We start from the raw sequence: 57671 nt of genomic DNA, 5'->3' as shown, positions 1-57671 counted from the left end.
GCGTCGCGGCTGGTCGAGAGGCTGGTGCTGCGGGACCGGTCGGTGACCAGCGTCGGGGGGTACATCGGCTTCATGGGCGAGCCGTTCGCGGTGCGCGACCCCACCGCCCTGGTGCTGCAGGCCCACCTCCCTCCCGGCGGCGACGTGGACAAGGTGCTGCGCAGCGTCGAGGAGGAGTGCGCCCGGATCGCGAGCGACGGGCTGGCCCCCGACGAGCTGAGCCGGACCCAGGCACGCATGGCCACCCACCTGCTGCGCGACACCGACGCGGTGCTCGGCCGCGCGCTGCAGATGGCCGTGCTGGAGCAGCAGCGCGGCGAGCCGGAGCTGCTCAACACGCTGCACACGCTGATCGGTGAGGTCACCGAGGAGCAGATCGTCGCCGCCGCGGCGCAGCTCGTGCCGTCCCGCCGCGCCGCGGTCGAGGTCATCGCCGGAGGAGCCAAGTGACTGTGACAACGCCCCTGCGCGCCCTGCCCGTGCTCGGACCCAACCGGGCCCTCAAGGTGCCGTCGACCACCGAGCACACGCTGGACAACGGGCTCACCGTGATCGCCGTGCGCCGCTCGTCGGTGCCGCTGGTGGAGGTACGCCTGCGGGTGCCCTTCGCCCAGGCGGACCTGGCCCGGGCCGCGCTGCTGACCCAGACGGTGCTGTCCGGCACCTCGACCATGTCGACCGTGGACATCGCGGCCGAGCTGCAGAAGGTCGGCGGCGGGCTGTCCGCCGGCGCCGACCCCGACCGCCTGCTGATCTCGGGCAACGCCCTGGTCGACGGGCTGGACCGGCTGCTGGAGATCCTCGCCGGGGTGCTCACCGACGCGGCGTACCCCGCCGAGGAGGTCGACACCGAGCGCGCCCGTCTCGTCGACCGGATCCGCGTCGCGCAGAGCCAGCCGAGCCACCTGGCCCGGGTCGCCCTGCTCAAGCGGATGTACGGCAGCCACCCCTACGCGGTGCAGACCCCGAGCCCGGAGCGGGTCGAGGCGGTCGTGCCTGACGAGCTGCGGGGGCTGCACGGCGAGCGGGTCCACCCGGCCGGCGCGACGATCGTGATCGTCGGCGACCTCGAGCCGGAGCAGGCCATCGCCGCGGCCGAGCGGATGCTGGGCAAGTGGAACGGCGGCGGCCACCCGGCCGAGCTGCCGCCCGCCCCGGCGCTGGAGCCGGGCCCGCTGACCCTGGTCGACCGGCCCGACTCGGTGCAGTCCTCGCTGCGCCTGGCGCTGCCGGCGGTGTCGCGCCGCCACCCCGACCACGCCGCGCTCCAGCTGGCGAACCTGGTCTTCGGCGGGTACTTCTCCTCGCGCTGGGTCGAGAACATCCGTGAGGACAAGGGGTACACGTACGGCCCCCACTCGCTCATCGAGCACGCCGTCGCCGGCTCCGCGCTCGTCGTCTCCGCCGAGGTCGCCACCGAGGTGACCGGCCCGGCCCTGCTGGAGACCCTGTACGAGCTCGGCCGCATCGCCAGCCTGCCGCCGAAGGACGAGGAGCTCGAGCAGGCGCGGCAGTACGCGCTGGGAACGCTGCAGCTCGGGATGTCCACGCAGGCCGGGCTGGCCGGGCTGGTCTCGACCTACGCGGGCTTCGGGCTGCGGCTGGACTACCTGGCCGAGCACGCCGCCAAGCTGGCCAAGGCCGGCAAGGACGAGGTGGCCGCGGCCGCGGCGCAGTACCTGGCCCCGGCCCGGGCCGCCGCCGTCGTGCTCGGCGACGCGGCCAAGGTCGAGGCCTCGCTGGCCGCGCTCACCCCGGTGCAGCGGGCCTCGGAGTCATGACCGCGATCGTCCCCGACGCTCCAACGTTCGCGCGCGGCCCGCTGGAGCGGGCCGCGCACCGGCGCACCGACGAGGCCTGGCTGGCCGAGGCCTTCGAGCGGGCCCGGATCGTGGTCGTCGACGACGGGCACGTCCTGGTCCACCCGGGCGAGCCGCCGGAGCTGGTGCTGATCGACGCGGCCGCGGCGCCGGCGGGGGAGCGGTTCTTCCTCGGCGAGGAGGCCGACGGCACGGTGTACTTCGCTGTGGCCGCGGACGTCACCGCGCCCGAGGGCACCAAACGGGTGAACGTGCGGGAGGTCGGGGCGGCGCTGAGTGACCTCCCCGCGGAGATCTTCATCACCGCGGTCGCGCTGGCCAACTGGCACTCGCGGCACCCCTACAGCCCGCTCAGCGGCAAGCTGACCCGCGCCGCGCAGGGCGGGTGGGTGCGGGTGACCGAGGACGGCGAGGAGACGCTCTGGCCGCGCACCGACCCCGCCGTGATCATGCTCGTGCACGACGGCGTGGAGGGACCCGACGGGCGCTGCCTGCTCGGGTTCAACGCGCAGTGGAAGGCGCTGGGCGCCACCGTGCCGCGGTTCTCGACGCTGGCCGGGTTCGTGGAGCCGGGCGAGTCCGCCGAGATGGCCGTGGCGCGCGAGGTGCTCGAGGAGGTCGGGGTCCGGGTCGACCAGGTGACGTACCTCGCCAGCCAGCCGTGGCCGTTCCCCGGCTCACTGATGCTGGGCTTCCACGCGCTCGCCCCGGCCGGCGCGGCGATCACGGTCGACGAGGAGGAGATCGCGGAGGCGCGCTGGCTGACCCGGCGCGAGATCGCGGCGGTGCTCGAGGGCGAGTCCAAGGAGTTCGGGCTGCCGTTCCGGGCCTCGATCGCGCACTACCTGATCACGTCCTGGCTGCACGGCTGAGCGCCTCCCGGTGCCAGGTCGCGCACCAGCGGTCGAGCACCGCCGCGGCGTGCTCGGGGGCCACCTCGCGCAGCTCGTCGTCGATGCGCTGGCTCACGAAGGCGTTGGTGGGGTGCCAGGCGAGGTCGCGCCAGACGGCCTCCTCGGTCACCCCGCCGTCGGGCGTGACCGTGCGGCGCAGCAGTGACAGCGGGCGCTCCGGGGTCGTCTCGGCGCTGACCCGCACGAAGTAGGTCACCAGCAGCCGCGGATCCTCCGGCGGCCCGGCGCGCCAGGAGCGCATGGCCTCGTCGTTGAGCCGCTCCCCGGCCTCGGGCCGCTCGGGCCGGTAGGCGTGCGCGTGCATGCGCGCGAGGAGGTCGGGCTCGGGCGCGAGGCCGTCGTCGAGGATGTCGGCCACGAAGCGCTCCGGCCACAGCCACAGCCCGTCGGTGTGCAGCACCGAGGGGCCGTGGCCGCGGCCGATGGTCGTGCCGCCGGCGAGGTAGTCCGCGATCCGGCGGCGTCGCTCGGGATCGGCCACCCGCGGGCGCTCCGGCGCGTCGCGCACGGCGTACAGACGGGCAACCCGCATGGTGGCCGGCCTCCCCAGGCATTCCGGCTATCTAGCCAGCCACCGTAACGGATTTGTTCCCGTTCAGCTACCGACAGTTTCCAGGTGCTTCTTGACCTGCACGATCGTCGGGTTCGTCATCGAGGTGCCGTCGTCGAAGCGCAGGGTCGGCACCGTCTGGTTGCCGCCGTTGACCGTCTCGACGAACTTGGCCGCCTCCGCGTCCCGCTCGATGTCGATCACCTGGTACTGGATGCCCTCGCGGTCCATCTGCGACTTGAGCCGGTGGCAGTATCCGCACCAGGTGGTCGAGTACATGGTCAGCATGGGTGGTTCCTCCAGAAAGCATCGGCGGGGTCACACAAGGCGATACCGCATAACGTCGTACCCAGCTGGAATGATGTCCAGCTGTGGCGGACTCCTCAGAGATTCTCGCGGGACTGGATCGGGACCAGTCCATCGCGGTGACCGCCCCGGCGGGGCCCCTGTGCATCCTCGCCGGCGCGGGGACGGGCAAGACCAGGGCGATCACGCACCGCATCGCCCATCGCGTCCGGTCCGGGCAGGTCCGCGCCCAGCACGTCCTCGCCGTCACGTTCACCGCCCGGGCCGCGGCCGAGATGCGCGAGCGCCTGGGCCGCCTCGGCGCCGGCGGGGTGCAGGCGCGCACGTTCCACGCGGCGGCGCTGCGCCAGGTGCGGTATTTCGCGCCCCGGCTCTTCTCCGGCCGCGACATGCCCGAGCTGCTGGACAGCAAGGCCCGGCTGGTGAGCCTCGCCGCGACCAAGGCCGGGCTGAAGACCGACCGCGAGGTGTTCCGCGACCTCGCGAGCGAGATCGAGTGGGCCAAGGCGTCGCTGATCGAGCCGGACGACTACGCCGCGGCGGCCGCCAAGGCGCTGCGCGAGCCGCCGTTCGACGGGGCCCTCGTCGCCAAGATCTACGCGCACTACGAGCGGGCCAAGCGCGCCGCGGGCGTGATCGACTTCGAGGACATGATCCGGGCCGCGATCTGGGCCGTCGAGGAGCACGCCGACGTCGCCGAGCAGGTGCGGTCGCAGTATCGGCACTTCGTCGTCGACGAGTACCAGGACGTCAACCCGATGCAGCAGCGGCTGCTCGAGGCCTGGCTGGGCGGGCGCGACGACGTCACCGTGGTCGGCGACGCCAGCCAGACCATCTACTCGTTCACCGGGGCGAGCGCGTCCTACCTCGTGGACTTCCAGCGCCGCCATCCGGGCGCCACGGTCGTGCGGCTCACCCGCGACTACCGCTCCACCCCGCAGGTGGTCGGCCTCGCCAACGCCGTCATCTCCCGGGCCCGCGGCGAGCTGTCCCGGCTGCGGCTCGATCTCGTCGGGCAGCGCCCGCCGGGCCCGGAGCCGACCGTGCGCACCTTCGCCGACGAGCCGGAGGAGGCCTCGGCGGTCGCGGCGCGCTGCGCGGAGCTCATCGCCGCCGGCACCCCGGCCCGCGAGATCGCCGTGCTGTTCCGGGTCAACGCCCAGTCCGAGGTCTACCAGGAGGCGCTGGCCGAGGCCGGCATCCCCTACGTGGTGCACGGCACCGAGCGCTTCTTCGAGCGCACCGAGGTCCGCGAGGCGATGATCGCGCTGCGCTCCTACCGCGGCGAGGAGGGCGACGGGCTGGTCGGCACCGTGCACACCGCGCTGGAGCGGGTCGGCTGGCGCCCCGATGCCCCGCCCGCCGGTGGCGCCCAGCGGGAGCGCTGGGAGGCCGTCGCCGCGCTCGTCTCCCTCGCCGAGGGCATGGCCACGCTCTCGCTGGACGAGTTCAACACCGAGCTGCAGCGGCGCGCGGCGCTGCAGCACGTGCCGACCGTCGAGGGCGTCACGCTCTCGTCGCTGCACTCCGCGAAGGGCCTCGAGTGGGACGCGGTGTTCCTCGTCGGGCTGACCGAGGGGACCCTGCCCGTCATCCACGCCCGCACGCCCGATGCGGTCGAGGAGGAGCGGCGGTTGCTGTACGTCGGCGTCACCCGCGCCCGCCACACCCTCTGGCTCTCGCACGCCGCGGCGCGGACTCCGGGCGGCCGGCCCCGGCGCCCGAGCCGGTTCGTGCCCTCGACCGCCCCGGCGGGGGCCGCGTCCGGTTCGTCCGCGGGCCGCGCCGCCGGAGCACCGCGCCGCCCGCTGGACAAGGCCGCGGTGGCCGGGCGCGTCCGGCGGGTCATGGCCGTGTCGTGCCGGGTGTGCGGCACCGGGCTGGTCAACGGGGCCGATCGCAAGCTCGGCCGGTGCTCGACCTGCCCGTCGGACCTCGACGAGGAGCTGCTGGGCCGCCTGCTGGACTGGCGGGCCCGGCTGGCCGCGATCCAGAAGGTGCCCGCGTTCGTGGTCTTCACCGACGTGACCCTGTCCGCGATCGCCGAGCGGCGGCCGTCGCGCCGCGAGGAGCTCGCCGCCATCGCGGGGATCGGGCCGCGGAAGCTGATGTTGTACGGCGACGACGTGCTCGCGCTCGTGCGCGGGACGAGCGTTGACGAGCTGGCCGCATCCATCGATGAACTTTGACCGTGTCGGGGCACCATGAGCTGCGTCGACGTGGCACACTGAGGTCCGGCGCGAACGGTTGCCCCGGGGTTGTTCCTGGCTTGGAACCTGACAAAAAACTTTCCCCGATAAATCGTTTGCCCTACCGTTGAGGCACGGCATAGCCTGCGAACAGGACGCCGGAAGACCGGCCGTCGCACCACGACGATCTGCGGAGAGAAGGTGGCATCCGTGAAGCTCTATCTAACCCAGGAGCGGCACACGCTGCTGTCTGCCCTCTGCGCGTCGAAAGCGCCGGCCCGTTCAGTCTCGCCGACCGTCTCGTTGCAATGGCAGGGGTCCGTCCTCGCCGCCTCCTCCGTCGCTCCGGCGCCGGTTGCCGTTCTGGCTGCCGTCGTTCCGGCTGCTCTGGTTCCGGCCGCTCTGGTTCCGGCCGCGCGCGTCGCGCGCGCTACCGGGTCGGTCCGGACGGATCTGACGGTTCGGGTGACCGAGGCCGAGGTCCGGATCGACGACACCGATATCAGCACCACTCTGCTCGACGAGCGCGGGACCCAGGTTCAGGGGACCAATGGGTTCAGCGCGAAGCACGGCATGACGGCTCCGAAGCCCAATGGCGGAGTCCGCGGCATACCACCTCGAGGCAGGCCGGTCTAACAAGACCGACTCACCGGCTCACCTCGAGGCCGCGGAACCCGACACCGGGATCCGCGGCCTCATTTATTTGCACCGAACGATCACACCAAACGATCGACAAACAGAAAGGGGTGACCGGGATGAGCCTGGCCTTGGCATCGATCGATGTGCGCATCGACCCGGCCTCGGACGAGCGTCTCCGCGCGGCTGCGCGGGGTGTCGTGAAGTCCGACCTGCCGTGCCGCACCTTCGACCCGGACCTGTGGTTCGCCGACTCGCCGGCGGAGCTCGAGCTCGCGAAGTCGCTCTGCGTGGAGTGCCCGCTCCGCGCCGAGTGCCTGGCGGGCGCGATCGAGCGCGCCGAGCCCTGGGGTGTCTGGGGTGGCGAGATCTTCGAGCGTGGCGCCGTGGTGCCGCGCAAGCGTCCGCGGGGCCGCCCGCGCAAGGAGGACGTCGCTCGCGACGCCGTCCTGCGCGGCGAGGTTGCCGCCCGTACGGCGGCCGTGGTCGCCGGTGTGGCGGCCTGAAATGAGCGCACATCGCCAGCCGGCCAGCCGAGGACTGCGCGCCGCGCAGCCGACCCGGCTTCGTTCCACCGAGTTCGTTACCGACCGACCCAGGAGTTCCGCGATGTCCTTGCAACTACTTCACGAAGCACTGTCGAGAGCGCGAATGCGTCGGCCTCAGACTGCGATCCACTCTGAGGCTTACCCGTCCGCCCGCCAGGTCGCCATGCGCGCGCGTCGCGAGCAGGAGCGTCACCTGACCCGACCCTGATGTGATCGATGAGCAACGGGCCCCTTCGCCGTGAAGGGGCCCGTTTCCATGTCCTGATCGCCGCGGCCTCGCTCGCCTGCTCGCCGGCGCCCTCGTTTGCCGGCTCGCTTCCCGGCCCGCTTGCGTGCTGGCTTGCTCGTTTTGCTGGCTTGCTTCCTGGGCGGTCTGCTTGGTTGCTTGCTCGCTCACGTGGCGGTTGCCCACTCGCGCCGCGGCCACTTCTTCTTGTAGCCGCGGCCACGTCTTGTGCCACGACCGCTTTGTGCCGCGACCACTCCTTGTAGCCGCGGCTCCTTCTTGTGCCGCGGCTGCTTCTTGCGCCGTGGCTACTTTTTGCGGCGCGGCTTCTTCGCCTCGGGCTCGGCGAATCCGGGCAGCCAGTCGGTGAGGATGGCGCGGTAGGCGGCCTTGGCCTCGAGCTGGCACAGTACGCCGATGGAGCCGAGCGTGACGCGGTGCACGAGCATGTAGGACGGGGGCAGGTTGAGCTGGCGGCTCAGCGCGTAGGCGGGGCTCTTCGGGTTGGCCAGCCGGGTCGCCTCCGCGCGCAGCCAGGCCCGCGAGAACTGGAACTCGTCCTCGGCGAGCGGGTCGAGCATCGGCCGGATGTAACCGAGCACCGCGGGCGCGTCGACCTTCGCGTCGCCCTTGATGAACCCCTCCTGCCGCAGGCCCTCGAGCACCGCCTCGGCGTCCCCGGCCAGGGCCAGGCGGGTCAGGCGGCCGATGATCTCGGGGTGCCCGCCGGGGAGGTGTGCGACCGCGCCGAAGTCGAGCACGCCGAGGCGGCCGTCGTCGAGCAGGCGGTAGTTGCCCGGGTGCGGATCGGCGTGGAGCATGTCGGCCCGGGCGGGGGCGGAGAAGTGCAGCAGCGCCATGAGGTGCCCGGCCCGGTTGCGCTGTTCCTCGGTACCGCCCGAGATGATCGCCGACAGCGCGGTCCCCTCCACCCACTCGGTGACGATGACGCGGGGCGACGAGGCGAGCACGGGGGGCACGAAGATGTCCGGATCATCGGCGAAGGCCGCGGCGAACGCGCTCTGCGAGCGCGCCTCGAGCTCGTAGTCCAGCTCCTCGGTGACCCGGTCGCGGATCTCGGCCACGAGCGGCTTGACGTCCAGGCCCGGCTGGATGGCCTTGAAGAGCCCGGCGAAGCGCGCCAGCTGGTTGAGGTCGGAGCGCAGCGCCTCACCGGCGCCGGGATACTGCACCTTGACGGCCACGTCCCGCCCGTCGGACCACACCGCCCGGTGCACCTGCCCGATCGACGCGGCGGCGGCCGGCTTGTCGTCGAACTCCTTGAACCTTTCGCGCCAGTCCACCCCGAGCGACTCGGCGAGCACCTTGTGCACGCTGGCGGCCGGCAGCGGAGGGGCGGCCTCCTGCAGCTTCGTCAGGGCGGCACGGTAGGGCCCGGCAAGCTCCTCGGGCAGGGCGGCCTCGAACACGCTCAGCGCCTGCCCCATCTTCATCGCGCCGCCCTTGAGCTGCCCGAGGACGCTGAAGAGGTGCTCGGCGGTGCGGCGCTGGACATCGGCGGAGACGACGTCGGCGGCCATGCCCGTGACGCGCTTGCCCAGCCCGAGCGCGGCCCGTCCGGCCAGTCCGAGGGGCAGCGACGCCAGCCGTGCGGTGCGGGCGACTGCGCCCCTGGGGATCTCGGTCACAAGTCATTCTTACCCGCTCGAGCCACCCCGACGACGGCGACGGCAGTCACAGCGTCCTCGTGCCGCCCATTCCCACCGCTGGACACGCCACGCAACGGGCCGGATGCGCCCCCGGAGAAACTGCGCTCCGGTCGTGTGCGCGACTGGTTGCCCCCGCCGGACCGGCCGCGCACCGAGCCGGACGTGTCCGTGGAGACGACGGTCACACTGTGCTCGCGCCACGCAGATCGACCTGCGGAAGTCTGACGGAGGTCCCAGCGTCGATGCGCCTTCACGGGGTGCCGCCTTCGCGCTTCACGGGGCCCCGCCTTCGTGCTTCACGGGGTGCCGCCTTCGTGGGGTGCCGCTTTCACGGTGTGCCGCTTTCACGGTGTGCCGCTTTTACGGTGTGCAGCCTCTCGTGGGGTGCAGCCTTCGTAGAGAACCCGGCTTCGTGGAGGACTGGCCTCGTGGGGGACCGGCCTCGTGGGGGACCGGCTTCGTGGGGGACCGGCTTCGTGGGGTGCCGCTTCCACAGGCAGCCGCTTCGTGGGGTGCCGCTTTCACCGGGAGCCGCTTCACGGGGAGCCGCTTCATGAGGAGCCGGCCTCGCGGGAGCCGCTGTCACGGGAGCCCCGGCGGCGGCGTCGGCAGTCGCAGCGCGGATGGGCGGTCCACTCCCGGCGGCGGGCCTCGCCGGGCCGGGGGATCTCCACGATGGCCGCCTCGGTGCGCAGGGAGCCGCCGTCGAGATAGGACAGCACCTCGTCGGCGGCGAACGCGGCGCCCGCCATCGCCGTGGTGAGGCTGCACGGCTCGCCGATGCCGGGGGGCGCGGTCGCCAGCTGTGCGGCGAGCGCGGGCCAGGCGGGGTCGCGGTCCTGCCGGTGCAGCTCGAGGCAGCCGCGGCAGGGGGAGCGGCTGGGCCGCACGAGGGGGCCGACGAGGACGGTGCCCAGCCGGACCTGGACTTCGAGCCGCGGCAGGAGGTGCATGCGCACGCCGCGGCGGTCCAGTGCGTCGAGGCGCCGGTCGCCCACACGGACCACGAAGTCCACGCCGTCGCCGCGGCCGGCCGAGAGCCGTGCCCAGGGCGCGTGCCGCGTGATGGCGGACGTGATGGCCAGGACCCGGGAGGACTCCACGTCGTCGCGCCCGAGGCCGCCGACGGCCACGTCCGCGTCCGTCGCCCGGCCCTCGACGAGCGGCTCGACGTGCCCGACCCCGGCTCCGGCCAGCGCGGTGGCGAGCGGGGCCACGAGCGGGCCGTCGCCGGCCACGATCACGCGGGCTCCGCCGCGCCGGCGCAGCACGCCCGCGGCCGTCCGGTCCCGGGGGTCTTCGCGCAGGCGGAGGCTGATCGCCGCCGCCTCCGCGGTGAGCCCGTCCCCGGTCGTGCGGTCCAGCCCGGTCGGGAGCAGCGCGTGCGCGGCCACCACCAGGCCGCTGGCCCGCAGCGTGTCGACGAGTGCGAGCACCTCGGCCCCGTCCAGCCCGAACGGGCGGGCCTCGGCGAGCAGGCGGCGCAGTGTGCGGGAGCCGTCGAGCAGGTCGAGCACCCGGGCCAGGGCCGGGTGGCCCAGCTCGAGCACGACGGCGGTGGCGGGATCGGTGCCCAGCTGAACGGTTCGCTCGTCGCGCCAGAGGCGTCGCAGCCCCGGGAGCAGCCTCGGTCGCATGCCTGCCACGCTGCCACGGCTGGGCGCCGGCCGGCGGCGGTTGTCCACAGGACGATCCACCGACGGCCGGCGTTATCCACAGCCGGCGGGCTGGTTATCCACAGGGAAAGGGGCAAAGGCCGTATATCGCGCGGGGTTCGCGCGGAGTGCTTTCGGTCCCTCCGGCGTGGATGCCGGACTCGCTCCACCCGCTTCTATGCCCGATATTCCGGATATGTCCGTCGAAAGGGCTCGACGGTTCCGGGCCGAATGCCGGGCGGGGAGGGCATTCGGCGCGGTACAGCGCCGCAAGCCAGTCCGAGGTGGTGCCAGGTGCGAGGTCGATCGGGCGGCGAGCCGCCGGCTCAGGCCTTGCCGAGGATCCGGTTGACCGTGGTGCCGCAGACCGGGCAGGCGCCCTTGGCCATCTTCATGCCGGTCTTCGAGATGGCGATCTCGCCCTCGAAGTCCCGCTTCTCCTTGCATTTGACGCAGTAGCCGTTGTAGGTCTCGGCCACGATGCCCTCCTCAAATCGGTCCGGCACGCCCCGCGCACCGGTGCTGACCAGCTAGGCCAACGTGGTGAGTGTGCCTTGTCGGACACTCGGGGAAAGTGCGGTTAGACGGGACACGCCGAGCGTAATCGGAAGATCTTCCTCCAGCCGCACCGTACACACTATGCACAGCCTGGGGATAACCGTGTGGGCAACGGTGTGGGTTGCTGTGGATGAAATCGCAGCGGGCACCCGGAGCAGGCCGGACTTCCGGCGGAATCTTTCCGGCGAGTCCCCACGAATGGGTGACTTACGGGCGCCCTCCCCAAGATTGGGCCTTGCGAAGGGATGGCTGCCTACGGCTAGCGTTCCCCCGTGAGCGGGACCCGAGGGGGGCGGCCGGCATGACCCGCAAGCCGGTCATCGAGGTGCGGCGCAGCAAGCGCCGCCGTCGCACGGTGTCGGCCTACCGTGACGGCGAACGCGTGGTGGTGCTGATCCCGGCCCAGTTTTCGCGCGCCGAGGAGCGCGAGTGGGTCGACCGGATGCTCGAGCGCCTGGCGGCGCGAGAGCAGCGAGCTCGGCGGACCGACGCCGAACTGACCTCCCGGGCGCAGCGGCTCGCCGCCCGCTACCTGCCCGACCACGCCGCGGCCGGCCGTCCGGCCAGCGTGCGGTGGGTGCAGAACCAGAACGGGCGTTGGGGATCTTGCACGCCGGCAGACGGTACCATCCGGATCTCCCACCGCGTGCAGGAGATGCCCGACTGGGTCATCGACTACGTGCTGCTGCACGAGCTGTCACACCTGGTCATCCCGAGCCACAGCAGTGCCTTCTGGGCGCTGGTCGCCCGCTACCCGAAGTCCGAACGGGCCCGGGGGTATCTTGAGGGGGTGTCAGCGGCCGCAGGTCTTGGGATCACCGAATGACGGTCGCCGCCGTCGTCGCGCTGCTCGTTCCGGTCGCCTGGGCGCCGCCCGGCACCGACCCGGACGTCTGGCGCTCGGCGATGGCCGAGGATCTCGTCGACCTGCTGACCCCGCTGCCGCGCGTCCAGCCGGCCATCGCCGCCGTCGCGGACGACCTGCCGCTGGCCGCCAAGATCGCCTGGCCGTCGACCCGGATCTACGAGATCCCGGCGCCGACCATCCGGGCCGCGCTCGCCGCCGCGGCCGCCGACGGGCACGACAAGGCGGCCGTCCTGCTCGCGGACGCGCCCGACCTGCCGGCCATGCTCGTGGGCAAGCTGCTGCGCCCGCTGTCGACCCGCCACCTCGCGGTCGCACCGGCCCACAACGGCGGCCTGCTCGGCGTTGCCGCTCGCCTGCCGCTGCCGGAGTGGCTGCCGGAGCTCGACGCCGACGCCGGTGACGTGGTCACGGCGCGCCGCCCGGCCCCGGATCCGACCATGGTCGCCGCCGCGCCGGGCTGGCACCGGCTGCGCGGGCCGGAAGATCTCCGCCGTCTCGATCTCGGCCTGGACGGCTGGGACGCGACTCGGGCGCTGTTGACCTAGCGGTGCTGTCGGCGATGGACCGGAAGACGCTCGCCGTCCCCGGTCCGCGCGACTCGGGCGCTGTCGACCTGGCGGCGCTGGTGTGACTCGGCGCTGTTGACCTGACGTCGCGGTCGGCGCGGGAACCGGGAGACCTTCGCCGTCCCGGTCCCGGCCGACGCGACCGGGACGGCGAAGGTCCCGGCCGATGTGACCGGCGAACTGCTGACATGACGTCGCCGTGGGGGCTGATAGATAGGCTCAGGGTGACCAACGGCGGACCTGACAGCGTCGGCGCGCAGCGCCGAGCGGTGCCTGGCGGGAGCAACGGTCCGCACCCCCGCGGACCCGAGTCATGACGCTCTCAGCTCTCGTCGTCAGACGAGGGCTTCTTCTCTTCGGGCGACCGGTTTTCGGGCGACAGGTCGCCCAGCGAGCCGAACTCCTCGCCGAAGCCCAGGTCGCCGAGGTCCAGCTGGGTGCGGGCGAAGAGGTCCGGGTCGGCGAACGCCTCCTCGTCCGGCAGCAGGTCCGGGTGGCCCCAGAGCGCGTCCCGGCCGCTCACCCCGCGGTGCTCGGTCAGCGCGTTCCACAGCGCCGTGGCCTCGCGCAGCCGGCGCGGCCGCAGCTCGAGCCCGACCAGCGCGGCGAACGTCTGCTCCGCCGGGCCGCCGGCCGCGCGCCGGCGCCGGAAGGCCTCCGAGAGCTTCACCACGTCGGGCAGGCGCTCGCCGGCGGCGCGGTCGACCACGTGGCAGACCCAGCCCTCCACGAGCGCGAGCGCCGTCTCGAGCCGGGCCAGGGCGGCCCGCTGCTGCGGCGTGTCCTCGGGCGTGAAGATGCCCTCGAGCACCAGCTCCTGCGGGTCGTTGCCGAGCGTCGACGGGTCGATGCGGCTCATCGCCTCCTCGATCGCCTCGCGGTCGACGTGGATGCCGGCAGCGTAGGCCTCGACCGCGGCGAAGACGTGCCCGCGCAGCCACGGGACGTGGCCGAAGAGGCGCTGGTGGGCCGCCTCGCGCAGGGCCACGTAGAGGCGGACCTGGTCGTCGGGGACCTCGAGGCCCTTGCCGTATTCCGCGATGTTCGCCGGCAGCAGCGCCGCGGTCCCGGCCGGGCCGAGCGGCAGGCCGATGTCGCCCGCCGAGAGCACCTCGGCGGCCAGGGAGCCCAGCGCGGTGCCCAGCTGCCCGCCGAGCAGCGCGCCGCCCAGCGAGGCCACCATCGAGGTCATCGGGCCCATCTGAGCGCGCATCTCCTCGGGGACCAGCTCGGTCATGGCCGAGACCATGCGGGCCGCCACCGGGTCGCAGAGCTTGCGCCAGATCGGCAGAGTCTGGTTGAGCCACTCGCCGCGGCTCCAGGCGGCGGTCGAGCGCACGCCGGACGGGAGTGCGGACTCCGGTTCCAGCCACAGGTCGGCCAGCCGCAGCGCCTCGATCACCGCGGCGCGCTCCACGGCCGTCACGGCCGGGTCGCCGACGGGCTTCGCGGCGTCGGGGTCGGCCGGCTCGGTGGCCGGCATCGGGGCGCCGGGCATGGCGAAGCCGACCGGGAACTGCGACATGCCGGCCGCCGGGCCGCCCCCCGTGAGGTGGGCCTGCGCCAGTTGTCGCGCGAGATCCCAGTTGACCGGACCACCGCTGGGCGTGGCGAACAGCTGCTGCAGCTGGCTCAGGAATTGCTGCATCTGGCGCGGATCATTGGGATCCGGCACGTCGCCGCCGGACGGACCGAAGCCGAACGGGATATCTGCGGGCATGTCACAACGGTACTCGCTTCCAGGTGCGGTGGGCCGGGAGCGCTAGGCTCGCCGCCATGAGACGTCGTGGGCTGACCGTGCTGTTCGGCGCGCTGCTGCTGTTGGTGCTGTCCTGGCAGGCGACCGTGGTCAAGGTGCCGTACGTCGAGATGGGCCCCGGCCCGACCTACGACACGCTCGGCACGGACACGGGCAAGCCCGGCGGCCACCCGATCATCAGCGTCGACGGCGCCGAGGCGACCAAGTCCAAGGGCCAGCTGCGCATGACCACGGTGTCGGTCCAGCCCGACATGACGCTGCTCGACGCCATGATCGGCTGGTGGCAGAAGGACCGGGCGGTCGTGCCCCGCGAGCTGATCTACCCGCCGAACCGCACGCAGCAGCAGGTCGACGAGGACAACGCCCGCGACTTCCAGCAGTCGCAGACTTCGGCCGAGACCGTCGCGCTGCGCAAGCTCGGCTACCCAGTCCAGGTCACCGTGGCCGAGGTCAGCGCCGGCTTCCCGGCCGAGGGCAAGCTGCAGAAGGACGACGTCATCAAGTCCGTCGACGGCACCGCGGTCGACAGCCCCGACAAGCTCACCGAGCTCGTGCGGGCCAAGCCGGCCGGCACCAGCCACCAGATCGAGATCGTGCGGGCCGGGCAGACCTCCACGGTCGAGGTCGCGACCAAGGCCGGCGACGACGGCAACCCGCGCATCGGCATCCAGGCCGGCACCAGCCAGCCGCACCCGTTCAAGCTCACGATCCAGCTCGACCGCATCGGCGGCCCGTCGGCCGGCCTGATGTTCACGCTGGGCATCATCGACACGATCAAGCCCGAGGACCTCACCGGCGGCATGATCATCGCCGGAACGGGCACGATCGACGACGCCGGCGCCGTCGGCCCGATCGGCGGCATCCCGCAGAAGCTCGTGGCCGCGAAGGCCGCCGGGGCCAAGGTCTTCCTCACGCCCGCGGCCAACTGCGGCGAGGCGATGGACAATCCGCAGCCCGGCCTGCCATTGATCAAAGTGAACAACATCGACGATGCGCTGACCGCCCTCGACACGCTGCGGGCCGGTCGGACGCCGACGCTGTGTAGTAGATGACTACGCTGGACGAGTTTCCATACGCGAACGGGCGGAGCCGACCGTGGTAATGCGTAATCCTATGACCAGGGTGAGCCGGCGAGGACGGGTCACGATCGCCGTCCTGGTGGTCGTCTTCCTGCTGTTCACGTTGTTCGACCGGGTGGTCGGGGCGTGGGCCGACTATCTGTGGTTCTCCGAGGTCAAGTACCCCCAGGTCTTCACCGGGGTGCTCACGACCCGCATCTGGATGTTCGTGATCTTCGGCGTGGCGGTCGGACTCGTCATCGCCGCCAACCTCTACCTGGCCTACCGGACCCGCCCGCTGCTGCGGCCGCACTCGGCCGAGCAGCACGCGCTGGACCGCTACCGGCTGTTCCTGCTGCCGCACATGACCGGCTGGATCATCCTCGTCGCCGGCCTGATCGGGCTGTTCTCCGGCCTCTCGGCGCAGGGGCACTGGCAGGACTGGATGCTGTTCAGCAACAGCACCCCCTTCGGCCAGACCGACCCGCAGTTCCACGTGGACCTGTCGTTCTACGTGTTCGAGTACCCGTTCTGGCGCTACCTGCTCGGCGTGGCCTTCACCGCCGTGGTCTTCTCGCTGATCGGCGCGCTCGCCCTGCACTACCTCTTCGGCGGGGTCCGCCTCCAGGGCGCCGGCGAGCGCATGACGGCCGCGGCCCGCGCGCACCTGACCGCCCTCGTCGCGATCTTCGTGCTGCTCAAGGCGGCGGCGTACTTCCTCGACCGCCGCGGCCTGCTGCTGGACAAGTTCCCGACGCAGGACCTGTACGGCGCCGGCTACACGAACATCAACGCCCTGCTGCCGGCCAAGGAGATCCTTGCCTGGATCTCCATCGTCGTCGCGATCGCGATCCTGGTGTTCTCCAACGCCTTCATGCGCAACCTCGTGTGGCCCGGCCTGGCCCTGGGTCTGCTGGCGCTGTCCGCGGTGGCGGTCGGCGGCATCTACCCGGCCGCGGTGCAGTCGTTCACCGTCAAGCCGAGCCAGCTGCAGAAGGAGGCTCCGTACTTCCAGTACGCCATCGACGCCACGCGCGAGGCGTACGGCTTGAAGGACGTGAAGGTCGTCCCGTACGCGTCGAGCAACACCGACCCGCCCGCCTCGCTGACCAACGGCAGCGATCCGACGGTGAACAACATCCGGCTCCTCGACCCCGCCGTCGTCGGCGACACCTACACCCAGCAGCAGCAGGTCCGCGGCTTCTACGAGTTCAACCCGAAGCTGGACATCGACCGCTACACGCTGACCGACGAAAAGGGCAAGTCGCGCACCCAGGACTACATCGTCGGCGTCCGGGAGATCCGCTACGACCAGCTCCAGCAGAACAACTGGCAGAACCGGCACAGCGTCTACACGCACGGCTACGGCTTCGTCGCCGCCCCGGCCAACCAGGTCGTCTGCGGCGGTCAGCCGTACTACGTCTCCGGCTTCCTGAGCGAGAACACCAAGCCGGACAACCAGGGCAGCGAAGAGTGCGCCTCGGACAACGACCAGATCAAGGTCACCCATCCGCAGATCTACTACGGCGAGCAGATGGGCGACGTCTACGCGATCGTCGGCAAGGGCAAGGCGAGCGACCGCAACGCCGAGTTCGACCGGCCGACCGGGGGCTCCGGCGACCAGGACCAGTACTCGACGTACGACGGCAGCGGCGGCGTGGACGTCAACACCTTCTGGCGCCGGCTGCTCTACGCGTCGTACTTCCGCGAGACCAACTTCCTGCTCTCCGGGGTGCTCAACGACCACTCGAAGGTCATGTACGTCCGCGACCCGGAGACCCGGGTGCGCAACATCGCGCCGTTCCTGACGCTGGACAGCGACCCGTACCCGGCGGTCGTCGACGGCAAGATCCAGTGGATCATCGACGGGTACACCACGTCGGCGACCTACCCGTACGCGCAGAAGCTCGACTGGAACACCGCGATCCAGGACTCCTCGACCGGCGGCCGGGTGTTCCCGGAGCCGCGCCAGGACGTCAACTACCTGCGCAACTCGGTCAAGGCGACGGTCGACGCGTACACGGGCGAGGTCAAGCTCTACGCGTTCGACGAGAGCGACCCGGTGCTCAAGACCTGGAACAAGGCCTTCGGCGGCAAGCTGGTCCAGCCGCGCTCCGCGATCTCGGAGAGCCTGATGGAGCACCTGCGCTACCCGGAGGACCAGTTCAAGGTCCAGCGTGACCTGCTCAGCCGCTTCCACGTCACGACGCCCGAGGGCTTCTTCTCCGGCCAGGACTTCTGGGAGGTCCCGAAGGACCCGGCGAACTCGACGGCCGACCAGCCGCCGTACTACCTCGTCGCCCAGCTCCCCGGCCAGGACAGCGCCCGCTTCCAGCTCACCGCCGCGATGGCCCCGCGCAAGCGAGGCAACCTGGCGGCGCTCATGTCGGCGTCGTACGTCAACGGCCAGCCCCGCTTCGAGGTGCTCGAGCTACCGGCGAACACCGCGATCCAGGGCCCGAACCAGACCCACAGCAGCATGACGTCGATCGCCGACGCCAGACGCGAGCTCACCCAGTTCAGCTCGCAGAACTCGGACGTGTTCTACGGCAACCTGCTGTCCCTGCCGGTCGCCAACGGCATGCTGTACGTCGAGCCGATCTATCTGAAGGCGAAGAACGAGACCGCGTTCCCACGCCTGCAGAAGGTGCTCGTCGCCTACGGCCCGAAGTACATGGCCTACGCCGACAACCTCGCGGACGGTCTGGAACAGCTCGTCAAACAGGTCACCGGCCAGGCGCCGGTGCCCCAGACGGACAACGGCGGCAACACCGGCCAGAACACCGGCAACCCGTCCGGCAACCAGGGCACGCCCCAGGTGCAGGAGGCGATCGCGGCCATGAACAAGGCGATCGCGGACATGAAGGCGGCCCAGCAGTCCGGCGACTTCGAGGCCTACGGCCGCGCGCTCAAGGCGCTGAACGACGCCATCGCCCGGTACGAGGAGGCCACGAAGGCGGCGGGCGCCACCCCGTCGCCGAGCGGCTCACCAGGCGCTACGCCGGGCGCCTCGACGTCCCCGTCGGTCCAGCCGTCCTCGGGCTGACCGCATCGCTGATCACCCGGGCCGGCGGTAACGACCCCGGCCCGGGTGACACCCGACACGGTCACCCGGCACCGATTTGGACCTGACCAACCCCGTCCGCTAAGCTAAACAAGCCGACGCGGGGTGGAGCAGCTCGGTAGCTCGCTGGGCTCATAACCCAGAGGTCGCAGGTTCAAATCCTGTCCCCGCTACAAATCCGAACGCCCCCTGCTCCACGCAGGGGGCGTTCGTCGTTTGGATTTGTAGCATTCTTCGCGCTCACTTCGTTCGCTCCCCAGTGGGGGGCTTCGCCACCCCACACCCCCCATCAAGAACCTCGCTGGTTGCGCTTGCACCGTCGAGTCTTCGTGTGTCGTGTTTGGTTTGCTCGGGTTCGTTTTGGCTCTGGCCGTTGCTCCCGCCAGGCACCGCTTGGCGCTTCGCGCCGTTGCTGCCGGGTTGTCGGTGGGCGCGCTTTTTTTATCGGCTCTTGTGCTCGGGCTCTTGGGTTAATGGTTTGGGGTATTGGCTTTGGTGGGCTAATGTTGGTGGTGCGACGCGGGGTGGAGCAGCTCGGTAGCTCGCTGGGCTCATAACCCAGAGGCCGCAGGTTCAAATCCTGTCCCCGCTACCACGTTGAGAGGTCCCTGTCTTGTGGCAGGGGCCTCTCTTGTTTTTCATCGCGCGGTGGCTACTCGGCGTGACCGCTTCCGTCGGTCAGTCCATCCCGCTGATTCGCGCAACTGATACTTGGGTGCGAGCGGTGATTGCCTGAACGCGAACCGTGAAAACCGGGGCCGATCGCCATTCGCGGCGATGCCGGTTTACGGGGCTGTTGGGCGCTGAGCTGGGCAAACTTGGGCGAAGGAAATCTTCGGTCGCGCAGTGATCCTTCGGGCCAAAGTTCTGCTTCGGTTCGCTCGTAAAACGAGCGGGGCTTTCACTTCGCCACAATCACCTGTTCGGATACAAAAGAGATCGGGCCCGCTAGCACCGGGCCCGATCCGACCGTCCGCTCAGGTCACCATTTGCGAGGAGCCCTGATGAACGACGCCAAGCTTACCTCCGATCCGGCGCCGCCGGGGGCTGTCGCCCCGGACCGTCCCTGGCTGCCGATCCCGTGGCTGGTCGCCCACGCCGGGGTCGTCGGCGTCGGGCGGATCCCGGCGCCGGGTCTGCACGCGCTGCCCTATTTCGGTCCGTTGTTCGTGTGCGCGTCCGAGTCGCCGCAGCTGATCGGTGTCGACCGCGCGGTGGCGCTCCCGGCCGCCGCGGCGCTGGCGATGATGATCGGCGCGCTCGTCGGTCACCTCAACAACCCCGACCGCTGGGTCCAGCAGCGGCGGTTCAAGGTCACCAACCGGGTCGCCCGGCTGCTCGGCGGCATCGCCACGATGCTCGGCATCATGGCCACCCTGCCGGGCCCGTACTGGTCGGTGCTGATCGTCGTGGTCCCCGCCGCGCTCCAGGAGCTGCTGCACCGGGTCTCCAGGCGGCGGCGCCGGTCCGAGCGGCCGTCCTGCGGCTGCGGGCACGTGTGCCACCCGGCGAGCGCCGACGTCTCGGCCGGGGACGTGATCGCCGATGCCAAGCCCGGTCCGGGCACGGGCGAGCGGCGCGACTGGCCGACCAGCAAGGCCCGGCGCAACGTCTCCAACGCGCCGGCCCTTCCCGAACTGCAGTAGGAGAGGTACTCATGACGATCACCTGCCCGCCCGCCGACCGCGCCGGCCTCCTCGTCGAGGGGCTGCGGCTGGCCCGCGGTGGAGACATCGCCGCGGCCGGGGCAGTCCTCCGGCGCGCATCCGACGACGGGCGGGCCGGCGGCGTGCTCAAGCACCTCGTCAAGGTCCTCGCCGGGGCCGGGCAGTATGCGGAGGCGATCATCGTCGCGCTCGAGGCGGCGCGTTGCGAGGACCCCGACCCCACCGCGCTGACCCACCTCGGGTTCCTGTTGGAGACGCGGGGCGACTGGCACGGTGCCGCGCTGCTCTACCGGGAAGCGATCGACCGGGGCGACGGGCTGGCCCGCTGGCGCCTGACGCAGGCCTACGAGCGACGGGGCGAGCTCGACGCCGCGGTCGAGGTGGCGCGTGAGGCGGCCGACGCGGGCGACCTGGGGCCGCTGGAGAACCTGGCCCTCGGTCGGGAGGAGCGTGCGCGCGATGCCGACGCGACCGCGTTGTTCGAGCTCGCCGCCGACGGCTACGGCAGCCGGTTCGCGGGGTCGTGGCTGAGCGCGCGGCGGGAGGGGTCCGGCGACCGCCGCGGCGCCGTCGAGGCCGCTCGTGCCTAGGTCCGCGCGCTCTAGGTGGCCGCGTCGAGCCGGGCGGCGATGTCGCGCAGCGCGTCGAGCGGAGCGGCGACCCGCCCGGCGGTGATGGCCTCCGCCACCTCTGCCAGGACCGTCTCGGCCGCGCCGATCTCGCCGCGGTCGAGACGGTCGGCGATGGCCCGCAGCGCCGCGGCGCTCGCGGCCGGCTTCAACGACAGCTCCGGAGCGCGCCGCGGCGCCGGGAGCGTGACCGTGTTGCCGCTCAGCGCGCTCTGCATCTCCTCGCAGACCTCACGCAGGTGCTTGACCGCGGTGTAGAGCATCCCGGACCGCCCCTTCGTCGTCGTGAGGTAGACGTCGTGGGTGATCTCGCGCCCCTGGTGGATGATGGGCAGCCACTTGTACCGGTCCGGCCCCCAGGCGCCGACCTGCACCCCCCGCTTGAACTTCAGCGCGACGTCCGAGGGCACCACGACCACGCGGCGCTCGTCCGGCGGCCGGTGATGATCGGACACGACGACGCGTAGCACGTGGGTGAGCGTCTCGTAGGACTCGCCGGCGATCCGTCCGGTGGTTTTGAGGTCGTCCAGCCCGGCCTGCGCGATCGTGCGATCCAGCAGCACCCGGGAGCGAAGCGTCGTCGGCGGGAGCAGCAGCCGCCTGCGGACGAGGTCGACCAGGGAGATGGACTCGCCCGGGTAGCTCTCGTGGACCATCGCCTCGAGGCGGGGGCTGTACAGCTTGTCGAACTGCAGTTCGTCGATGGCCGAGAAGTCCGGACTGGGCGGGGGCCCGGTGATGATCGAGTAGACGCCGTCGAGCAGGGGCTCGATGGCGTGCTCCTCGAAGTTCGCGTCGGCGCGGTGCCGCTGCCGCAGCGGCATGACCTCGATCTTCTCCTGACCGACCGGATCGAGATCGATCAGCCGGCTCTCGAGGCGGCCGACGAACACGATGTGATGCGGCAGGCAGGCGATTCGCGGCATGCCGGCGTCGACCGTCAGGTTCGGGTTCATTTTCCGGTACGCGTTGACGATCCGCCGCGCCTGGGGAAGCAGCCGGGCGCCGAGTTCGGTGAGCACGTATTGGCCGCCCTCGCGCCGGAAGACCTCACCGCCATAGCGGCTCACGATCTTCTTCATGATCTGGCTGGCCCGGGCGTCCGAAACTCCGCATTCCTTCGCGGCCTTCACCATCGAGCCTGTTTCCTGGATGGCGAGAAAGAGACGCAGGTCCTTTTCGCTCGGCACCGACTGCTCTGGCGTAGGCACGGCGACACGCTAAGTGTTCCCGTTTGCGGAATGCAAGGCCTGAACGGTTAGTGCTGTCCGCCTATGTCTCAATCGCCGGGAATTGACGATAGGTGATGGATCTTGGCGTCTGGGGGTGTGACCCCTACCTGTCCTCGCCGAACCCCTGCCCGGATAGGGGGTGTCCCGCGTCGGGCTTGGGGCCCTGCTCCGGCGCGCGGCCGGTGTTCAGGGACTGTGTTCGGTGGAACCGGTTCCGGGGAACTCGCGAAAGTCTGGGGTCGGGGTTCGAGTGCGGGGCGGGGTAAATTTTTTCACGTTTGGTGGGAGCGCTCACACGAGAGGGGTCGGCCGTGCGGCGTGGCGTCTATTTTCTGGCCAACGACACCGTCCTTGAGCAGGCGATCGCCTTTCTCAGCAGCTTCCGCCGGTTCAATCCCACGATCCCGTTGTGCCTCGTGCCGTTCGCCGACAATGTGGAGCAGGTCGCGGCACTCGCCTCGCGGTTCTCGTTCGACGTGTGGCAGCGGCCCGAGTTGCTGCGCGAGTGCGACGACATCAGCAAGCTCTTCCACGGCGAAGTGGCCGGGCAATATCGCAAGCTCGCCATGTGGTCCGGGGAGTTCGACGAGTTCGTCTACATCGACTGTGACACCGTCGTGCTGCACTCGATCGACCTGGTGTTCCCGCACCTGGCCAAGTTCGACTTCGTCGTGTCGAACTCCAACGTGCCCGACGCCCGGCGGTGGGTGTGGCGGGACTCGATCATGCGGGCCAGGGCGCTCAGCCCGCGGCAGATCAGCTATGCGGCCAACACCGGGTTCGTCGGCTCCAAGAAGGGGCTCCTGGACCTGGACACGGTGCGGGCGAAGCTGGACCGCGCGCTCGCGCTCGCCCCGCACATGGAGCTGCTCTGCCGCGAACAGCCCCTGCTGAACTACCTCATCGTGACGTCCGGGCGGCCGCACACGAGCCTGCTCGCGATGATGGCCGTCTCCGGCGACATGTCCATTCCGCTCGAACGGTGGGGCGGCGGTGACATCGGCGTGGTGCGCGACGGGCAGGTCGTCACGCCGGAAGGGGGCTCGCCGACGCTGCTCGTGCACTGGGCCGGGGAGTTCCAGAAGGTACGCGAGCACGGGGGCCGGATACCGCATCACGAGCTGTGGTCGTACTACCGCGATCTCGTACCGCAGACGTAGAGACCCGGGACGTAGAGGCCCGGAACGGACTGGAGGCACCAGCGTGTCGGTCAGTGTCGTGATCCCAACCACCCTCGAACGGCCGCACGTGCGCGAGTGCGTCGAGGCGGCGCTGGCCTCGGCCGCGCTGCTCGGCCCCGACACCGAGGTGCTGCTCGTCGCCAACCGCGTGCCGGCCGGCGCGACCTACGACGGGCCCGCGGACCCCAGGCTGCGGGTCCTGCGCTCGGACCCGGCCGGCGTGTCCCGCGCCCGCAACGCCGGGGTGGCGGCGGCCCGGCACGACACCATCCTGTTCGTCGACGACGACCTGGTGGTGCCGCCGTCCTGGTGCACGGAGATGCACCAGGCGCTGCGCGGCGGCTGCGCGGCCGTCGGCGGCCCGGTCCGCCTGCGGGTCGTCGGCCCGATCACCGCGTTCATGAACCACCAGCGGTTCTACGACGCGGCCCCGATGGACGGGGAGATGGGCGGCCTGCTCGTCACCGCGAACGCCGGCTACCGCCGCGACCTCGCCCCGCCCGGCCCCCCGTTCGACACGGAGCATCACCCGCACGCCGGGGAGGACACCGACCTGGCCCTGCGGCTGCGCGCGGCCGGTCGGCGCATCGGCTGGCTCGCCACCCCGTCCACGCCGGTGCACCACGTGGAGGAGAACGTCCCGGCCCTGGTCGTGCGCGCCCTGCGCGACGGCCGCAGCAGCGCGCACATCTATGCCCGGCACGGCCTGCGCGCGCCCGTGCAGTGCCTGCCCTCGCCATGGCGCGTGTACTGCGCGTCGCTGGCCGGCCGGCCCGACTACTACCGCCTCTACGGCGAGATCGACGCGCTGCCGGTCCGGGCCCTGTTCGCGACGATGTCGCTGGTGCTCATCAACTGCCTGCACGCCGCGTATCTGCACGAGACCGGGCGGCTGTTCGATCACCCGCTGGTGTCCGTGGACGAGGACGCGCTCGTCGCGGAGCTGAGCACGGCCCTGTCGTCCGCCATCGAGGCCGCGTCCGGCGTCGCGCCCGAGGTCTGGGGCCGGCTGCCGATGAGCCTGTCGCCCGACCGGGTCCGTCCGACCCTGGAGGGCCTCGTGCCGGTCGCCGAGATCGCCGCCATCTTCAACCGGCACGCGCCCCGCGGGACCACCCCGACGCGCCAGCTCTTCAACCACCTGAACCGGGGCGACGGCGCCTGGATCAACCGGGCCATGAACGAGCGGGACCGGGCGGCCGAGGTCTGGCGCCGCCTGCTGCCCCGCATCGACGAGGCGACCCTCGACACGCTGGAGACCGAGGCCCGCCGGGCCGGGCTGACCCTGGGCGACGTCTGCGGCTACCTGGACCGCCCCGAGGTGCGAGCCGCGAGCCGGGAGAGCCGTTCGCGGGGCTCCGCACGGTCACGCTGACGGTCTTGGATATGGGCGGGCCTGACGAGCATCGGGTCCGGGCGCTACGGTCGTGACCGGCGCACTGCGAGCGACGGGGGACCGGGCCGGCGATGAACTGTCTGATGTGCGGAAAGCCGACCGTTGAGCGGGTCGTCGGGAAGTCCACGTTCGCGCAGTGTGCGTGCGGGTTCGCGCGGCTGCGGGCGTCCGGGAAAGGCGACGCCTATTGGGAGGGGCGCGACGGGGACTCGGTCAACCACACGTGGGCCGACACCCAGGACGCGCTGTTCAACGCCGTGCTACGCGAGCTCGCCGGGAAGGCGCCGGCCGGGGCGAGCATCTATGACGTCGGGGGCGGGATCGGGTACTTCACCGAGCTCGCCCTGGCCCAGGGGTTCGACGCGCACAACGTCGAGCTCTCCGAGGTCGCCTGCGCCCGGGCGCGGGACCGGATCGGGGCGCAGCGCGTGCACACCTCGGTCGCGGGCATGGCGCCGGCCGACGTGGTGACGCTGTGGTGTGTCATCGGGCATACGCCCGATCCCGGTGTGTTCCTGGACGAGGTGCGCGCGGCGCTGAAGCCCGGCGGATGGCTGTTCCTCACCACGCCCAATTGGCGCTTTCAGGCGATGCTGGCACGGGTGCTCGGGCTGCGCGGGCGGACCATCAACTTCGAGCGCCAGGACCACATCTCGATGTTCACCCGGGACTCGCTGACGAGGCTGCTCGCGAGTCGCGGGTTCCGGGAGCCGGTGTTCGGGGCCTGGGGCGTCAAGGAGCGCTGCGTCGCGCTCGGGGACTCGCGGGCGGGCGCGGCGGTGCAGGCCAAGCGGCGCTGGAACCAGGGCTGGAGCCGGGTCGGGGGGCCGCTACCGGTGGATCTGACCAGCGAGTTCCAGGTGCTGGCCCGCTATGAACCCTAGAACTGCGGGATGGGCCGGTCCTCGCGCAGGGCGTCGTAGAAGGGCTTGACCTTGTCCGTGTCGGCCAGCACCACGGACTCGTCGCCGACCGTGCCGGTGCCCTTGGTCGGGCTGGTGTAGAAGGTCAGGTCGTCGCCGCGGATGTTGCGCAGCTCCATGGCCATGTCGAGCATGTTCAGGGTGCTGTCGACGGTCGCCGCGTCGGCGGTGGCGTGCAGGAAGTCGTTGAGCTTGCCGGGGCTGCTCAGCGTCCCGCCGGAGGCGGCCTTGTTCAGCACGGCCTTGATGACCTGCTGCTGGTGGCGGATGCGGGCGAAGTCACCGTCCTTGAAGGCGTAGCGCTCGCGGGCGTAGTCCAAGGCGGCCGCGCCGTCCATGGTCTGCTGGCCCTTCTCGAAGTGGCGGGTGCCCGAGGGGTCCAGCGAGTGCGTCGAGGTGAAGCTCTCGGTCACGTTGATGTCCACGCCGCCGAGGGCGTCGACGATCTCCTTGAAGCCGGAGAAGTCGACCATGACGACGTGGTCGATGCGGATGTTGGTGAACTTCTCCACGGTCTGCACGACGCCCGGCACGCCGCCCCATGCGTACGAGGCGTTGATCTTGGCTTCCGTGTTCCCGTACTGGCTGTTGGGGGCCTTGGGGACGTACACCCACGTGTCCCTGGGAATCGAAACCATCTGGGCCTTGGAGTGGGTCTTGTCCAGGTGCAGCACGATGATCGTGTCGCTGCGCGAGCCGTCCTGGTTGTCCGGGTCCCGCGAGTCGCTGCCGAGCAGCAGGAAGTTCATCGCGTCCTTGGCGCCCTCGGCCTTCTGCGGGCGGGCGGCCTCGGGGACCCCCTCGAAGGCGTCGACCCGCTTGACGCCGGAGGCCACCGAGTTCAGCCAGAGGGCGACGCCGAGGAACGCGATGCCGATCAGCACGGTCAACGACGCGGCGATGACCAGGGTGATCCGGGACTTGCGGCCGAGCCGCTTCTTCTTCGCGACGACCGGAGCGGGGGCGCCGCGCTGGGCCGGAATCCGCGTGAGCACCTCGGTGCGGTCATCGTCGGTGAACCGATCCTGCGTCGACATGGCAGCGATGGTACTGATCCGGGGCCGTAACCACCGCCCCCGCACTGTGACGTATCGATGGTGCTCTGGTAGGCCGTGAGTGCGCGGCGTAGCATCGGGGCCTTGTGGCGGGGGGAAGCACCATGAATCGGGCGTGGGCGCTGATGCTGCCCATCGACCTCGTGGCCTTCGCGCTGCCGGCGATCCACTTCCAGGACCACTGGAAGAGCATCCTGGCCGCCGCCGGGCTCAGCGCGACCCTGTTCGCAGTCGGGGGCCTCTATCAGGTCCGCCGGCATCTGAGCATCCTCGACCAGGTCCCCGCGCTGCTCGGGCGGATGCTGGTGGCCTCCGCGCTGGTGAGCATCGTGGTGGCGATGCGGCACTCCTCCGCGGACAACCTGGCCTCGTTCCTGCGCGTCGTGGCCATCTCGGCCGGGCTGGTGCTGCTCGGCCGCGCGCTCGTCGCCCTGGCCGTCGGGCTGGCCCGGCACCGCCGGTGGGCCGGGCGGAGCGCGATCGTCGTCGGGGGCGGGCCGGTCGCGGCCGAGCTTGCCCGGCTGCTGCGCCGCCATCCGTGGTACGGCCTGCGCTTCTGCGGCTTTGTCGACGTCGCGACGGCGGGTCATGAGGAGCCGGCGGGGGGCCCGCTGCTCGGCTGGTTCGACGACCTCGACGCGATCGCCGCTCGGGCCGGGTGCGACGTGATCATCATCGCCGACATCGACTGCACCGAGTCCCGCCTGCTCCGGGTGGTGCGCTCGGCGTCGATGGCGAACTACGAGATGTGGATGGTGCCGCGGCTGCGGGACTTCGCCGCACAGGCCGGGCACCCGGACCACATCGGAGGGATCCCGGTGGTCCGGGTCCGTCGTCCCACGCTCAGCGGGCCGAAGTACTTCATCAAGCGCGCCAGTGACATCGCCCTCTCCGCGCTCGCGCTGGTGCTGCTCAGCCCGGTCCTGCTGCTGTGCGCGATCGCGGTCCGGATCGAGGGCGGCCCCGGGATCATCTTCCACCAGCAGCGCATCGGCCGCTTCGGCCGCCCGTTTCAGCTGCTCAAGTTCCGCTCGATGCGCCCGGACAGCGACGCCGAGTCGCGGACCAACTGGTCGGTGGCCCACGATCCCCGGGTCGGGCCGGTGGGGCGATTCATCCGCCGCACGTCGATCGACGAACTGCCCCAGCTGTGGAACATCCTGCGCGGCGACATGACCATCGTCGGGCCGCGCCCCGAGCGGCCGTACTTCGTCAACCAGTTCTCCGCCGAACACCCCGACTACGCCCTGCGCCACCGCATGCCGGTCGGGCTGACCGGGCTGGCCCAGGTCAGCGGGCTGCGCGGCGACACCCCGATCTCCGACCGGGCCCGGTTCGACAACTACTACATCGAGAACTGGTCGATCTGGCTCGACGCCAAGGTGGTCCTGCGCACGGTGGCCGAGGTCTTTCGAGGCGGGGGCCGGTGAGCGCGGATCTGTTGCCGGGCAAGTCCGTCGCCCTGGTGCATGAGTGGTTCGGCGCGACCGGCGGGTCCGAGAACGTCTTCGTCGCCATGCACGAGGTCCTGCCGCGGGCCAAGCCGTTCGTGCTCTGGCGCGACGAGGACGCACACCGCGGCGCCGGATTCCGGGAGTCCTGGCTCGCGCGCACGCCGCTGCGCCACGCCAAGCCGCTGGCGCTGCCCGTCATGCCGCTCACCTGGCGCACGCTGACCCGTGAGCGCTTCGACGTCGTCGTGTCGTCCAGCCACGCCTTCGCCCACACGGTGAAGCTGGGCCCGGCCGAGCACACGCGCTACCTCAGCTACGTGCACTCGCCGGCCCGCTACGTCTGGAGCCCTGACTTCGACGGGCGCGGCTCCGGCGGGCTGCTCAAGGTGCCCCGCAAGGCGCTGCAGGCCGTCGACGTGCGCCTGAGCCGCCACGTGCACAGCTACGCGGCCAACTCGCTCGAGGTGCGGTCCCGGCTGCGGCGGTTCTGGAACCGCGACGCGCGGGTCATCAACCCGCCGGTCGACGTCGCGTACTTCGCCGCCGCACCCGCGCCCCAGCGGGCCGGCAACCGCGAGTACCTGCTCGGCGCCGGGCGGTGGATTCCATACAAGAACTTCGACCTCATCATCGCGATCGCCGACGCCGCCCGGCTCCCGCTCGTCATCGCCGGATCGGGCCCGCAGGAGACGGCGCTGCGGCAGGCCGCCGGGCGCGCCGGCATCGCGGTGACCTTCGAGCACCAGCCGACACGAGAACGACTGCGGGAGTTGTACTGGGGCGCCAAGGCGCTGCTCTTCCCCGCCCACGAGGACTTCGGCATCATCCCGGTGGAGGCCCAGGCGTGCGGCACCCCGGTGCTGGGGGTCCGCCGGGGCGGGCTGCTGGAGACCGTCGTCGACGGCGAGACCGGATTCCTCCTCGACTCGTCCGAGCCGGGGCGATACGCGCAGGCCCTGCGGGGCGTCGACCGGCTCGACCGGGATCGGATTGCGGCCCATGCGACCGGTTTCTCCGTCGATGTCTTCAAGGCCCGGATCGCGTCCTGGGTGACCGAGGAAGCCTCGTGACGATCTGCGTCGAGCGTGAACGCCCCTGATAATCTCTCGGGTCGTGACGAACGAACCGAACGGGCCTGCCCAGGAACCTCAGGATGTTCCGCCGGGGCAGGGGCGTCCCCCGATGCCGCCCCCGGGTCACCCCGGGTCGGCTGACTGGAGTTCGCCACCGCGCGGTTACCCCGGGGCGCTCGACGCCGGTGCGCCACCCCCGCCCCAGCCTGGTCCGCCACCCCCGCCCCAGCCTGGTCCGCCACTCCCGCCCCAGCCCGGTCCGCCGCATCCTGGTCCGCCTCCGCCCGGCAACCCGGCGTGGCAGGTGAACTGGCCGCCGCCGCAACAGCCCGGTCCGCCCCAGGCGAACTGGCCACTGGAGCAGGACACGGTCCGGCTGCCCCCGCAGGCCCCGCCGCCGCACCACCCGGGGCCGCCGCACCACCACCCGGGGCCGCCGCCGCAGCCGATCCCGGTCGTGCCGTCGATGCCGCCCCAGCCGCAGCCGCCCATGTCGGGCCCGCCGGCGTACGGACCGCCGCAACCGGCCTGGACCAACCAACCGGTCAGCAGCGCGCCCGTGAGCAGCCAGCCGGTGAGTAGCCAGCCCATCAGCAGCCAGCCGGTCAGTGTCCAGCCGCCGCAGGCCGAGCCGCCGCTCGCACCGTGGCAGCAGCAGGGAACCCCGTTTCAGCAGGGACCCCCGTTCTCGCCGGCGCCTCCGATCCAGGCGGCACCGTGGGAGCGCGAGGCCGGCCCGGCCGGCGAGGAGAAGCAGCCCTGGAAGCTCCCGCCGGAGGGCAGCGCCCCGTCGTCGGGCAGCCGCCTCTGGCTGGGCGTGCTCATCGGCGTGCTCGCCGGCCTGCTGATCTTCGCCCCGACCGGCTGGTACGTCGGCGGGCAGCTTTTCGGGTCCGCCGCGAAGGACGGTCCGGGCCCGGTCGCGCCGAGCGCATCGGCCCAGCCCGGCCTCGGCGTGTACGAGTCGACCCAGCTCCGGCTGAACAAGACCCTCTTCAACGGCGAGATGGCGACGATGGCCGAGCCGTGGCTGCCGTACATCTCCCGCTGCACGAAGGCCGGCGGCGAGGGCGGGGGCGCGAAGCTGCCGCAGAACGAGCAGCTGCGCATCACCTGCCAGCTCGGCAACATGCAGGTCTTCTTCGTGGAGTTCAAGAGCGCGGCCGACCGCGAGGCCGAGCTGACCACCCGCAAGCAGCAGAACGGCGACGCCGCGCAGCTCGCGCCGGGGGCCGCGGCGCCGGGGCAGAAGACCGGCACGGCGGGCAAGAACACCGGCGACTACGTCGAGTTCGCGTTCAAGCCCGCGGCGGCCGGCTCGTCGTCGTACGCCGGGATCTGGTGGGACCGCCAGGGCTCCGACGTGCTGGCCGCCCGCATCGAGGTGGCCTGGGTCAGCGGCGCCGAGGAGAAATGGGACTCGCTGCGCGACGTCTGGCAGCGGTACAGCTGACGACGGAGTGCGTGCCGGTCGCTCAGGTGTGCACCATCGACTTGGGGCCGCCGTCGACCTTGGCGAACATGTAGTCGACGGAGTGATAGCCGATCGCGTACGAGTGCGGCGGCTGCCACGCCCCGTAGGCCCGGCACGCGTTGCGGGCCCGGTTGCTGATGTCGGTGTTCGTCGGCTCCACCCAGGCCCACGACACCTGCTTGAGCCGGTCGTCGGTCCAGTACGGCGGCAGCACGTACCACCGCACGTCGCCGTACACCCGCGGCTCCTCCGCCGCCAGCTCCCGCAGCGCCTGCCCGGCCGCCCGATGGTCGGGGTTGTCGTCGGCCACCCAGCTCGGCGCGTATACCCCGGCGTCCCGCCCGACCTCGGTGACCAGTTTCGAGATCGCGGCCTTGGCCTGGGCGACGGTGACCCCCGCGTCGGTCAGGCCGGCCTCGTGCACCGTCGCGCCGCCGAGGCAGCCCACCGCCGCCGTCAGCTCCGCGAAGCGGGCCGCGCCGAACGCCTCCGGGGTCAGCGGGGCGTAGCCCTCGGCGACCGGGTTGTGCGCGACTCCCCACCACTTCGAGTGCTGCGTGCCGTTGATCTGGGCCCGGGCGTTGCTGCCCATCCCGCGGGTCAGCAGCAGGATGTGCACGTCCCGGCCGGCCGCCACGTGCTGGGCCATGAGCACGCCGGAGCCGAGGGTCTCGTCGTCGGGGTGCGGCACGACGAGGATCCAGGGCCGGCCCGGGGGAGTGCTCGGGGCCTTGCGCGCTGACGCCGTGATGGTGCCGCCGTTGTCGTCGCATCCGCTCATCGTTGTCCCGGCGAGTGCGGCGGCGGCCGCGAGCAGCGTGCGGCGGCTGGGCATGAGCGACTCTCCTCGGCTGGCGATCGTGGTGCTGTCCCATGATGGCGCACGCGCGGGCCGACCGCGGGGCTGGGCGTCCCAACGGTCCGGCGGTCCGCACACCGGTACGGCGCGAGGTTGGCTCGTGAGAGCGGTTCGCGTACCATGAGCGCGCTCGTCGGCTCGGGGGGCCGGCAACTCACCGGGATGGGATCGATGCCGAACGTGCTGATCCTCGGCACCGCGGAGTGGGACTCGGCGATCGCCACCAACCAGCACTACGTGACCCGTGAGCTCGCCGCGTCCGCCGACGTGACCTTCGTGGAGTCCCTGGGCCTGCGCCGCCCGACCCTGCGCCCGGCCGACGTGACCCGGATGGCCGCCCGCGCCCGCCGCGCGTTCGGCGCCACGCCCCCCGCCGAGGCCGCCGCGAAGCCCGGACGCCCCCGGCCCGACCGCACCAGCATCGTGTCGCCCCTGGTGGTGCCGGTGCACCGGGCACCCACCCGGGCCCTCAACCGCACCCTGCTGCGCCGGGCGACGGCCGGCTGGCTGGGCAGCGACCGGCCGCGAGTGCTTTGGACCTTCACGCCGGTGACGTACGGCCTGGAGGAGGCCGCCGATCTGGTGGTCTACCACTGCGTGGACCTGCTGGCGGCGTTCCCCGGCATCGACCGGGTGGCCGTCGAGCGGGGCGAGCGCCGCCTGGCCGCGCGGCCCGGCGTGGTCGCCATCGCCTCCAGCCCCGCGGTCCGCGAGCACCTCACCGCGGCCGGCTTCCCCCGCGTCGAGCTGCTGGAGAACGTCGCCGACGTGTCCGTGTTCACCGGCGCGAGCCGCCCGGCCGCCCGGCGCCGCCCGGCGGCAATCTTCTCGGGCAACCTCACCACCGCCAAGCTCGACGTGCCGCTGCTCGAGTCGGCCGCCCGGGCGCTGCGGGGACGCGGCGAGCTGCTGCTGGCCGGGCCGCTGGCCGCGGGCGGCGGCAGCTTCACGGTCGAGCTCGAGCGGCTGGAGGCACTGGGCGCCCGGCACCTGGGCCTGCTCACCCCGGCCGAGCTGGCCGACGTGGCCGGCACCTGCACCGTCGGGCTCATCCCGTATGCGATCAACGACTACACGACCGGCGTCAGCCCGCTCAAGTGCTTCGAGTACCTCTCCTCGGGCCTGCTCGTGATCGGCACTCCGCTGCCCGCGGTCGCGGCCCTCGCCCGGAGCAACCCGCACGTCGTCGTGGCCGGCGGCGCCGCCTTCGCCGAGGCGATGGACCGGGTTGCGGCGCCCGTCTCCGACCCGACGATCGCCGAGCGGGTGGACAGCGCGGCCCGCCACGGCTGGGCCGAGCGCGGCCAGGTCCTGCGCGACCTGCTGGCGGCCGAGCTCAACCGGCTGCCGGTCCGATGAACCCCGCGGCCGGTCCGACGAAGCCGGGTGGCGGCGCCGGACGCTCCGTCTTGGGCCGGCTCGCGACCGTGCCCGCCGCGCTGCCGCTGCCGGTCGCCGCGCTGGCGGTCTTCGCGCTCGCGGTACCGCAGATCTACCTGCTGCCCGAGGGCACGATCGACATCTCACTGTCCACGGTCCTCGCCTTCCTGCTGGTGCCGACGGTGACGGTCTGGGTCTGGAGGCACCCGGGCGGCCGGCGGCTGCTGCGCAGCCTGCTCGTGTATGCGGTCGTCGCCCTCATGGCGATCCGCGTCCTCGCGATGCTGTGGTCACCCGACACCGGCTACGGCCGCCTGCCCGTCGCGCTCCTCGGCCAGTTCCTCATCACGTTCGTGCTGTTCTACGGGGCCGCGAGCGAGTCACCCGGGCTGCTGCTGCGGATGCGGTACGTCTACTGGCCCTTCGTCATGCTGCAGTCCCTGCTGGTGGCGCTGTTCCGGCTCTTCCCGGCGGTGGAGGACGCCTACTTCCGCTCCGTCGCCGGGGTGTTCGCCGGCCAGAACACCGTCGGTGGCCTGTTCGACGTCAACCGCAACAACGTGCTGAGCCCGCTCAAGTCCGGCGGAGTGTTCGTCAACGCCAACGTGGCCGGCCTGTTCCTCGGCGTCAGCGCGATGGCCGCGATCGCCGTCTGGACCCGCACCCGGCGGCGGACCGAGCTCGTGGCCGCCGTCGCCGCGCTCGCCGGTGTCTGGTTCACCGGCTCCAAGTCGGGGCAGATGTTCTCCGTCGTGCTGCCCGCCGCCGCGATCGTCGCGCTGCACTTCCGCAAGCTGGCCCCGGCCGTCCGCCGCACCCTGCTCATCGCCGGCGGGGTGCTCGCGGCCGCGTTCATCGCCGTGCTCGCCCTGGCCGGCGGCCCGTTCGCCGTCGCCGTGCGCGAGACCTTCGTGCAGCGCACCGACATCTGGGGCTACGGCGCCGAGGCGTTCGCCGAGCACCCGCTGCTCGGCCTCGGCTGGGGCGGCTGGCAGCAGGGCTTCGCCGCCTACGCCGCCGCGCACGGCATCTACAACCCCAACTTCCCGCCGCACAACGTGCTGCTCGCCGCGTGGGCCGCGACCGGGCTGGCCGGCCTCGCCCTGACGCTGCTGGTCTTCGGCGCGATGCTGCGGCTGGCGTTGCGGGCCATGAAGCGGGAGCGGGCGTTCGCCGTGTGGGCCGGCGCCGCGATCGTCTGGATGACCGTGCAGGCGATGGGCGAGAACACCGACGTCTTCGGGGAGATTCACCTCATCCCCGTCCTGGCGCTGCTGCTGAGCCACCTGGTGCCGGCCGCGCAGGAGGAGGAACAGGAGGCCGACGATGTCCCCGACGCCGATTTCTGGAATCGTCCGACATCAGCTCTTCCGACCGTCGGAAACGTTCATCTCCAGCCAGGCCCGGGCCCTGCGGACGTACCGGCCGCTGTTCATCGCGCGGGACCCGGTGACGGACGCCCCGGCGGGGACCGAGACGCTTAGCATCTCCGGGTTCGGCCGGGCCGCGGCCGCCTCCTACCTGGTCACCCGCCGCTCGGACCGGCTGGTCCGGGCGCTGGCCGAGTGCGGGGTCGGTGTTCTGCACGCGCACTTCGGCGTCGAGGGCGTGTACATCGCGCCGACCGCGAAGGCACTCGGGGTGCCGCTGGTGACCACGCTGCACGGCTTCGACGTGACCATCGGCAAGAGGCAGCTGCTGGCGTCCCGCAAACCGTCGTGGATGAACTACGTCACGTGGCGCGCCTCGCTGTTCGAGACCGGGGCGGTGTTCGTGTGCGTGTCGCAGTACATCCGGCGGCGCGCGCTCGAGTGGGGCTATCCGGCCGAGCGCACCGTGGTCCTGCCGATCGGGGTCGACACCGGGCTCATCGCGCCGCTGCCACCGCCCGAGGCGCCCCGGATCCTGCACGTCGCCCGGCTGGTCGAGGTCAAGGGCACCGCGGACCTGCTGCGCGCGTTCGCCCTCGTGCGCCGCGGCGTGCCGGCGGCCGAACTGGTCATCGTCGGCGACGGCCCGCTGCGGGCGCCGCTGGGCGCGCTCGCCGCCGAGCTGGGTGTCGCCGGGGCCGTGCGGTTCCTCGGCGCGCAACCCCACGCCGAGGTGCTGGCGCAGGTCGCCGCGGCCCGCGTGCTGTGCCTGCCCAGCGTGCCCGCGGCGAACGGGGCGCGGGAGGGGCTGGGGATGGTGCTGCTGGAGGCGGCCGCGTCCGGGCGGCCGGTGGTCGGCACCGACCACGGCGGCATCCCCGAGGCGGTTGTCGACGGCGAGACCGGATACCTGGTGCCGGAGAGGGACCCGGCCGCGCTGGCCGAGCGCCTGCTGGCCCTGCTCGCCGACCCGGATCTGGCCGCCCGCCTCGGCGCGGCCGGGCGGGCGATGGTGGAGCGCCGCTACGACCTGCACACGCGGACCGCCGAGCTCGAGTCGCTCTACGCCGGGCTGGCCGCGGCGGAGCGCCGTGGGTAGCACGTTCCTGCGCCTGCTGCTCGGCGGCCTCCTCGGCAAGGTGCTGGGGGTCGCCCGCGAGGTCCTGCTCGCCGCCCTCTTCGGCGCGGGCCGGGCCGTGGGCGCGAACCGGGTGGCGATGACGGCCACGATGGTGCCCGTCAACTTTTTCACCGCCGACGCGCTGTCGGCGGGCTTCCTGCCGCTGTTCGTGCAGTACCGGCGGGACGACCCGGCGATGGCGCCGGTGCTCTACCGCATGGTCCGGCGGGTCCTGGCCGGGCTGTCGCTGGGCCTCGTGCTCGTGCTGCTGCTCGCCCGCGGCGCCTGGGTCGGGCTGCTCGCCCCGGGACTCGACGGCTCCACCGCCCGGCTGACCGCCGACATGCTGTCGATCGCCGCGCTCGGGGTGCCGTTCCTGGTGCTGTACACCCTCGACACCCTCGTCGCGCTCGCCCACGACGACGTGCGGCTGATCAACCTGCGCCCGTCCGTGCAGAGCATCGGGCTGATCGCGGCGACCGTCGCGGCCTACCGCACCGGCAACGTGACCCTGCTGGCGTGGGGCTTCACCGGGCCGTTCGTCCTGCTGTGGCTCTGGGCGACCTACTGGATACGGCGGAGGGGATACCTCGAGCACGAGGCGGCCGGGGCCGGCCCGCTGGAGCGGGCCCCCCGGATCGCCCTGGCCATGTTCTGGCGCCGCCTGCGCCCGCTGCTGCTGATCCCCGTCCTGCTGCAGGGCTCGATCGCGGTCGAGCGGGCCGTCGGCTCGCTGCTCGGCATCGAGGTCGTCGCCGCGACCGAGTACTCCCGCTTCATCGTCGACTCCCTGATGGCGCTCATCGCCGCACCCCTGGGGCTGGCCGGGCTGGCCGCGTTCGCCCGGATGCGCACGGAGGAGGTCACCGCCGGCCTCGAGCGCCTGATCACCCCGGTCCTGCTGCTCACCGCCCCGCTGTCGATCGCGCTGTGCCTCAACAGCCGCGGCATCGTCACGCTCCTCTACGCCCGCGGCCACTTCGACGAGCGCGCCGTGGACGTGTCGTCGGTGATGGTGTTCGGCTTCGCGCTCGGCATCTGGGCCAACGTGCTCGGACACACCCTGGTCAAGGTGCTCAACGCGCGCGGCGAGAACACCCGGGTCGCCGTGGTCAACGGGCTGTCGTTCGGGATCGCCGCCGCGGTGAACCTGGCGATGTGGCGCGCCTGGGGCCCGGTCACGATCGGCGTCGCCTCGACGGTCGGCGGCCTGGTCATGGTCGTCGGGGCGGCGGTGTCACTGCGGGTCGTCCGGCACTGCCTGGGCCTGCTCGCGCTGCTGGCCCCGGGGGCCGCGGCCGCAACGGCGGCCGGGTGGCTGCTGGCAGGCGCCGGGTTCTGGCGGCTCGTGGCCTCGTGCGCGGCGATCGGCGCGATCTGGCTCGCCTACACGATGTCGGTGCCGCCGCTGCGCCGCGCGTTCACGGACCGGGTCTGGTCGAGGATCGCGGCGCGACCGGGAAGGCCTCGCCCGAACGCTGAGCCGGCACCACCGGCACCACCGGCACGACTGCCGGCCGGACGGCACCGCCGGGAGCGAGCCGCGCCCGGGCCGGGCGACGGCGGAGGCGCCTGAAGTACCGTCGCAGCCCCGGCCGCAGCGAGCGGCGCACCCGCACGACGGGGATCGCGCCGATGTGGTCCGGGCTGCTGACCCGCACGGCGAACTCGCGCAGCCGCGGCACCATCCACACGTCCAGCCCGGCCAGCACGGCGGTGCCCACGGCCGCCAGCAGCCGCTCCTCGGCGCAGTCGATGTCGGCCACGATCACGACCTCGCAGTCGACCCGCCGCACGACCGTGGCCACCTCGTCGATCCCGCCGACCAAGGGGGCGCTGTCCAGGCCGTCGTGCGCCGCCGACTCGACGTCCACAAAGCCGGTGAACCGCAGGCCGTATTGCGGATAGCGCCGCAACAGCCGCGCCAGCTCCAGCGCGACCGGCCCGCCGCCGAGGATGATCGCGCTGTGCTCGACCCAGCGCCGCCGCCGGGCCAGGCGCACCCAGGCGTAGGTGACCGCGCGGCCCAGCACCACGAGCCCGGCGCAGATCGACACCGCCCGCAGGTAGGAGGCGAGGTTCTCGGCCGAGGAGTGCCGGATCGCGACCACGATGCTCACCAGCGCGCCGGCCACGAGCATCCGCCCGACGAGCGAGGGCAGGTCGTCGAGCAGGCTCAGGTGGCGGCGGGCGGCATAGAGGCCGCCGAGTGCGAACAGCGCCACGACGACCCCGGCGGTGACGACGATGCCCTTCCAGTGCTGCAGGTAGTGCGCGGCCGGGGCGGCGAAGGCCACGAAGTCGACCGGCATGGTGAGCATCCACACCCGCAGTCCGCGGGTCCGGCGGGCGGTCGGCGAGGTGAGGTAGGGCAGCACGATCGTCGAGCCGATCACGGCCCGCGAATGCTCGAAGGTCGCCTCGAGATCCCCCGGCTCCGGCTGCATCGCTCCCCCCACCCAGCGACGAACCCCGATTTCGTCGCGCCCCGATGGTTGAGGATGCTAGGACGGCCGCGCTGGTCTCACCACCCCGTTGCGTTGCAGTGCGTGGTGCCTTGAGAGACATGTCACATGGCCATCGCGGTTCAAGGGTGCCCTTCCTGCCAAATCGGGTGCAAAGCGTCGGCGGGCGGTCGGTGACCAAGGGCGGCGCTCAGTACCATCCTCGCCATGCCTAGGGAAGAGCCGTCCACCGAAGGTGACGCGACGGCCGTCGGCGCCCGCATTCCGTCGCCCCGGCCGGCCGCCGACGACGAGCCGGGTGAGCCCGCCCCGGCCGGCGCACCCGAGACGGCGGACGACGGGCCGGAGGCCCCGGCGAAGCCGAAGAGGCGCCGGTGGAAGAAGGTCGTGCTGATCGTCGCCCTGGTGCTGGTCGTGCTGGTCGGCGGCGGCGCGCTTGGTGCCACGCTCTACCTGCGCTCCGTGACCGGCGACGTGAAGCGGGTCGACGCGTTCACCGACGTGCCCAAGGACGAGCGGCCGCAGCGGGCCGAGGCGGCCAAGGACGCGATGAACTTCCTGCTGCTGGGCAGCGACACCCGCGACCCGAACAACAAGGACGGCTCGCGCAGCGACACGATCATCGTGCTGCACCTGGACAAGACCCACACCAAGGCGCAGATGGTCTCGATTCCCCGCGACACCTGGGTCTACGTGCCCAAGGCGAAGAACGCGGAGTACGGCGACACCATGGCGAAGATCAACGCCGCCTACGCGTGGGGCAGCGTGCCCGGCACCGTGCAGACCGTGGAGCGCTTCACCAACATCCGCATCGACCACGTGGCGATCGTCGACTTCTCCGGGTTCAAGGAGATCGTCGACGCCCTCGGCGGCGTGGACATCAACGTGACCCAGAGCTTCACCTCGACGCACTCCCTCGACCCCTCGGGCAAGCGGCACTTCGACAAGGGCCTGCAGACGATGGACGGTGCCACTGCGCTGGACTACTCGCGCGAGCGGTACTCCTTCAAGGACGGCGACTTCGCCCGCATCCAGCACCAGCAGCAGGTCATCGCCGCGATCCTCAACAAGGCCGCGTCCGGCGGCACCCTGAGCAGCCCGACCAAGCTCAACGACTTCCTGCACGCCACGGCCGACGCGGTCACCGTCGACGGGACGATGAACATCTTCGACCTGGCGCTGGAGCTGCGAAATCTGCGCGGAGACGACCTGAGCTTCTACACCAGCCCGACCCGCGGCACCGGCATGGTCGGCTCGGAGAGCGTGGTGTTCCCGGACGACGCGGCGATCAAGCCGTTCTACGACGCGCTGCGCGAGGACCGGACCCTCCCGGCGACGACGATCCCGAAGTAGCCGCCGGCGCCGGGAGGGCGATCGCTCAGGACAGCGTGCAGCTCACCGCGGGCACCGCGTTGGTGCTGTTGTTCCACGAGGCCAGGAAGCCGAACGAGGTGCTGCCGCCAGGAGCCAGGGCGCCGTTGTACGTCACGTTGCGTGCCGTCACCGTCGCGCCGGACTGGGTCAGCGTCGTGTTCCAGGACTGGGTCACCTGCTGGCCGTTGGCGAACGTGAACGTCGTCGTCCAGCCCGTCGACGCGGTCGTGGACGTGTTCGTCAGCGACACCTCGCCCTGAAAGTTACCGCCCCACGACGAGATGACCTTGTAGGTCGCGGAGCACTTTCCAGCAGCCGGCGACGGCGACGCGGAGGCAGACCGGGACGGCGACGGGGACGCGGAGGCAGACCGGGACGGCGACGGGGACGTGGACCGCGACGGTGAGGCCGAGGGCGACTGGGGAGTTGTGCCGCCCAGGACCCGGGCCAGCACCGGGTACCACGCGTCCGACATCTTCTGGAAACCGGTGTCGTTCGGGTGCACGCCGTCGCCCGTGTCGGCCACCGCGTCGAAGCCCGTCCACAGGTCGGCCAGCACGATCGGCGACTGGGCCGTGGTCAGGCCCGCGGCCCACGACGGCAGCGCGTTGTTCAGGGCGATCACGTCGGCCGGGCAGGTGGCGCAGGCCGCGGCGCTCATCGGGATGATCTGGGCCACGATGATTTTGATCGCCGGGTTGTTCGCGCGCATCTGGCCGACCAGCTTCGTGAACGCCGCCAGCTTGGTGGCCAGCGGGATGTAGCCGCCCCACATGTCGTTCGTGCCCAGGTGCATGAGGACGATGTCGGGGGCGGCCGCGGCCAGCCACGGCGGGAGCTGGTTGTTGTCGGCGATACCCGTCGCCGAGTAGCCGCCGTGGCCCTCGTGGTCGAAGTCGTAGGCGTAGCCGGGGTTGCAGCCGCCGCCGTCGGAGACGCCGCCCACGAAGTCGATGTTCGTGTAGCCGCTGGTCTGCAGGCGGTGCCAGAGCTTGGCGCGCCAGCAGCCGGGGCCGGCGGTGATCGAGTCGCCGAGCGGCATGATGCGCACCGGGGCCGCGGCGGTCTGGGCGGCCCCGGCGGGCTGGACGAGGACGAGGCCGACCGCGGCCAGGGCGGCGGCGATCAGGGCAGGAAGGAAGGATCTGCGCAGCACGGGGAGAACTCCTCATGGAGAAGACAGGCAGGGGTTCATCGGCCGGCTCCCACGGCAACGCGCTGAGGATGCTACCCCAACAGGCCCCGATGGCGATCGATCGCTTCGCGGCGGCACCAGACCGGGATCTCCTCCAGCGGCGCGTCCACGGTCACCACCCGGCCTCCGTCCGACGTCTCGCCGGTGCGCAGGTCGGTCCAGCGGCCCGGCGGCAGGAAGGCCTCGCGGGTCGTCGCGCCTTCCTCCAGTACCGCCGCGACGAACAGCTCGTCGCCCAGCTGGAAGTCGAACGGGTGCGCCCACGCCTCCGGCTCGTGCGGGTGAGCGAGGGCGACCGCGCGCAGCAGCGGCCAGCCGGTGTCGACGGCCCGGGCGGCCTGTTCCGCCAGGTACGGCACCAGCCGCTCGCGCAGGTGGGCGTAGTGCCGGAAGACCGGCAGCACCCGGGCGTCGCCGGTCTGCTCGGCGATGTTCCAGGGGGTGCGGTCGCGCGAAGGTGTGCGGTGATGGTTGAACTCCGAGTGGTACTGCATGATCGGCAGGAACGCCGACAGCGCCGTGGCCCGCAGGTAGAGCTCCGCGCTCGGGACGGGCCCGGAGAACCCGGCGAGATCCCAGCCCCAGTGGACGATCCCGCACGCCGCCGCGCTCAGCCCCGCCCGCAGCGACGAGCGCATCGCCTCCCAGGTGGAGTCCTCGTCGCCGGCCCAGAACACGCCGTGCGCCTGCGACCCGGTGAAGCCCGCGCGGCTGAAGGTGACCGGCGCCCGGCCCGCCGAGCGCAGCAGGTCGCCGTAGGCCGCGGCGTATTCGACGGGGAAGCGGTTGTTGCCGCTCGCGCCCACCGAGCCGTCGGCGTAGCGCAGGTCGTGGCCCCAGGCGTGCTCGCCACCGTCGGTCTTGAAGCCGTCGATGCCGACCTCCTCGACGAGGTACCGCCGCTTGGAAAGCCACCAGTCGCGCGCCTTCGGGTTCGTGAAGTCCGGCATCAGGGCCAGCGGGAACCACCAGCCGCGGTTGCGGTACGGCCGGCCGTCCCCCTCCTGCACCCCGTAGCCCTCGCGCACCATGGCCGCCGCGTCCGCCGCGGCCTGCCCGGTGGGGTGCGGGCGCATCTTGGCCAGCGGGATCTGCCACAGCAGCACCCGCACGTCCCGCTCGTGCAGCCGGTCGACCATCCCCTTGGGGTCGGGCCACGCGCCGGCGGCCGGGAAGGCGAAGTCGGCGAGGCGGTGCGGGCTCCCGTCGTCGTGTACCACGTACTCGGCGTCGCGGAACGCCGTGAACGTCGACTCGTCGCTCCAGGCCTCGATGACGACCACGCCGACCGGCACGTCGTGCCGGCGGTGCAGCTCCATCTCGGCGGTCACCCGGGCCTGGGTGTTCCACTCGTTGCCGCTGGCCCAGAGCCGGAACACCCAGTCCGGCAGCCGCTCGGGCCGGCCGACCCGGTCCAGCCAGCGGGCCAGGTTCTCGCCGGGCGAGCCGTCGAGGAAGTGCACGTCGAGCCGCCCGTCCACGACGTCGGCCTCGATCTGGATGGCGTCGCCGATGTCGAACCAGGTGCGCTCGGCGGTGTCGACGTGGAAGGCCCAGCCGGTGCCGCCCAGCACGTGCGCGAACGGCATCGGCAGGTAGGTCCGGCCCGCCGCGCCCTGGCCCTTGTACTGCTCGAACACGGTCGCGTCGATGGCGTGCCCGCGCTGGTCGAGCCGGTCGAACCGCTCGCCGAAGCCGAGCACGTGCTCGCCGCCGTCCAGCCGCAGCGCGAACCGCACCCTGTGCACGCCCTCGCCGTCGGCCAGCCACGACACCGAGCCGGGCACGATCCGGCTCTCGCCGTGCGTGGTCAGGGTTCCGCCGGTCGGCGACCAGGCGGCACCGCTCACCTGGAACCAGCGCGTCCGGCGGGTGACGGTGCCGTCGGTGGCCACGAACCGGTAGCGCACCGTCCGGCCCGGGGGCAGCGGAGGACTGTCGGCCGACCAGCGCACGCTCCGGCCCCGGTGCCCGGCCGCGGCCGAGGCGAGATGGCCCTCGGCCCCGGCGACGGGCCCGGTCGCGGCGCCGTCCTTCGCGAGGTCGAATGTGCCGCCGTCCCACTCGCAGCGGACCGCGGTCACCGTGGCGGCGGCGGCCACCCCGAGATTGACCGGCTCGCCGGTCGGCGGGCGCACGGGCACGCGCTGGTCGATCGAGGGCTGGTACGCGTGGCCGGAGCCGAAGGGGCGGTGCCGGATCATGCCGTGACTCCCAGTTGTGCGGCGAGGGACAGGAAGGCGCCGTGCGACCACAGCAGCGGGCTGGCCACCGGCCCCCACCGGTCCTGCCACTGCGGGAGGTGCTCCGGCGCGAGCAGGCGGTCGCTCACCTGCTCCGGCAGGTCACCGTTGGCCGCGGCCGTGCCGGCGATCCACCCGAGCTGCCGGCGCGCGTCGGCCGGCCGGTCCAGGCGCAGGTAGGCGTGGCCGAGCAGCGCGGCGAGCACCGGCCACCGGCCGCCGCCGTAGAACACGTCGGCCCGGAAACGGTGCACGCCCCCGCCGTCGAGCAGGTCCCGCTCGACGGCGGCGACGGTCCGCTGCGCGGTGGCGGCGTCGACGACCGCGAACGGCGCGACCGCGGCCAGCAGGCTGCCGTCCACGGCGTCCGAGCCGAGCCACTTGCGCAGCCGCCCGTCCACCCGGCCCTCGGTCGCCACCAGCGCGGCGATCGCGTCCGCCGCCGTCGCGGCCGTGGCGGCGCCGGCGGCGTCGAGCAGCCCCGTGCGCAGCGCCGCGCGGAGCCCGGCCTCGACCGCGGTGAGGGTCGCGACGTGGACCCGCTCGGCGTGCTCCTCCCACCAGTCGTAGCAGGGCAGGCGCCAGGTCGCGGCGAGGTACCGCACCGTGCGCCGGACCGCGGGAGCGAACGGCGTGCCGTCCGTCCCCGCGGCCGCCAGGAACCGCTCCAGCGTCCACAGCCAGGTGCCGTAGCCGTCGAGCTGGAAGTCCCACCAGCTCTCGGTGCCGTCCCGGCCGTCGAGGGTGTACCGCGTCGGCAGGAACCGCGCCTGGTCGACCTCGGCCCCGGCGGCGAGCGCGGCGACGACCTCGTCGATGCGCTCGGCCCGCTCGTCGATGACCCGCGCGGTCCATTCGTGGAAGGCCCGCGGCCCGTCGGTGACGCCGTGCGCGAGGAGCCCGTCGGCGACGAACGCGCCGTCGCGCAGCCACGCGTAGCCGTACACCTTGAAGCTGGAGCAGGCCGGGTAGGCCCCGCTGGGAGCCTGCTCGCGGGTGATCACCTTGATGCTGTGCTCGACCAGGTCCTGCATGTGAGATTCCTTAGGAGAGCAGTGCCGTTACCTGCTGGGCGGCGTCGTCCAGCGTCTTCTGCAGGTCCTCGCCGGCGGCGGCCTTCGTCAGCGCCTTGTCGACGATGTCCTGCATCTGCTGCTGCTTCGCGACCACCGGCTGGAGCGACTGCTTGCCCAGCGCGTCCATCACGGCCTGCCGGTTCGCGGGCGGCTTGATGTCGAGGTAGCCGGAGAGCTTGGCGGGGTCCGCGAGCGGCGGCAGCTCCCACGCCGAGCTGACCCGGGAGTTCACGCTCTGCTCGGACGTCGTGAGGTAGCTCAGCCACTTGAACGCGGCGTCCTTGTGCGCGCTGCGGGCCGAGACCGCGACGCCGTTCTGGAACACGGCGCTGGCGCGCTGGGCGTCGCCCGGCTCCACCACGACGTCCCAGCCGAACGGCACGTCCTTGAGCGTGTCGAACTGCCAGTTGCCGTTGTGCCACATCGCGAGCTTGCCGGACTTGAACAGGTTGGTGTCGAAGTCCGGGGTGCCGCCGACCTCGGTGAGCGTCGGCATCGTGGCGCCCGGCTTGCCGATCAGCCACTTCGCCGCGGCCACGCCCTGCGGGCTGTTGAACGTCGCCTTCTTGCCGTCACCGCTCAGGAACGACCCGCCGGCCTGGCTGACCGCCTTGTAGAACTCGTTGAAGGTGACGGGCTGGAAGTCGCCGTAGACGCCCTTGGCCTTGTCGGTGAGCTTCTGGGCCGCGGCCGTCTCGTCGGACCACTTCCAGTCCGGCGTCGGGTACGCCACCCCGGCCGCGTCGAAGAGCGCCTTGTTGTAGATGAGCACCACGGTGGAGAAGGACTCCGGCAGCGCGTACTGCTTGCCGTCGTGCTTGAACGCGTCCAGGGCGCTTGATGCCAGTACCGATGGCTGCCAGGTCTTGTCGCCGGCGGACGGGCCGGCGAGGTCCGCGAGCGAGCCGGCCTGGGCGTAGGTGACGAAGTTCTGGTAGTCCAGCTCGAACGTGTCCGGGGCGGTGCCGCCCGCGATCGAGGTCTGCAGCTGGGTGAAGTAGTCCTTGTAGGCCGCGGTCTGGACCTGCACCTTGATGTCCGGGTTCGCCTTCTCGAAGGCGGCCCTGATGTCGTCGAGGTCCTTGAGGTGGTCCGGGGCGGCGGAGAACGTCAGGTAGTGGACGGTGGTGACGCCGCTCTCGGAGGAGTCCTTGGTGGCGGACCCCTTCGAGCAACCGGTGACGGTCGCTAAGAGGGCGATGCCGGCGACGGCGATCTTCAATCGCAGGGACATGGTGGCCTCACATTTCGGGGTGTTATTTGAGACCGGCGTTGGCGACGCTCTGCACGATGTGCTTCTGCGCCAGGGCGTAGAGGACGAGCATCGGCACGATGCTCACCACGGAGCCGGCCATGATGGCGTTCCACTGGTTGCTGTACTGGCCGCTGAGGGTCGACAGGCCCAGGGGGAGGGTCATGAACTCGCGGGAGCGGATGGCGACGAGCGGCCACAGGAACGCGTTCCAGCTCGACATGAACGCGAACAGGCCGTAGGTGGCCAGGGCGGGCCGGATCAGCGGCAGGATGATCCGCAGGAAGATCCGGATGTGCCCGGCCCCGTCGACGAAGGCCGCCTCGTCGAGCTCACGGGGCAGCACCGCGACGGACTGGCGCAGGAGGAACACGCCGAACGCGGAGGCGATCGTCGGCACGATGAGCGAGGCGTACGTGTCGACCAGGTCGAGCGCGCGGATCTCGATGAACAGGGGCACGACGAGCACCTGCATCGGGATCATGAGGGTGGCGAGGTACCCGACGAAGACCACGTTCTTGCCGGGGAACTCGAGGCGGGCGAAGGCGTAGGCCGCGGTCGAGCTGGTGATGAGCAGCAGCGCTGTGGACACGACGGCCAGCACGAGACTGTTCAGGGCGATCCGCCAGAAGGGCAGGAACTCGAAGAGCTTGCGGTACCCGTCCAGCCCGGCCCGCTCGGGAATGAGCCGGGGCGTGGTGAGCACGTCGCCGCCGACCGTGATCGACGTGACGACGGTCCACACGAACGGGAAGATCATGAAGAGCGCGCCGGCCGCGAGCAGCGCGATGAGCAGCCGCCTAGACATAGTGCACCCACCGCCGCTGCAGGCGCTGCTGGACCACGGTGACCACCAGGATCAGCGCGAACAGCAGCAGGCTCAGGGCCGAGGCGCCGCCGGCGTCGCCGTAGCGGAACGTCAGGTCGTAGATCTCCTCGACCAGCGGCCGCGACGCACCGGCCGGCCCGCCGCCGGTCATGACGTAGATCTGGTCGAACACCTGGAAGCCGCTGATCAGCGAGATCATCACGACGAAGTAGCTCGACGGCGTGAGCAGCGGGAACGTCACCTTCCAGAAGCTCTGCCAGGCCGACGCGCCGTCGAGGCGGGCCGCCTCCAGGTACTCCTCCGGGATCGACTGCAGCCCGGCCAGCAGGATCACCATGACGAACCCGGAGTCCTTCCACGCCGACGCGATGACCGTGGACGGGATGGCCCAGCCCGGCGAGGCCCACCAGCCCGGACCCGGGATGCCGGCCAGCCCGAGCAGGTGGTTGACCAGCCCGTTGGCCGGGTTCAGCAGCCACTTCCAGGTCAGCGCGACGACCACCCAGCTGGTGACCACCGGCAGGAAGTACATCGAGCGCAGGAGGTTGCGCCCGGGAAAGCGGCGGTTGAACGCGACGGCGAGGGCGAGGCCGCAGACGTACACCAGCGGCAGGTAGAGCGCGAGGAACAGCAGGGTGTGCAGCAGCGCGTCGCGGGTGTCGGCGTCGCCGAGCAGGCGGGTGTAGTTGTCCAGGCCGATCCAGCGCATCGGGGACTGCAGGTTCCAGCTGTGCAGGCTGATCCAGCCGGCCGCGACCATCGGGGCGATCGTGAACATCGCCAGGGGTACGGCGCTGGGAAGGAGGAACAGCGCGACGATCCCGGCCTTGCGGATGCCCTTGGGGCCGACCATCACTCCACCGCCCCGTCGCCGCGGCCGTGCAGGCGGGCCACGACGAGGTTGGCCTGCTCGCCGCCGAACCCGTCGAGGTCGAACGGCGCGGCCAGCACCAGCGCGGCGGCGCCCTGGGCCCAGTTGCTGTCGTCCCAGGTGTCCACGACCAGCGTGATCCCGTCGGCGCGGCGGACCTGGCGGCGGGCGAACTCGGCCCGGAACGCGGCGTCCCAGTGGATCCAGTGCGCGACGCCCTCGCCGGCGATGACGATCCTGTCCGGGTCGAGGATGTTGGCCGCCCCGGCCACGGCCCGGCCCAGCAGCCGCCCGGCCTCGGCCAGGATGCCGGTGGCGGGCGCGTCGCCACGATCGGCCGCGGCGACGAGCGCGCCGAAGCCCTGCCGGGGCCCGAGCACGCTGCGCTCCCGCGCGGTGCGCTCCAGCGCCGGCTCTCCGATCCAGGCCTCCAGGCAGCCGTGCCGGCCGCATTGGCACCGCGGGCCGTCGTCGTCGAAGTCGAGGCCCAGCGGCACGTGGCCGAACTCGCCCGCGCCGCCGCGGCTGCCGCGGTAGACGGTGCGGTCGGCCACGATGCTCAGGCCGATGCCGCGGCCGATGGTGAGCACGAGGAAGTCGTCGACCTCGCGGCCGTGGCCGTACAGCACCTCGGCGACGGCCAGCGCGTTGACGTCGTTCTCGACCACCACCGGCAGCCCGAGCACGCCGCGCAGGTGCCGGCCCACAGGCAGCTGCTGCCACTGCAGCACGTCGGCGTCGACCAGGCCCTTGTCGGGCCGCTGGACCACGCCCGGCACGGCGACCCCGACGCCGAGCAGCGGCGGCAGGCCCGGGTCCGGCACGGTGTGCGGCGTCAGCTCGGCCGCGAGGCGGGGCAGCGCGTCCGGCGCCATCGCGTCGAACGCCATCGTGGCGCTGGACAGCAGCTGCCCGTCGAGGCGGACGTTGACCACGACGAGGTGGTCGGCGGCGACCTTGACCCCGAGCGCCCGCCCGGCCGAGCCGACCAGCCCGATGAGCGATCCGGGCCGTCCGCCGCTCGACGGCGCCTGGGCGACCTCCTCGACCAGCCCCTGCTCCAGCAGCCGGCGCATGATCTGGGACACGGCGGCCGGGCTGAGGCCCAGCTCACGTGCGATGTCGGCGCGGGAGGTCGGTCCTCGACCGCCCAGCAGGGCAAGCACCGCGGACCTGGACAGGTCCCGCCCGGCTCCGTGCTTCGCTAACGGCACTTCGTTCACCTACTTCATGAAGTCGCGATACAAAGTCCCACGCCGCGCGGTCAAGGTCAAGGGGTCTCGTTCCTGGTGGAAGACTGGCTCCATGAGCGACACCACCCTGCGCGTCGGGCTGATCGGCTACGGCCTGGCCGGCTCCGCGTTCCACGCGCCGTTGATCAGCACCACGCCCGGACTCGGCCTGGCCGCGATCGTCACCGCCAACGCCGAGCGGCAGGCCGCCGCGGCCGAGCGGTATCCCGATGCCCGGATCGTCGGGCGGGCCGAGGAGCTGTGGTCCGCGGGTGGCCTCGACGCGGTCGTCGTCGCCTCACCGAACCGCACCCACGCGCCGATGGCCCGCGCCGCGCTCGAGGCCGGGCTGCACGTCGTGGTGGACAAGCCGCTCACCCCGGCGTCGGCCGAGGCCGAGGAGCTCGCGGCGCTGGCCGCGAAGCAGCAGAAGCTCCTGACCGTGTACCAGAACCGGCGCTGGGACGGCGACTTCCGCACCGTCCGCCGCCTGGTCGCCGAGGGCGCGCTCGGCCGCGTCCTGCGCCTGGAGTCCCGCTTCGACCGCTGGCGCCCCGTGCCCAAGGGCGGCTGGCGCGAGAGCGGCGACCCGGCCGAGGCCGGCGGCCTGCTCTACGACCTCGGGAGCCACCTCGTCGACCAGGCCCTGCAGCTGCTCGGCCCGGCGACCGAGGTGTACGCGGAGGCCCATACCCGCCGCGCCGGCCTGACCGTCGACGACGACACGTTCATTGCCCTGCGCCACGAGGGCGACGCCCGCTCCCACCTGTGGGCGACGACCCTGGCCGCAAAGGCCGGCCCGCGGCTGCGCGTGCTGGGCGACCGCGGCTCCTACCTGAAGTACGGCCTGGACGTGCAGGAGGACGCGCTGCGCGCGGGCCGCCTGCCCACCGAGCCCGGCTGGGGCCGGGAGGACCCGTCGGCCTACGGCGTGCTCACCGACTACGACGGCGTGGACCACACGGTGCCCACCGACCCGGGCGCCTATCAGGACTTCTACGCCGGCTTCGCGGCCGCCGTGCGCGACGGCGCCCCCGCGCCGGTCGACGTGCAGGACGCGATCGCCGCCCTGAGGGTCCTGGAGGCGGCCCGCCGCTCCGCCGACACCGGCGAGGTCGTCAAGCTCTGATGTCACACATCCGGCGGCGGTGACGTCTTGTCACGCATGGGGCCCGATGACTTCACGCCGCACCGCCGCCGCCTGCTCGACGTCGCCTACCGCATCCTCGGCACCGTCACGGATGCCGAGGATGTCGTGCAGGAGGCGTGGCTGCGCTGGTCCGCGGCCGACCGGTCCGGCGTCGGCAGCCCGCAGGCGTTCCTGGTCACGGTGACCACCCGGCTCGCCATCGACCGGCTGCGCCAGGTCCGGGCCCGCCGCGAGGCCTATCCCGGCCCCTGGCTGCCGGAGCTGGTCAGCACCCAGCCCGACCCGCAGGGGCGCGCGGAACTGGCCGAGAGCGTCGAGCTGGCACTGCTGGTCGTGCTGGAGACGCTGTCGCCGCTGGAGCGCGCCGCATTCGTCCTGCACGAGGCCTTCGGCCTCTCCCACGCCGAGGTCGCCGAGGTCATCGGCCGCAGCGAGGCCGCGACCCGCCAGCTGGCCCGGCGCGCCCGCGACCACGTGCGCGAGGCCCGCCCCCGCTACACGGCCGACCGGGCCCAGCGCCGCCGGCTCACCGAGCGCTTCCTCGCCGCCTGCTTCGGCGGCGACCTCACCGGCCTCGTCGACCTGCTCGCCGCGGACGTGCGGCTGGTCGCCGACGGCGGCGGGCGGGCCAAGGCGCCGCTGCGGGTCATCGAGAGCGCCGACCGCGTCGGGCGCTTCCTCACCTCGATCTCCAACGACGAGGGCGCCCAGCGCTTCCTCGTCTCCATCGGCCTGCCCACCCCGGCCGCGTTCGAGATCGCGATCGAGGACGTCAACGGCGCCCCGGCGATCGTGGCGCGGGTGGGGGAGCGCGTGATCCTGGTCCTCGCCGTAGAGCCGGACGGGGAGCGCGTCGGCACGGTGTTCCTCGTCGCCAACCCCGAGAAGCTCGCCCGGGTGTCACGTTCCGCAGGGGGCGCCGCGTCCACACCCGCATGAGGAACTCCATCACCATCGTCGGCGGCGGCGTGGCCGGGCTGACCGCCGCCATCGCGTGCGCCGAGCGCGGGCTCGCCGTCACGCTGCACGAGGCCCACCGGTCGCTGGGCGGGCGGGCGCGCTCGACGCCCGGGCCGTACATCGCCAACGACGGGACCCATGTGCTCTACAGCGACGGGGAGCCCTTCCGCTGGCTCGCCGCGCGCCGGCTGGTCCAGCCGTGCAGCAGGCCCACGCCGGGCGAGCTCGCGAGGTTCCGGTTCCGCCGCGACGGGCGGATCCGCTCGGCCCCGCCCCTCGCGCTGCTGCGCATGGTCTCGCACCGCCGGCTGACCGCGCCCGTGGACGAGTCGTTCGGCGACTGGGCCACACGCCGGTTCGGCCCCGAGGCGACGCGGGCCGCCGCGGGCGTGGTCGGCGTCATCACCTACACCGCCGACCCGGGCCGCCTCTCGGCCGCGTTCGTGTGGGAGCGCCTGCTGCGGGCCGTCGCGCCGGGCTGGCCGGCGGTGCGCTACGTCCGCGGCGGCTGGTCCGCGATGGTCGAGCGGATGGCGGCCCACGCCCGCGGCCTCGGCGCCACGATCGTCACCGGCGAGCGGGTCGACGCCCTGCCCGGCGGCCCGGTCATCGTGGCCACCGGCCTGGACGCCGCCCGCGCCCTGCTGGGCGACGACTCGCTGCGCTGGCCGAGCGGGCGGGCCGCGCTCGTCGACCTCGGCCTGCGCGCGGACCGCCGCGACCCGTTCGTGGTGTCGGACCTCGACGAGGGCGGGTTCGTGGAGCGCTACTCGCTGCCGGACCCGAGCCTCGCCCCGCCCGGGCACGCCCTGGTGCAGCTGGAGCTGCCGGCCCGCCCGGACGAGCCGATCCCGGCCGCCACCGGGCGCGCCGAGGCCCTCGCCGACCTGGCCCTGCCCGGCTGGCGCGAGCGGGTCACCTGGCGCCGCGACGCGTTCGCGAACGGGCGCACCGGCGCGGTCGACCCTCCCGGCTCGACCTGGCGCGACCGGCCCGCGATCGACCGCGGCGACGGGGTGTGGCTGGCCGGCGACAGCGTGGCCGCGCCAGGGATGCTGGCCGAGGTCGCGCTGAACTCGGCTCGCCGCGCGGCCGAGGCCGCATCCGCAGCCGCGTCCGTGGGCATGGCCGTGGGCGTGGAACTTTCACTGTCCGCGGTGCCGAAGGCATCGACGCAGAGTGATTGATGGGGTCAGGTCAGCATGGCCTCCAGGCGGTCGGCGGCCCGCTCCGGGCCGGCCGGCGTGGGCTCCGTGAACCCCGCGGCCCGGGCCCCGTAGCCGGTGTCGGTGAGGGCCGCCCACAGCCGGTCGGCGGCCGTCTCCGGGGTCCAGGCGTCGGCCGGCAGCCAGCGCGCCAGATCGTGCCGGGCCAGCCGCTGGGCCACGTCCGGCCGGTCGGCGCCGTGCGCCAGGATCACCTGCGGCGTGCCCGAGAGCAGGGCGCGCACGGCGGTGCCGATCCCGCCGTGGTGCAGGATCGCGCCGCACTGGGGCAGCGCCGAGGGGAAGGGCAGGCGGCGGTACCACGCAAAGCCCCCGACCCGCTCGGGCGAGACGACCACGACCGGGTGGTCGACCAGCCCGGCGGCGGCGAGGGCGACCTCGTAGTACCGCGGATGCAGCATCTGCCCCGTCCCGCCCGTCACGAGGATCGGGCGCCCGGGCAGGTCCACCGTCTCGCCGTCCTCGTCGCCGCAGACGAACCCGGTCAGCGCCGCCCGCGACCGCATCCCGGCCGCGTCGAACCAGCCCGGCCACAGCCCCAGCGTCGGCACGCGCAGGAACCCGGCCCAGTCGGCCACCGGCGCCAGCCCGAACCCGGCCCGCACCGCGTCGACGCCCGCGGCCAGCCCCTTGCGCGCGTGCGTCGCGGCGACCGGGGCCACCATCAGCTGCACCGGGGCGACCGCGACCCAGACCGCCGGCGCGCCGAGCAGGTCCGCGGCGACCAGCACCGACAGCGCCGAGGTGTGCCGGCCCACGAGCACCGTCTCGCCGGGCCGGTGCCGCTCGGCCAGCAGCTCGACCTCGCGGCGCAGGTCGTCGAAGAGGCCCCGCGCCTCGTAGTAGCGGCGCAGGTCGTCCGGCCGCCGCACGGCCAGCAGTTCGGGCGTGTGCGCCTGCTGCTCGCGGTAGCGCTCCTCGGTGTCGATGGCGGCGAAGCCGTAGGGCGCGTGCCGGGCGAAGGGCGCGTGGCTCACGAGCGTCACGTCGTGGCCGCGCGCGGCCAGCGCGGCGCCGACGCGCGCGAACGGCAGGACGTCGCCGGCCGAGCCGTGCGCGACGAGTAGGAAGACCGCCATGGCGGTGGAGTATGACCACGGCGGCGGCCGCGTATCAAGGCTTCGGAATCCGAAGATCGAAATACGTAGACCTTGACGCTGCGCTGTCGGCGTGCGTAGCGTGCGGGCAACTGGAAGCGCTCCCAACACCGCCAAATGCGAGTATTCCGGCCCAAAATGTTCGCGGGGGACGATTGATGGTCACGCCTGCCTTAGCCCGCCTCGATCCGGATCGCCGCGCCGCGCTCGCCCGGCTGGTCGCCGCTCGCCGGGCCGGTGCGGGCCGGGCGCCGGACGCGATCGCGCCCCGGCCGGCCGGCGACGGGCCCGTCCCGTGCTCGCCCGCGCAGCGGCGCATCTGGGTCGCCGACCGGCTCGGCGAGGTCCCGGCCGCCACCTTCGGCCTGCGGCTGCGGGGCCGGCTCGACGTGGCCGCGCTGCGCCGCGCGTTCGTGGCGGTCGCGGCCCGGCACGAGGCCATGCGCACCGTCTACGAACTCGCCGGCGACCAGCCCGTCCAGCGGGTGCTGGAGCGCACCGAGGTGCGCCTCGACGTGCGCGCGGGCGACCCGCACGCGATCGCCGCCGATGCCGTCCGCGAGCGCTTCGACCTGGCCACCGGCCCGATCTTCCGGATCACCCTGGTCGAGACCGCCCCCGACGACCACGTGCTGCTCTTCGTCGGGCACCACATCGCCTTCGACGAGCACTCGGTCGGCCTGGTGCGGGCCGAGGTCGCGCGGGCCTACGCCGGGCAGGACCTCGGGGCGCCGCCCGCGCTGCAGTACGCGGACTACGCCGCCTGGGCCGCCGCCCGCCCGGTTCGCGAGGAGCGCGCCCGCTACTGGCGCGAGCGGCTGGCCGGCCTCGGCGACACCCGCCTGCCCTTCGCCCGCGAGCACGCCCCGGGCGCGCCGACCCGGGCGTTGCGGCTGGAGCTGGCCCCCGGCTCGCTGCACCGCCTGCGCGCCGCGACCCCGTTCACCGCCCTGCTCGCGGCGCTCGGCGACGCGGTGGCCCGCTACACCCGCGACCCCGACGTCAGCATCGGCACCATCTCCTCCGGCCGGCCCCGCGTCGAGCTGGAGCCGGTCGTCGGCTGCTTCCTGAACCCGGTCCCGCTGCGCACCGACCTGACCGGCGCCCGCGACCTGGCCGCGGTGGCCGAGCGGGTGCGCCGCACGGTCGCCGGGGCGCTCGCCCACGAGGTGCCGTTCGAGACCCTGCTCCGCGGCGGCCCGCTGTTCCGGGTCGCGCTGCACCTGCACCAGCCGCACGCCGTGGAGCGGTGGCGGGGGCTGCGGGCCGAGGTCTGGCACCACGACGTCGCCGGCGTCGAGCCGGACCTGGTGCTCGAGGCCGCGCCCCGGCCCGACGGGGGCGCGGAGCTGGCCTTCCGCCATTCGGCGCTGGAGGAGGGGGTGCTCGAGCACTTCGCCGAGCACGTCCGGCGGCTCGCGGAGGGGCGCCCGGCCGAGGCGCCGCGGCCGGTGTACTGGCGCAAGGACCCCCGCACCGTCCTCGACCTCATCGACGCCCAGGCCGCCCGCACCCCGGACGCGATCGCGCTGGAGGATGCCGACGGGCGGACCCGGACCTACGCCGAGCTGATGTCCAATGTGGACAAGCGGGCGGCCGGGATTCGCGGAAGGCTCGTCCCGATCGCGCACGAGCGCACGCCCGAGCTGGTCGAGGAGGTCCTCGCGGTCTGGCGGGCCGGCGCCGCCTACGTGCCCGTCGACCCCGGCTACCCGCCCGCGCGTCAGGAGCTGATCCTCGCCGACGCGCGCGCCGGCGACCCGGGCGCGGGCGTGGCGTACGTGCTGCACACCTCCGGCTCGACCGGCCGCCCGAAGGGCGTGGTCGTCGAGCACCACGCGCTCACCAACTTCGTCCTCGACATGGCGGCGCGGCTGGAGTCGCGGCCCGAGCACCGCTGGCTCGCCGTCACCTCCCTCAACTTCGACATCGCCGGGCTGGAGCTGTTCCTGCCGCTGGTCACCGGCGGCCGGATCGTGCTCGCCGACGCCGAGGCGCAGCGCGACGGGCACCGCCTCGACGCCCTCATCGCCCGCGCCGGGGTCACGCACGTGCAGACCACGCCCTCACGCTGGCGGCTGCTGCTGGCCGCGGGATTCGACCGGCCGGACGTCGTCGCGCTCGTCGGCGGGGAGGCGCTGCCGCCCGCCCTGGCGCGGGAGCTGCGGGCCAGGAGCCGCGAGACGCTCAACGTCTACGGCCCGACGGAGACGACGATCTGGTCGGCCGCGTGGCCCGTGCCCGAGGCGCCGGACGAGGTGCTGATCGGAGCGCCGATCGCGTACACCCACATCCGCATCTGCGACGAGGACGGCCACGAGCTGCCGACCGGCGCGATCGGCGAGCTGTGCATCGGCGGGCTGGGCGTGGCCCGGGGCTACCTCGGCCGCCCGGCCCTGACCGCCGACCGGTTCCGGCCCGACCCGTGGGGCGCCCCGGGCGACCGCCTCTACCGCACCGGCGACCTGGCCCGCTGGGGCGCGGACGGGCAGCTGCGCTTCCTCGGCCGGGCCGACAACCAGATCAAGCTGGCCGGGCACCGCATCGAGCTCGGCGAGATCGAGGCCCACCTGGCCGCGCTGCCGGGCGTGCGGCAGGCCGCGGTCGCGGTGCGCGACGAGCGCCTGGTCGCCTACGTGGTCGGCGCGCCCGAGCGCAACGACCTCGCCGAGCAGCTGCCCGGGCACATGGTTCCGCGGGTGTACGTCACCCTCGACGCCCTGCCCCTGACCCCGAACGGCAAGCTCGACCGGGCCGCGCTGCCCGACCCCGAACCGGTCGCGGCCGCCGGCCCGGCCCCGCGCACCGAGACCGAGCGGCTGGTCGCCGACATCTGGGCCGAGGCCCTGGGCCGCGACGGCATCGGCGTGGACGCGGACTTCTTCGCGCTCGGCGGGCACTCCCTGCCGGCGATGACGGTCGCGGCCCGGCTCTCGGTCGCGTGCGGCTACGAGGTCGCGGTGCGGACCGTGTTCGCGCACCCGACCGTCGCCGCGCTCGCCGCCGCCGTGGACGAGCTCGTGAACGCCCCGGACCACACCCGCGACGTGCCGGTGACCCCGCGCCCGGACCCCGCCGCGCCCGCCCCGCTGTCCCCGGCCCAGCTGCGGCTGTGGTTCCTGCAGGTGCTGCAGCCCGATGACGCCGCCTACAACATGGCGCTCGTCTACCGGCTGCGCGGCCCGCTCGACGCCGACCGGCTGCGCTCGGCCCTGGAGCTGCTCGCCGAGCGCCACGACACCCTGCGCACCCGCTTCCTCGAGGACGACGGCGGGCCGGCCCAGGTGGTCACCGATCGGCGCCCGGTGCTGGAGCGCGGCTCGCTCGACGACATCCCACGCTGGACGAACCGCCCCTTCGACCTCGGCGAGGGCATGCTGCTGCGGGCCGGGCTGGTGACCGATGCGGAAGACGAGCACGTGCTGTGCCTGGTGATGCACCACATCGCCGGCGACGGGCGCTCGCTGGGCATCCTCTGCGAGGAACTGCGCGCGGCCTACGCACGGGAGCCACTGCCGCCGCTGCCCGTCCGCTACACCGACTTCGCCGAGTGGCAGCGGGCCCGCGGCGACGAGCGCGACCTCGCCTACTGGACCCGGCGGCTGGCCGGCGTGGCGCACCTCGACCTGCCCACCGACCGGCCCCGCCCGGCCGTGCAGACCTCGCGCGGCGCCTTCGCCCGCCGCCGTCTCGGCGCCGGGCTCGCCGACACGCTCGACCGCCTCGGCGGCGCCCACGGCTGCACCCCGTTCATGGTGCTGCTCGCCGGCTACCAGGCGCTGCTGGCCCGGCACACCGGCCAGACCGACATCAGCGTCGGCACCTCGGTCTCCGACCGCGCCCGGCCCGAGCTCACCGGGCTCATCGGCATGTTCATCAACACCCTCGTGCTGCGCACCGACGTCTCCGGCGACCCGAGCTTCGCCGAGCTGCTCGGCCGCGTGCGCGAGGTGGCCCTGGGCGCCTACGCGCACCCCGAGATCCCGTTCGAGCGCCTCGCCGCCGACCTCGGCCTGCCCCGCGACCCGTCGCGCACCGAGCTGTTCCAGACCATGCTCATCCTGCACACCGAGGAGGGCGCGACCACCGATCTGCTGCCCGGGATCGCCGCCGAGCACGTCGACGACGGCCTCACCCAGGCCAAGTTCGACCTGATGCTCGACGCCTGGCGGGAGCCGGACGGGGTGCAGCTCGCGCTGAACTACCGCACCGACCTCTTCGACGCGGCCACCGCCGAGCGGCTGCTGGCCCGCCTGGAGCGCCTGCTGACCGCCGCGGCCGCCGACCCCGCCCGCCCGCTGTCCACGCTGGACCTGCTGGCCCCGGGCGAGCGCGAGGCCCTGGTCGCCCTCGGCACCGGCCCGTCCGGCGAGGTGCAGGACCCGCCCGCGCCGGACCCGGCCGCGATCGCCCTGAGTTTCAAAAATGAAACGCTGACCTACGGGGAACTGCACGACCGGGCAGCCCGCCAGGCGGGCTGGCTGCGCGACCAGGGGGTGCGCCCCGACGACCGGGTGGCGGTGCTGATGCCGCGCTCGATCGACCTCATCGTCACCCTGCTCGCGGTGCTGAAGGCGGGGGCGGCCTACGTCCCGATCGACCCGCGCTATCCGGCCGCCCGCCGCGAACTGCTCGCCGAGGGTTGCGCGCTCACGGTGACGAGCGTGGAGCAGGCGGAGCCGTATGAGTCCACTGTGGATCCGCAGAGCCTGGCCTACGTCATCTACACCTCCGGCTCGACGGGCACCCCCAAGGGCGTCGGGGTCTCCCGGCACGCGTTGCGCGCCCGGGTCTCCTGGATGCGGCGGCGGTACGACCTCAAACCCGGCGACGTCGTCGCGCAGTTCGCCACCGTCAGCTTCGACACGCACGTCGAGGAGGTGTGGCCGACGCTGGCGGCGGGCGCCCGCCTGGTGCTGCTGCCGCCCGACGAGGACCTTTCGGACCTGCTCGCCCGCGAGCCCGTCACGGTGCTCGACCTGCCCACCCCCTACTGGCACGAGCTCGTCGGGACCGTGGAGTGGCCCGCGTCGCTGCGCCTGCTCATCCTCGGCGCCGACACGGTCCGCGCCGACCGCCTCGCCGCCTGGTACGCCGAGGTGGGGGACCGCGTCGAGGTCCTCAACACCTACGGCCCGACCGAGACCACGGTCATCGCCACGACCGGCGCGCTCGGCCCGGCCGAGACCTCCATCGGCACCCCGATCGCGGACACCCGCGTCTACGTCCTCGACGAGCACCTGCGCCTCACCCCGACCGGCGTCCCCGGCGAGCTGTGCGTGGCCGGCGACGGGGTGGCCCGCGGCTACCTCGGCCGCCCCGGGCTCACCGCCGACCGCTTCCGCCCCGACCCGTACGGCCCGCCCGGGGCCCGCCTCTACCGCACCGGCGACCGGGCCCGCTGGCGCCCCGACGGCCGCCTCGAGTTCCTGGGCCGCCTCGACGACCAGGTGAAGATCCGCGGCTACCGCGTCGAGCCGGGCGAGGTGGAGACGGTGCTC

44 protein-coding genes and 2 tRNA genes (2 of these 46 cut by a window edge) are annotated in these 57671 nt (G+C 72.7%); 29 read left to right on the top strand and 17 right to left on the bottom strand.

The genetic code is table 11. The features are described 5' to 3' along the window. The 3 genes in view from ABT369_RS11920 to nudC are tightly spaced (each overlapping or abutting the next) and all read left to right on the top strand, a layout consistent with a single transcriptional unit that may run on beyond the window. On the top strand, positions 1–450 hold the end of the coding sequence (locus ABT369_RS11920) for a M16 family metallopeptidase (protein ID WP_350611735.1). It extends 867 nt beyond the left edge of the window; 450 of the gene's 1317 nt are visible here — the last part of the coding sequence; its start codon lies off the left edge, out of view; its stop codon occupies positions 448–450. Further along, on the top strand, positions 447–1781 hold the full coding sequence (locus ABT369_RS11915) for a M16 family metallopeptidase (protein ID WP_350611734.1): 1335 nt from the start codon (positions 447–449) through the stop codon (positions 1779–1781). The genes ABT369_RS11920 and ABT369_RS11915 overlap by 4 nt, the downstream gene beginning before the upstream one ends. Further along, positions 1778–2692 (top strand): NAD(+) diphosphatase, encoded by a 915-nt coding sequence (gene nudC, locus ABT369_RS11910; protein ID WP_350611733.1) that lies wholly within the window; start codon positions 1778–1780, stop codon positions 2690–2692. The genes ABT369_RS11915 and nudC overlap by 4 nt, the downstream gene beginning before the upstream one ends. Here the strand turns inward: nudC and ABT369_RS11905 are convergent. Next, positions 2670–3266, bottom strand: a complete 597-nt coding sequence (locus ABT369_RS11905; protein WP_350611732.1) for a hypothetical protein — start codon at positions 3264–3266, stop codon at positions 2670–2672. The genes nudC and ABT369_RS11905 overlap by 23 nt on opposite strands. Before the next feature lie 63 nt (positions 3267–3329). Next, positions 3330–3572, bottom strand: coding sequence for a mycoredoxin (locus tag ABT369_RS11900; RefSeq protein ID WP_350611731.1), 243 nt, complete (start codon positions 3570–3572; stop codon positions 3330–3332). A gap of 83 nt (positions 3573–3655) precedes the next feature. Between ABT369_RS11900 and ABT369_RS11895 the strand changes: the two genes are divergently transcribed. The 3 genes from ABT369_RS11895 to ABT369_RS11885 all read left to right on the top strand — a co-directional run bounded on the left by ABT369_RS11895 (position 3656) and on the right by ABT369_RS11885 (position 6921). Next, positions 3656–5779, top strand: a complete 2124-nt coding sequence (locus tag ABT369_RS11895; RefSeq protein WP_350611730.1) for an ATP-dependent DNA helicase UvrD2 — start codon at positions 3656–3658, stop codon at positions 5777–5779. A 210-nt stretch (positions 5780–5989) separates the two neighbouring features. Next, the gene (locus ABT369_RS11890; protein WP_350611729.1) at positions 5990–6415 is read left to right on the top strand and encodes a hypothetical protein; all 426 of its coding nucleotides are present in this window, start codon (positions 5990–5992) and stop codon (positions 6413–6415) included. Between the two features lie 119 nt (positions 6416–6534). Further along, the gene (locus tag ABT369_RS11885) at positions 6535–6921 is read left to right on the top strand and encodes a WhiB family transcriptional regulator (RefSeq protein ID WP_350611728.1); all 387 of its coding nucleotides are present in this window, start codon (positions 6535–6537) and stop codon (positions 6919–6921) included. A 576-nt stretch (positions 6922–7497) separates the two neighbouring features. On the opposite strand, the gene ABT369_RS11880 is transcribed toward ABT369_RS11885, so the two are convergent. From ABT369_RS11880 to ABT369_RS11870, 3 genes are all read right to left on the bottom strand, one after another. Beyond that, on the bottom strand, positions 7498–8838 hold the full coding sequence (locus ABT369_RS11880) for an ABC1 kinase family protein (protein ID WP_350611727.1): 1341 nt from the start codon (positions 8836–8838) through the stop codon (positions 7498–7500). 572 nt (positions 8839–9410) lie between these two features. Then, positions 9411–10496 carry a hypothetical protein gene (locus ABT369_RS11875; RefSeq protein ID WP_350611726.1) on the bottom strand — a complete coding sequence of 362 codons (1086 nt, stop codon included), beginning with the start codon at positions 10494–10496 and terminating at the stop codon, positions 9411–9413. Between the two features lie 344 nt (positions 10497–10840). Continuing rightward, positions 10841–10996, bottom strand: a complete 156-nt coding sequence (locus tag ABT369_RS11870; RefSeq protein WP_425516560.1) for a DUF5679 domain-containing protein — start codon at positions 10994–10996, stop codon at positions 10841–10843. Between the two features lie 377 nt (positions 10997–11373). Between ABT369_RS11870 and ABT369_RS11865 the strand changes: the two genes are divergently transcribed. Both ABT369_RS11865 and ABT369_RS11860 read left to right on the top strand, forming a co-directional pair. Beyond that, a complete protein-coding gene (locus ABT369_RS11865) occupies positions 11374–11898 on the top strand; it encodes a M48 metallopeptidase family protein (protein ID WP_350611725.1) in 525 nt (174 codons plus the stop codon). Continuing rightward, positions 11895–12485, top strand: coding sequence for a hypothetical protein (locus ABT369_RS11860; protein WP_350611724.1), 591 nt, complete (start codon positions 11895–11897; stop codon positions 12483–12485). Before ABT369_RS11865 ends, ABT369_RS11860 begins: the two co-directional genes overlap by 4 nt. Before the next feature lie 343 nt (positions 12486–12828). Here ABT369_RS11860 and ABT369_RS11855 read toward each other — a convergent pair whose 3' ends face one another. Beyond that, positions 12829–14226 (bottom strand): zinc-dependent metalloprotease, encoded by a 1398-nt coding sequence (locus tag ABT369_RS11855; protein ID WP_350611723.1) that lies wholly within the window; start codon positions 14224–14226, stop codon positions 12829–12831. Positions 14227–14282: 56 nt separating this feature from the next. Here ABT369_RS11855 and ABT369_RS11850 point away from each other — a divergent pair, with 56 nt between their 5' ends. From ABT369_RS11850 to ABT369_RS11825, 6 genes are all read left to right on the top strand, one after another. After that, a complete protein-coding gene (locus ABT369_RS11850) occupies positions 14283–15317 on the top strand; it encodes a YlbL family protein (protein WP_350611722.1) in 1035 nt (344 codons plus the stop codon). 61 nt (positions 15318–15378) lie between these two features. Next, positions 15379–18369 carry a UPF0182 family membrane protein gene (locus ABT369_RS11845; RefSeq protein WP_502891729.1) on the top strand — a complete coding sequence of 997 codons (2991 nt, stop codon included), beginning with the start codon at positions 15379–15381 and terminating at the stop codon, positions 18367–18369. A gap of 117 nt (positions 18370–18486) precedes the next feature. After that, a tRNA-Met gene (locus ABT369_RS11840) sits at positions 18487–18560 on the top strand. Between the two features lie 345 nt (positions 18561–18905). Further along, positions 18906–18982, top strand: a tRNA-Met gene (locus ABT369_RS11835). A 409-nt stretch (positions 18983–19391) separates the two neighbouring features. Further along, a complete protein-coding gene (locus tag ABT369_RS11830; RefSeq protein ID WP_350611720.1) occupies positions 19392–20033 on the top strand; it encodes a hypothetical protein in 642 nt (213 codons plus the stop codon). Between the two features lie 11 nt (positions 20034–20044). Next, a complete protein-coding gene (locus ABT369_RS11825; protein ID WP_350611719.1) occupies positions 20045–20644 on the top strand; it encodes a tetratricopeptide repeat protein in 600 nt (199 codons plus the stop codon). Between the two features lie 11 nt (positions 20645–20655). Here the strand turns inward: ABT369_RS11825 and ABT369_RS11820 are convergent, their stop codons facing one another. Next, a complete protein-coding gene (locus tag ABT369_RS11820; RefSeq protein ID WP_350611718.1) occupies positions 20656–21894 on the bottom strand; it encodes a LysR family transcriptional regulator in 1239 nt (412 codons plus the stop codon). A gap of 332 nt (positions 21895–22226) precedes the next feature. Here ABT369_RS11820 and ABT369_RS11815 point away from each other — a divergent pair, with 332 nt between their 5' ends. The 3 genes from ABT369_RS11815 (at position 22227) to ABT369_RS11805 (ending at position 25376) form a co-directional block, all read left to right on the top strand. Further along, positions 22227–23075, top strand: a complete 849-nt coding sequence (locus ABT369_RS11815; protein WP_350611717.1) for a glycosyltransferase family protein — start codon at positions 22227–22229, stop codon at positions 23073–23075. Positions 23076–23133: 58 nt separating this feature from the next. Beyond that, positions 23134–24471, top strand: coding sequence for a glycosyltransferase family 2 protein (locus tag ABT369_RS11810; RefSeq protein WP_350611716.1), 1338 nt, complete (start codon positions 23134–23136; stop codon positions 24469–24471). Between the two features lie 92 nt (positions 24472–24563). Continuing rightward, positions 24564–25376 (top strand): class I SAM-dependent methyltransferase, encoded by an 813-nt coding sequence (locus tag ABT369_RS11805; RefSeq protein WP_350611715.1) that lies wholly within the window; start codon positions 24564–24566, stop codon positions 25374–25376. Here ABT369_RS11805 and ABT369_RS11800 read toward each other — a convergent pair. Continuing rightward, on the bottom strand, positions 25373–26452 hold the full coding sequence (locus tag ABT369_RS11800) for an LCP family protein (RefSeq protein WP_350611714.1): 1080 nt from the start codon (positions 26450–26452) through the stop codon (positions 25373–25375). The two genes, ABT369_RS11805 and ABT369_RS11800, sit on opposite strands and share 4 nt — an antisense overlap. 122 nt (positions 26453–26574) lie before the next feature. On the opposite strand from ABT369_RS11800, the gene ABT369_RS11795 reads away from it, so the two are divergent. The 3 genes from ABT369_RS11795 (at position 26575) to ABT369_RS11785 (ending at position 30450) form a co-directional block, all read left to right on the top strand. Further along, the gene (locus ABT369_RS11795; protein WP_350611713.1) at positions 26575–27900 is read left to right on the top strand and encodes a sugar transferase; all 1326 of its coding nucleotides are present in this window, start codon (positions 26575–26577) and stop codon (positions 27898–27900) included. Continuing rightward, a complete protein-coding gene (locus ABT369_RS11790) occupies positions 27897–28994 on the top strand; it encodes a glycosyltransferase (protein ID WP_350611712.1) in 1098 nt (365 codons plus the stop codon). Before ABT369_RS11795 ends, ABT369_RS11790 begins: the two co-directional genes overlap by 4 nt. Before the next feature lie 307 nt (positions 28995–29301). Further along, positions 29302–30450, top strand: a complete 1149-nt coding sequence (locus ABT369_RS11785; RefSeq protein ID WP_350611711.1) for a hypothetical protein — start codon at positions 29302–29304, stop codon at positions 30448–30450. 22 nt (positions 30451–30472) lie between these two features. Here ABT369_RS11785 and ABT369_RS11780 read toward each other — a convergent pair whose 3' ends face one another. Beyond that, a complete protein-coding gene (locus ABT369_RS11780; RefSeq protein WP_350611710.1) occupies positions 30473–31306 on the bottom strand; it encodes a PIG-L deacetylase family protein in 834 nt (277 codons plus the stop codon). A gap of 195 nt (positions 31307–31501) precedes the next feature. On the opposite strand from ABT369_RS11780, the gene ABT369_RS11775 reads away from it, so the two are divergent. From ABT369_RS11775 to ABT369_RS11750, 5 genes are all read left to right on the top strand, one after another. Continuing rightward, a complete protein-coding gene (locus ABT369_RS11775) occupies positions 31502–32689 on the top strand; it encodes a glycosyltransferase family protein (protein WP_350611709.1) in 1188 nt (395 codons plus the stop codon). Positions 32690–32739: 50 nt separating this feature from the next. After that, positions 32740–34194 (top strand): O-antigen ligase family protein, encoded by a 1455-nt coding sequence (locus tag ABT369_RS11770; protein WP_350611708.1) that lies wholly within the window; start codon positions 32740–32742, stop codon positions 34192–34194. Next, on the top strand, positions 34160–35179 hold the full coding sequence (locus ABT369_RS11765) for a glycosyltransferase (RefSeq protein WP_350611707.1): 1020 nt from the start codon (positions 34160–34162) through the stop codon (positions 35177–35179). Before ABT369_RS11770 ends, ABT369_RS11765 begins: the two co-directional genes overlap by 35 nt. After that, entirely contained in the window at positions 35172–36776 is a 1605-nt protein-coding gene (locus ABT369_RS11760) for a lipid II flippase MurJ (RefSeq protein WP_502891728.1), read from the top strand. The genes ABT369_RS11765 and ABT369_RS11760 overlap by 8 nt, the downstream gene beginning before the upstream one ends. A 1096-nt stretch (positions 36777–37872) precedes the next feature. Next, a complete protein-coding gene (locus ABT369_RS11750; protein WP_502891727.1) occupies positions 37873–39018 on the top strand; it encodes an LCP family protein in 1146 nt (381 codons plus the stop codon). Positions 39019–39043: 25 nt separating this feature from the next. On the opposite strand, the gene ABT369_RS11745 is transcribed toward ABT369_RS11750, so the two are convergent. From ABT369_RS11745 to ABT369_RS11715, 7 genes are all read right to left on the bottom strand, one after another. Continuing rightward, complete coding sequence (locus tag ABT369_RS11745) at positions 39044–40195, bottom strand: cellulose binding domain-containing protein (protein ID WP_350611705.1); 1152 nt, start codon at positions 40193–40195, stop codon at positions 39044–39046. A gap of 71 nt (positions 40196–40266) precedes the next feature. Next, positions 40267–42438, bottom strand: a complete 2172-nt coding sequence (locus ABT369_RS11740; RefSeq protein WP_350611704.1) for a glycoside hydrolase family 31 protein — start codon at positions 42436–42438, stop codon at positions 40267–40269. Beyond that, the gene (locus ABT369_RS11735; RefSeq protein WP_350611703.1) at positions 42435–43511 is read right to left on the bottom strand and encodes a glycoside hydrolase family 15 protein; all 1077 of its coding nucleotides are present in this window, start codon (positions 43509–43511) and stop codon (positions 42435–42437) included. The genes ABT369_RS11740 and ABT369_RS11735 overlap by 4 nt, the downstream gene beginning before the upstream one ends. A gap of 10 nt (positions 43512–43521) precedes the next feature. Continuing rightward, positions 43522–44787, bottom strand: coding sequence for an ABC transporter substrate-binding protein (locus ABT369_RS11730; RefSeq protein ID WP_350611702.1), 1266 nt, complete (start codon positions 44785–44787; stop codon positions 43522–43524). A 22-nt stretch (positions 44788–44809) separates the two neighbouring features. Beyond that, positions 44810–45613: a carbohydrate ABC transporter permease gene (locus ABT369_RS11725; RefSeq protein ID WP_350611701.1), complete on the bottom strand. Its 804-nt coding sequence runs from the start codon at positions 45611–45613 to the stop codon at positions 44810–44812. Continuing rightward, positions 45606–46487, bottom strand: coding sequence for a carbohydrate ABC transporter permease (locus tag ABT369_RS11720; RefSeq protein WP_350611700.1), 882 nt, complete (start codon positions 46485–46487; stop codon positions 45606–45608). Before ABT369_RS11720 ends, ABT369_RS11725 begins: the two co-directional genes overlap by 8 nt. Next, a complete protein-coding gene (locus tag ABT369_RS11715) occupies positions 46487–47719 on the bottom strand; it encodes an ROK family transcriptional regulator (protein ID WP_350611699.1) in 1233 nt (410 codons plus the stop codon). The genes ABT369_RS11720 and ABT369_RS11715 overlap by 1 nt, the downstream gene beginning before the upstream one ends. 91 nt (positions 47720–47810) lie before the next feature. Here ABT369_RS11715 and ABT369_RS11710 point away from each other — a divergent pair, with 91 nt between their 5' ends. From ABT369_RS11710 to ABT369_RS11700, 3 genes are read left to right on the top strand one after another with little or no spacing between them, the layout of a single operon-like run. Then, the gene (locus ABT369_RS11710) at positions 47811–48866 is read left to right on the top strand and encodes a Gfo/Idh/MocA family oxidoreductase (protein ID WP_350611698.1); all 1056 of its coding nucleotides are present in this window, start codon (positions 47811–47813) and stop codon (positions 48864–48866) included. Between the two features lie 36 nt (positions 48867–48902). Beyond that, the gene (gene sigJ / locus ABT369_RS11705; RefSeq protein ID WP_350611697.1) at positions 48903–49826 is read left to right on the top strand and encodes an RNA polymerase sigma factor SigJ; all 924 of its coding nucleotides are present in this window, start codon (positions 48903–48905) and stop codon (positions 49824–49826) included. After that, a complete protein-coding gene (locus tag ABT369_RS11700) occupies positions 49823–51034 on the top strand; it encodes a phytoene desaturase family protein (protein WP_350611696.1) in 1212 nt (403 codons plus the stop codon). Before sigJ ends, ABT369_RS11700 begins: the two co-directional genes overlap by 4 nt. Positions 51035–51039: 5 nt before the next feature. Here the strand turns inward: ABT369_RS11700 and ABT369_RS11695 are convergent, their stop codons facing one another. Further along, a complete protein-coding gene (locus tag ABT369_RS11695) occupies positions 51040–52152 on the bottom strand; it encodes a glycosyltransferase (protein WP_350611695.1) in 1113 nt (370 codons plus the stop codon). Positions 52153–52328: 176 nt separating this feature from the next. On the opposite strand from ABT369_RS11695, the gene ABT369_RS11690 reads away from it, so the two are divergent. Then, a protein-coding gene (locus tag ABT369_RS11690; protein ID WP_350611694.1) for a non-ribosomal peptide synthetase crosses the window boundary here: on the top strand, positions 52329–57671 show its 5' portion. The gene runs 2136 nt beyond the window's last position; 5343 of the gene's 7479 nt are visible here — the first part of the coding sequence; it begins with the start codon at positions 52329–52331; its stop codon lies beyond the right edge, outside the window.

Source organism: Dactylosporangium sp. NPDC000244 (assembly GCF_040300725.1).
GTDB lineage: Bacteria > Actinomycetota > Actinomycetes > Mycobacteriales > Micromonosporaceae > Dactylosporangium.
Note: the sequence above shows the minus strand (reverse complement) of the source record. Positions and strands in the feature narration are given on the sequence as shown.

Excerpts from the sequence above, each read along its gene's own strand:
- nudC (WP_350611733.1), top strand. The coding sequence starts at position 1,778 with ATGACCGCGATCGTCCCCGACGCTCCAACGTTCGCGCGCGGCCCGCTG.
- ABT369_RS11905 (WP_350611732.1), bottom strand. The coding sequence starts at position 3,266 with ATGCGGGTTGCCCGTCTGTACGCCGTGCGCGACGCGCCGGAGCGCCCG.
- ABT369_RS11900 (WP_350611731.1), bottom strand. The coding sequence starts at position 3,572 with ATGCTGACCATGTACTCGACCACCTGGTGCGGATACTGCCACCGGCTC.
- ABT369_RS11885 (WP_350611728.1), top strand. The coding sequence starts at position 6,535 with ATGAGCCTGGCCTTGGCATCGATCGATGTGCGCATCGACCCGGCCTCG.
- ABT369_RS11875 (WP_350611726.1), bottom strand. The coding sequence starts at position 10,496 with ATGCGACCGAGGCTGCTCCCGGGGCTGCGACGCCTCTGGCGCGACGAG.
- ABT369_RS11865 (WP_350611725.1), top strand. The coding sequence starts at position 11,374 with ATGACCCGCAAGCCGGTCATCGAGGTGCGGCGCAGCAAGCGCCGCCGT.
- ABT369_RS11860 (WP_350611724.1), top strand. The coding sequence starts at position 11,895 with ATGACGGTCGCCGCCGTCGTCGCGCTGCTCGTTCCGGTCGCCTGGGCG.
- ABT369_RS11855 (WP_350611723.1), bottom strand. The coding sequence starts at position 14,226 with ATGCCCGCAGATATCCCGTTCGGCTTCGGTCCGTCCGGCGGCGACGTG.
- ABT369_RS11850 (WP_350611722.1), top strand. The coding sequence starts at position 14,283 with ATGAGACGTCGTGGGCTGACCGTGCTGTTCGGCGCGCTGCTGCTGTTG.
- ABT369_RS11845 (WP_502891729.1), top strand. The coding sequence starts at position 15,379 with ATGACCAGGGTGAGCCGGCGAGGACGGGTCACGATCGCCGTCCTGGTG.
- ABT369_RS11830 (WP_350611720.1), top strand. The coding sequence starts at position 19,392 with ATGAACGACGCCAAGCTTACCTCCGATCCGGCGCCGCCGGGGGCTGTC.
- ABT369_RS11825 (WP_350611719.1), top strand. The coding sequence starts at position 20,045 with ATGACGATCACCTGCCCGCCCGCCGACCGCGCCGGCCTCCTCGTCGAG.
- ABT369_RS11805 (WP_350611715.1), top strand. The coding sequence starts at position 24,564 with ATGAACTGTCTGATGTGCGGAAAGCCGACCGTTGAGCGGGTCGTCGGG.
- ABT369_RS11800 (WP_350611714.1), bottom strand. The coding sequence starts at position 26,452 with ATGTCGACGCAGGATCGGTTCACCGACGATGACCGCACCGAGGTGCTC.
- ABT369_RS11795 (WP_350611713.1), top strand. The coding sequence starts at position 26,575 with ATGAATCGGGCGTGGGCGCTGATGCTGCCCATCGACCTCGTGGCCTTC.
- ABT369_RS11780 (WP_350611710.1), bottom strand. The coding sequence starts at position 31,306 with ATGCCCAGCCGCCGCACGCTGCTCGCGGCCGCCGCCGCACTCGCCGGG.
- ABT369_RS11775 (WP_350611709.1), top strand. The coding sequence starts at position 31,502 with ATGCCGAACGTGCTGATCCTCGGCACCGCGGAGTGGGACTCGGCGATC.
- ABT369_RS11750 (WP_502891727.1), top strand. The coding sequence starts at position 37,873 with ATGCCTAGGGAAGAGCCGTCCACCGAAGGTGACGCGACGGCCGTCGGC.
- ABT369_RS11740 (WP_350611704.1), bottom strand. The coding sequence starts at position 42,438 with ATGATCCGGCACCGCCCCTTCGGCTCCGGCCACGCGTACCAGCCCTCG.
- ABT369_RS11735 (WP_350611703.1), bottom strand. The coding sequence starts at position 43,511 with ATGCAGGACCTGGTCGAGCACAGCATCAAGGTGATCACCCGCGAGCAG.
- ABT369_RS11730 (WP_350611702.1), bottom strand. The coding sequence starts at position 44,787 with ATGTCCCTGCGATTGAAGATCGCCGTCGCCGGCATCGCCCTCTTAGCG.
- ABT369_RS11725 (WP_350611701.1), bottom strand. The coding sequence starts at position 45,613 with ATGTCTAGGCGGCTGCTCATCGCGCTGCTCGCGGCCGGCGCGCTCTTC.
- ABT369_RS11720 (WP_350611700.1), bottom strand. The coding sequence starts at position 46,487 with ATGGTCGGCCCCAAGGGCATCCGCAAGGCCGGGATCGTCGCGCTGTTC.
- ABT369_RS11710 (WP_350611698.1), top strand. The coding sequence starts at position 47,811 with ATGAGCGACACCACCCTGCGCGTCGGGCTGATCGGCTACGGCCTGGCC.
- sigJ (WP_350611697.1), top strand. The coding sequence starts at position 48,903 with ATGGGGCCCGATGACTTCACGCCGCACCGCCGCCGCCTGCTCGACGTC.
- ABT369_RS11700 (WP_350611696.1), top strand. The coding sequence starts at position 49,823 with ATGAGGAACTCCATCACCATCGTCGGCGGCGGCGTGGCCGGGCTGACC.
- ABT369_RS11695 (WP_350611695.1), bottom strand. The coding sequence starts at position 52,152 with ATGGCGGTCTTCCTACTCGTCGCGCACGGCTCGGCCGGCGACGTCCTG.